75 protein-coding genes and 2 pseudogenes (2 of these 77 cut by a window edge) are annotated in these 51,384 nt (G+C 62.2%); 34 read left to right on the forward strand and 43 right to left on the reverse strand.

All coding sequences use genetic code 11. The features are described from left to right. The 16 genes and pseudogenes from AC1RQG_RS22720 to AC1RQG_RS22795 form a co-directional block, all read right to left on the reverse strand. Positions 1-420, reverse strand: partial view of an HNH endonuclease gene (locus AC1RQG_RS22720; protein ID WP_493134810.1) — the 5' portion only. The gene continues 129 nt to the left of window position 1, outside the view; only the first 420 of its 549 coding nucleotides appear in the window; it begins with the start codon at positions 418-420; its stop codon lies beyond the left edge, outside the window. A gap of 167 nt (positions 421-587) precedes the next feature. Next, positions 588-1,004 (reverse strand): hypothetical protein, encoded by a 417-nt coding sequence (locus tag AC1RQG_RS22725; RefSeq protein WP_493134812.1) that lies wholly within the window; start codon positions 1,002-1,004, stop codon positions 588-590. Further along, complete coding sequence (locus AC1RQG_RS22730; RefSeq protein WP_493134814.1) at positions 1,001-2,539, reverse strand: DNA-methyltransferase; 1,539 nt, start codon at positions 2,537-2,539, stop codon at positions 1,001-1,003. The genes AC1RQG_RS22725 and AC1RQG_RS22730 overlap by 4 nt, the downstream gene beginning before the upstream one ends. Positions 2,540-2,565: 26 nt before the next feature. After that, entirely contained in the window at positions 2,566-3,216 is a 651-nt protein-coding gene (locus tag AC1RQG_RS22735) for a recombination protein NinG (RefSeq protein WP_493134815.1), read from the reverse strand. Continuing rightward, a complete protein-coding gene (locus AC1RQG_RS22740; protein WP_493134816.1) occupies positions 3,213-3,746 on the reverse strand; it encodes a hypothetical protein in 534 nt (177 codons plus the stop codon). Before AC1RQG_RS22740 ends, AC1RQG_RS22735 begins: the two co-directional genes overlap by 4 nt. Beyond that, positions 3,743-4,510, reverse strand: a complete 768-nt coding sequence (locus AC1RQG_RS22745; RefSeq protein ID WP_493134817.1) for a DUF551 domain-containing protein — start codon at positions 4,508-4,510, stop codon at positions 3,743-3,745. Before AC1RQG_RS22745 ends, AC1RQG_RS22740 begins: the two co-directional genes overlap by 4 nt. Further along, on the reverse strand, positions 4,507-4,806 hold the full coding sequence (locus AC1RQG_RS22750) for a hypothetical protein (protein WP_493134818.1): 300 nt from the start codon (positions 4,804-4,806) through the stop codon (positions 4,507-4,509). The genes AC1RQG_RS22745 and AC1RQG_RS22750 overlap by 4 nt, the downstream gene beginning before the upstream one ends. Before the next feature lie 294 nt (positions 4,807-5,100). Continuing rightward, the gene (locus AC1RQG_RS22755; RefSeq protein WP_493134819.1) at positions 5,101-5,769 is read right to left on the reverse strand and encodes a hypothetical protein; all 669 of its coding nucleotides are present in this window, start codon (positions 5,767-5,769) and stop codon (positions 5,101-5,103) included. Then, positions 5,770-5,895: a hypothetical protein gene (locus AC1RQG_RS22760; RefSeq protein ID WP_493134820.1), complete on the reverse strand. Its 126-nt coding sequence runs from the start codon at positions 5,893-5,895 to the stop codon at positions 5,770-5,772. After that, on the reverse strand, positions 5,892-6,122 hold the full coding sequence (locus AC1RQG_RS22765) for a helix-turn-helix domain-containing protein (RefSeq protein ID WP_493134821.1): 231 nt from the start codon (positions 6,120-6,122) through the stop codon (positions 5,892-5,894). Before AC1RQG_RS22765 ends, AC1RQG_RS22760 begins: the two co-directional genes overlap by 4 nt. After that, positions 6,119-6,358, reverse strand: coding sequence for an acyl carrier protein (acpP, locus tag AC1RQG_RS22770; protein WP_493134934.1), 240 nt, complete (start codon positions 6,356-6,358; stop codon positions 6,119-6,121). Before acpP ends, AC1RQG_RS22765 begins: the two co-directional genes overlap by 4 nt. 120 nt (positions 6,359-6,478) lie before the next feature. Further along, positions 6,479-6,844 (reverse strand): annotated as a pseudogene (locus AC1RQG_RS22775) (Gp49 family protein); the annotation flags it as partial. Continuing rightward, positions 6,787-7,116 carry a hypothetical protein gene (locus AC1RQG_RS22780; RefSeq protein ID WP_493134822.1) on the reverse strand — a complete coding sequence of 110 codons (330 nt, stop codon included), beginning with the start codon at positions 7,114-7,116 and terminating at the stop codon, positions 6,787-6,789. The gene AC1RQG_RS22780 and the pseudogene AC1RQG_RS22775, both read right to left, overlap by 58 nt. Before the next feature lie 53 nt (positions 7,117-7,169). Continuing rightward, the gene (locus tag AC1RQG_RS22785) at positions 7,170-7,616 is read right to left on the reverse strand and encodes a hypothetical protein (RefSeq protein WP_493134823.1); all 447 of its coding nucleotides are present in this window, start codon (positions 7,614-7,616) and stop codon (positions 7,170-7,172) included. Positions 7,617-7,656: 40 nt separating this feature from the next. Next, entirely contained in the window at positions 7,657-7,851 is a 195-nt protein-coding gene (locus AC1RQG_RS22790; protein ID WP_493134824.1) for a hypothetical protein, read from the reverse strand. A gap of 40 nt (positions 7,852-7,891) precedes the next feature. Continuing rightward, positions 7,892-8,146 carry a hypothetical protein gene (locus tag AC1RQG_RS22795; protein WP_493134825.1) on the reverse strand — a complete coding sequence of 85 codons (255 nt, stop codon included), beginning with the start codon at positions 8,144-8,146 and terminating at the stop codon, positions 7,892-7,894. 119 nt (positions 8,147-8,265) lie between these two features. Here AC1RQG_RS22795 and AC1RQG_RS22800 point away from each other — a divergent pair, with 119 nt between their 5' ends. After that, a complete protein-coding gene (locus AC1RQG_RS22800; protein ID WP_493134826.1) occupies positions 8,266-8,469 on the forward strand; it encodes a hypothetical protein in 204 nt (67 codons plus the stop codon). Here AC1RQG_RS22800 and AC1RQG_RS22805 read toward each other — a convergent pair. Together AC1RQG_RS22805 and AC1RQG_RS22810 are read right to left on the reverse strand one after the other, a co-directional pair. After that, positions 8,450-8,632 carry a hypothetical protein gene (locus AC1RQG_RS22805; RefSeq protein WP_493134827.1) on the reverse strand — a complete coding sequence of 61 codons (183 nt, stop codon included), beginning with the start codon at positions 8,630-8,632 and terminating at the stop codon, positions 8,450-8,452. The two genes, AC1RQG_RS22800 and AC1RQG_RS22805, sit on opposite strands and share 20 nt — an antisense overlap. Continuing rightward, on the reverse strand, positions 8,625-8,894 hold the full coding sequence (locus tag AC1RQG_RS22810) for a transcriptional regulator (protein WP_493134828.1): 270 nt from the start codon (positions 8,892-8,894) through the stop codon (positions 8,625-8,627). The genes AC1RQG_RS22805 and AC1RQG_RS22810 overlap by 8 nt, the downstream gene beginning before the upstream one ends. Positions 8,895-9,643: 749 nt before the next feature. Between AC1RQG_RS22810 and AC1RQG_RS22815 the strand changes: the two genes are divergently transcribed. Next, positions 9,644-9,889: an Arc family DNA-binding protein gene (locus AC1RQG_RS22815; RefSeq protein ID WP_493134829.1), complete on the forward strand. Its 246-nt coding sequence runs from the start codon at positions 9,644-9,646 to the stop codon at positions 9,887-9,889. A gap of 221 nt (positions 9,890-10,110) precedes the next feature. Here AC1RQG_RS22815 and AC1RQG_RS22820 read toward each other — a convergent pair whose 3' ends face one another. Beyond that, positions 10,111-10,707: a hypothetical protein gene (locus tag AC1RQG_RS22820; protein ID WP_493134830.1), complete on the reverse strand. Its 597-nt coding sequence runs from the start codon at positions 10,705-10,707 to the stop codon at positions 10,111-10,113. A gap of 44 nt (positions 10,708-10,751) precedes the next feature. Continuing rightward, positions 10,752-11,147: a hypothetical protein gene (locus tag AC1RQG_RS22825; protein ID WP_493134832.1), complete on the reverse strand. Its 396-nt coding sequence runs from the start codon at positions 11,145-11,147 to the stop codon at positions 10,752-10,754. Between the two features lie 261 nt (positions 11,148-11,408). Here AC1RQG_RS22825 and AC1RQG_RS22830 point away from each other — a divergent pair, with 261 nt between their 5' ends. Further along, positions 11,409-11,657 (forward strand): hypothetical protein, encoded by a 249-nt coding sequence (locus AC1RQG_RS22830; protein ID WP_493134834.1) that lies wholly within the window; start codon positions 11,409-11,411, stop codon positions 11,655-11,657. Here the strand turns inward: AC1RQG_RS22830 and AC1RQG_RS22835 are convergent. Continuing rightward, positions 11,654-11,965, reverse strand: coding sequence for a hypothetical protein (locus AC1RQG_RS22835; RefSeq protein ID WP_493134835.1), 312 nt, complete (start codon positions 11,963-11,965; stop codon positions 11,654-11,656). The genes AC1RQG_RS22830 and AC1RQG_RS22835 overlap by 4 nt on opposite strands. Positions 11,966-12,129: 164 nt before the next feature. On the opposite strand from AC1RQG_RS22835, the gene AC1RQG_RS22840 reads away from it, so the two are divergent. From AC1RQG_RS22840 to AC1RQG_RS22965, 26 genes and pseudogenes are all read left to right on the forward strand, one after another. Then, positions 12,130-12,315, forward strand: a complete 186-nt coding sequence (locus tag AC1RQG_RS22840; protein ID WP_493134836.1) for a hypothetical protein — start codon at positions 12,130-12,132, stop codon at positions 12,313-12,315. Between the two features lie 139 nt (positions 12,316-12,454). Continuing rightward, on the forward strand, positions 12,455-12,649 hold the full coding sequence (locus AC1RQG_RS22845) for a hypothetical protein (RefSeq protein ID WP_493134838.1): 195 nt from the start codon (positions 12,455-12,457) through the stop codon (positions 12,647-12,649). A 130-nt stretch (positions 12,650-12,779) separates the two neighbouring features. After that, a complete protein-coding gene (locus AC1RQG_RS22850) occupies positions 12,780-12,923 on the forward strand; it encodes a hypothetical protein (protein ID WP_493134840.1) in 144 nt (47 codons plus the stop codon). A gap of 234 nt (positions 12,924-13,157) precedes the next feature. Beyond that, positions 13,158-13,286, forward strand: coding sequence for a hypothetical protein (locus AC1RQG_RS22855; RefSeq protein WP_493134842.1), 129 nt, complete (start codon positions 13,158-13,160; stop codon positions 13,284-13,286). Then, positions 13,283-13,645 carry a hypothetical protein gene (locus tag AC1RQG_RS22860; protein WP_493134844.1) on the forward strand — a complete coding sequence of 121 codons (363 nt, stop codon included), beginning with the start codon at positions 13,283-13,285 and terminating at the stop codon, positions 13,643-13,645. Before AC1RQG_RS22855 ends, AC1RQG_RS22860 begins: the two co-directional genes overlap by 4 nt. A gap of 743 nt (positions 13,646-14,388) precedes the next feature. After that, complete coding sequence (locus AC1RQG_RS22865; protein WP_493134846.1) at positions 14,389-14,526, forward strand: hypothetical protein; 138 nt, start codon at positions 14,389-14,391, stop codon at positions 14,524-14,526. Then, complete coding sequence (locus AC1RQG_RS22870) at positions 14,523-14,657, forward strand: hypothetical protein (protein ID WP_493134848.1); 135 nt, start codon at positions 14,523-14,525, stop codon at positions 14,655-14,657. The genes AC1RQG_RS22865 and AC1RQG_RS22870 overlap by 4 nt, the downstream gene beginning before the upstream one ends. Next, entirely contained in the window at positions 14,654-14,905 is a 252-nt protein-coding gene (locus AC1RQG_RS22875) for a hypothetical protein (protein WP_493134850.1), read from the forward strand. The genes AC1RQG_RS22870 and AC1RQG_RS22875 overlap by 4 nt, the downstream gene beginning before the upstream one ends. 222 nt (positions 14,906-15,127) lie before the next feature. Further along, positions 15,128-16,246 (forward strand): RecT family recombinase, encoded by a 1,119-nt coding sequence (locus AC1RQG_RS22880; protein ID WP_493134852.1) that lies wholly within the window; start codon positions 15,128-15,130, stop codon positions 16,244-16,246. Then, complete coding sequence (locus AC1RQG_RS22885) at positions 16,243-17,013, forward strand: lambda exonuclease family protein (RefSeq protein ID WP_493134854.1); 771 nt, start codon at positions 16,243-16,245, stop codon at positions 17,011-17,013. The genes AC1RQG_RS22880 and AC1RQG_RS22885 overlap by 4 nt, the downstream gene beginning before the upstream one ends. Continuing rightward, positions 17,010-18,347, forward strand: coding sequence for a hypothetical protein (locus tag AC1RQG_RS22890; protein ID WP_493134856.1), 1,338 nt, complete (start codon positions 17,010-17,012; stop codon positions 18,345-18,347). Before AC1RQG_RS22885 ends, AC1RQG_RS22890 begins: the two co-directional genes overlap by 4 nt. Positions 18,348-18,368: 21 nt before the next feature. Then, positions 18,369-18,656, forward strand: a complete 288-nt coding sequence (locus AC1RQG_RS22895; protein ID WP_493134858.1) for a hypothetical protein — start codon at positions 18,369-18,371, stop codon at positions 18,654-18,656. A 28-nt stretch (positions 18,657-18,684) separates the two neighbouring features. Further along, positions 18,685-19,143, forward strand: a complete 459-nt coding sequence (locus tag AC1RQG_RS22900) for a DUF1367 family protein (RefSeq protein ID WP_493134860.1) — start codon at positions 18,685-18,687, stop codon at positions 19,141-19,143. A 27-nt stretch (positions 19,144-19,170) separates the two neighbouring features. After that, positions 19,171-19,875 (forward strand): hypothetical protein, encoded by a 705-nt coding sequence (locus tag AC1RQG_RS22905; RefSeq protein WP_493134862.1) that lies wholly within the window; start codon positions 19,171-19,173, stop codon positions 19,873-19,875. A 12-nt stretch (positions 19,876-19,887) separates the two neighbouring features. After that, positions 19,888-20,775 (forward strand): annotated as a pseudogene (locus tag AC1RQG_RS22910) (recombination-associated protein RdgC); the annotation flags it as partial. Between the two features lie 120 nt (positions 20,776-20,895). After that, positions 20,896-21,075, forward strand: coding sequence for a DNA translocase FtsK (locus AC1RQG_RS22915; protein ID WP_493134936.1), 180 nt, complete (start codon positions 20,896-20,898; stop codon positions 21,073-21,075). Further along, entirely contained in the window at positions 21,072-21,491 is a 420-nt protein-coding gene (locus tag AC1RQG_RS22920) for a hypothetical protein (protein WP_493134865.1), read from the forward strand. The genes AC1RQG_RS22915 and AC1RQG_RS22920 overlap by 4 nt, the downstream gene beginning before the upstream one ends. A gap of 72 nt (positions 21,492-21,563) precedes the next feature. Beyond that, positions 21,564-21,767: a hypothetical protein gene (locus AC1RQG_RS22925; protein WP_493134867.1), complete on the forward strand. Its 204-nt coding sequence runs from the start codon at positions 21,564-21,566 to the stop codon at positions 21,765-21,767. Beyond that, positions 21,757-22,653, forward strand: a complete 897-nt coding sequence (locus tag AC1RQG_RS22930; RefSeq protein WP_493134869.1) for a hypothetical protein — start codon at positions 21,757-21,759, stop codon at positions 22,651-22,653. Before AC1RQG_RS22925 ends, AC1RQG_RS22930 begins: the two co-directional genes overlap by 11 nt. A 3-nt stretch (positions 22,654-22,656) precedes the next feature. After that, positions 22,657-23,007: a hypothetical protein gene (locus tag AC1RQG_RS22935; RefSeq protein WP_493134870.1), complete on the forward strand. Its 351-nt coding sequence runs from the start codon at positions 22,657-22,659 to the stop codon at positions 23,005-23,007. Further along, entirely contained in the window at positions 23,004-23,423 is a 420-nt protein-coding gene (locus AC1RQG_RS22940) for a hypothetical protein (protein WP_493134871.1), read from the forward strand. Before AC1RQG_RS22935 ends, AC1RQG_RS22940 begins: the two co-directional genes overlap by 4 nt. A 170-nt stretch (positions 23,424-23,593) precedes the next feature. Continuing rightward, entirely contained in the window at positions 23,594-24,343 is a 750-nt protein-coding gene (locus tag AC1RQG_RS22945; protein ID WP_493134873.1) for a hypothetical protein, read from the forward strand. Further along, on the forward strand, positions 24,343-24,648 hold the full coding sequence (locus AC1RQG_RS22950) for a hypothetical protein (RefSeq protein WP_493134875.1): 306 nt from the start codon (positions 24,343-24,345) through the stop codon (positions 24,646-24,648). Before AC1RQG_RS22945 ends, AC1RQG_RS22950 begins: the two co-directional genes overlap by 1 nt. Next, complete coding sequence (locus AC1RQG_RS22955) at positions 24,645-24,905, forward strand: hypothetical protein (protein ID WP_493134877.1); 261 nt, start codon at positions 24,645-24,647, stop codon at positions 24,903-24,905. Before AC1RQG_RS22950 ends, AC1RQG_RS22955 begins: the two co-directional genes overlap by 4 nt. Before the next feature lie 17 nt (positions 24,906-24,922). Further along, positions 24,923-25,180: a hypothetical protein gene (locus tag AC1RQG_RS22960; protein WP_493134879.1), complete on the forward strand. Its 258-nt coding sequence runs from the start codon at positions 24,923-24,925 to the stop codon at positions 25,178-25,180. 434 nt (positions 25,181-25,614) lie between these two features. Further along, the gene (locus tag AC1RQG_RS22965) at positions 25,615-26,655 is read left to right on the forward strand and encodes a DUF932 domain-containing protein (protein WP_493134880.1); all 1,041 of its coding nucleotides are present in this window, start codon (positions 25,615-25,617) and stop codon (positions 26,653-26,655) included. Positions 26,656-27,357: 702 nt separating this feature from the next. Here AC1RQG_RS22965 and AC1RQG_RS22970 read toward each other — a convergent pair. From AC1RQG_RS22970 to AC1RQG_RS22990, 5 genes are all read right to left on the reverse strand, one after another. Beyond that, the gene (locus AC1RQG_RS22970) at positions 27,358-27,759 is read right to left on the reverse strand and encodes a DUF4337 domain-containing protein (protein ID WP_493134938.1); all 402 of its coding nucleotides are present in this window, start codon (positions 27,757-27,759) and stop codon (positions 27,358-27,360) included. 3 nt (positions 27,760-27,762) lie between these two features. Continuing rightward, positions 27,763-27,900: a hypothetical protein gene (locus tag AC1RQG_RS22975; protein ID WP_493134882.1), complete on the reverse strand. Its 138-nt coding sequence runs from the start codon at positions 27,898-27,900 to the stop codon at positions 27,763-27,765. 65 nt (positions 27,901-27,965) lie between these two features. After that, entirely contained in the window at positions 27,966-28,961 is a 996-nt protein-coding gene (locus tag AC1RQG_RS22980; protein WP_493134884.1) for a porin, read from the reverse strand. Positions 28,962-29,004: 43 nt separating this feature from the next. Next, positions 29,005-30,315: an MFS transporter gene (locus AC1RQG_RS22985; protein WP_493134886.1), complete on the reverse strand. Its 1,311-nt coding sequence runs from the start codon at positions 30,313-30,315 to the stop codon at positions 29,005-29,007. Positions 30,316-30,342: 27 nt separating this feature from the next. Then, on the reverse strand, positions 30,343-31,122 hold the full coding sequence (locus AC1RQG_RS22990; RefSeq protein ID WP_493134888.1) for a substrate-binding domain-containing protein: 780 nt from the start codon (positions 31,120-31,122) through the stop codon (positions 30,343-30,345). Positions 31,123-31,253: 131 nt separating this feature from the next. Between AC1RQG_RS22990 and AC1RQG_RS22995 the strand changes: the two genes are divergently transcribed. Continuing rightward, positions 31,254-32,180 (forward strand): LysR family transcriptional regulator, encoded by a 927-nt coding sequence (locus AC1RQG_RS22995; RefSeq protein WP_493134890.1) that lies wholly within the window; start codon positions 31,254-31,256, stop codon positions 32,178-32,180. Here the strand turns inward: AC1RQG_RS22995 and pcaF are convergent. From pcaF to AC1RQG_RS23010, 3 genes are read right to left on the reverse strand one after another with little or no spacing between them, the layout of a single operon-like run. Then, positions 32,164-33,375 carry a 3-oxoadipyl-CoA thiolase gene (gene pcaF, locus AC1RQG_RS23000; protein ID WP_493134891.1) on the reverse strand — a complete coding sequence of 404 codons (1,212 nt, stop codon included), beginning with the start codon at positions 33,373-33,375 and terminating at the stop codon, positions 32,164-32,166. The two genes, AC1RQG_RS22995 and pcaF, sit on opposite strands and share 17 nt — an antisense overlap. Positions 33,376-33,389: 14 nt before the next feature. Beyond that, positions 33,390-34,034, reverse strand: a complete 645-nt coding sequence (locus AC1RQG_RS23005; RefSeq protein ID WP_493134940.1) for a CoA transferase subunit B — start codon at positions 34,032-34,034, stop codon at positions 33,390-33,392. Then, on the reverse strand, positions 34,034-34,699 hold the full coding sequence (locus AC1RQG_RS23010) for a 3-oxoacid CoA-transferase subunit A (RefSeq protein ID WP_493134893.1): 666 nt from the start codon (positions 34,697-34,699) through the stop codon (positions 34,034-34,036). The genes AC1RQG_RS23005 and AC1RQG_RS23010 overlap by 1 nt, the downstream gene beginning before the upstream one ends. A 136-nt stretch (positions 34,700-34,835) precedes the next feature. Between AC1RQG_RS23010 and AC1RQG_RS23015 the strand changes: the two genes are divergently transcribed. Further along, positions 34,836-35,678: an IclR family transcriptional regulator domain-containing protein gene (locus AC1RQG_RS23015; RefSeq protein WP_493134896.1), complete on the forward strand. Its 843-nt coding sequence runs from the start codon at positions 34,836-34,838 to the stop codon at positions 35,676-35,678. A 47-nt stretch (positions 35,679-35,725) separates the two neighbouring features. Here the strand turns inward: AC1RQG_RS23015 and AC1RQG_RS23020 are convergent, their stop codons facing one another. Beyond that, positions 35,726-36,817: a porin gene (locus tag AC1RQG_RS23020; RefSeq protein ID WP_493134898.1), complete on the reverse strand. Its 1,092-nt coding sequence runs from the start codon at positions 36,815-36,817 to the stop codon at positions 35,726-35,728. 195 nt (positions 36,818-37,012) lie between these two features. On the opposite strand from AC1RQG_RS23020, the gene AC1RQG_RS23025 reads away from it, so the two are divergent. After that, positions 37,013-37,468: a cache domain-containing protein gene (locus AC1RQG_RS23025; protein WP_493134900.1), complete on the forward strand. Its 456-nt coding sequence runs from the start codon at positions 37,013-37,015 to the stop codon at positions 37,466-37,468. A gap of 38 nt (positions 37,469-37,506) precedes the next feature. On the opposite strand, the gene AC1RQG_RS23030 is transcribed toward AC1RQG_RS23025, so the two are convergent. From AC1RQG_RS23030 to AC1RQG_RS23075, 10 genes are all read right to left on the reverse strand, one after another. Beyond that, a complete protein-coding gene (locus AC1RQG_RS23030; RefSeq protein ID WP_493134902.1) occupies positions 37,507-38,865 on the reverse strand; it encodes an MFS transporter in 1,359 nt (452 codons plus the stop codon). A 114-nt stretch (positions 38,866-38,979) separates the two neighbouring features. Next, complete coding sequence (locus AC1RQG_RS23035) at positions 38,980-40,242, reverse strand: benzoate/H(+) symporter BenE family transporter (protein ID WP_493134904.1); 1,263 nt, start codon at positions 40,240-40,242, stop codon at positions 38,980-38,982. Positions 40,243-40,338: 96 nt separating this feature from the next. Continuing rightward, entirely contained in the window at positions 40,339-41,118 is a 780-nt protein-coding gene (gene pcaD / locus AC1RQG_RS23040; protein WP_493134906.1) for a 3-oxoadipate enol-lactonase, read from the reverse strand. Positions 41,119-41,144: 26 nt separating this feature from the next. Further along, a complete protein-coding gene (benD, locus tag AC1RQG_RS23045; protein WP_493134908.1) occupies positions 41,145-41,927 on the reverse strand; it encodes a benzoate diol dehydrogenase BenD in 783 nt (260 codons plus the stop codon). Continuing rightward, a complete protein-coding gene (gene benC / locus AC1RQG_RS23050) occupies positions 41,924-42,949 on the reverse strand; it encodes a benzoate 1,2-dioxygenase electron transfer component BenC (RefSeq protein WP_493134910.1) in 1,026 nt (341 codons plus the stop codon). Before benC ends, benD begins: the two co-directional genes overlap by 4 nt. A 52-nt stretch (positions 42,950-43,001) precedes the next feature. Continuing rightward, a complete protein-coding gene (gene benB, locus AC1RQG_RS23055) occupies positions 43,002-43,493 on the reverse strand; it encodes a benzoate 1,2-dioxygenase small subunit (protein WP_182165776.1) in 492 nt (163 codons plus the stop codon). Beyond that, a complete protein-coding gene (gene benA / locus AC1RQG_RS23060) occupies positions 43,490-44,860 on the reverse strand; it encodes a benzoate 1,2-dioxygenase large subunit (protein WP_493134912.1) in 1,371 nt (456 codons plus the stop codon). Before benA ends, benB begins: the two co-directional genes overlap by 4 nt. A 14-nt stretch (positions 44,861-44,874) precedes the next feature. Then, a complete protein-coding gene (gene catA / locus AC1RQG_RS23065) occupies positions 44,875-45,795 on the reverse strand; it encodes a catechol 1,2-dioxygenase (protein ID WP_493134913.1) in 921 nt (306 codons plus the stop codon). A gap of 51 nt (positions 45,796-45,846) precedes the next feature. Beyond that, entirely contained in the window at positions 45,847-46,137 is a 291-nt protein-coding gene (gene catC / locus AC1RQG_RS23070; protein ID WP_493134915.1) for a muconolactone Delta-isomerase, read from the reverse strand. 49 nt (positions 46,138-46,186) lie between these two features. Beyond that, on the reverse strand, positions 46,187-47,296 hold the full coding sequence (locus AC1RQG_RS23075; RefSeq protein WP_493134917.1) for a muconate/chloromuconate family cycloisomerase: 1,110 nt from the start codon (positions 47,294-47,296) through the stop codon (positions 46,187-46,189). A 101-nt stretch (positions 47,297-47,397) separates the two neighbouring features. Between AC1RQG_RS23075 and AC1RQG_RS23080 the strand changes: the two genes are divergently transcribed. Continuing rightward, on the forward strand, positions 47,398-48,312 hold the full coding sequence (locus AC1RQG_RS23080; protein ID WP_493134919.1) for a LysR family transcriptional regulator: 915 nt from the start codon (positions 47,398-47,400) through the stop codon (positions 48,310-48,312). A gap of 12 nt (positions 48,313-48,324) precedes the next feature. Here the strand turns inward: AC1RQG_RS23080 and AC1RQG_RS23085 are convergent, their stop codons facing one another. Beyond that, positions 48,325-49,278, reverse strand: coding sequence for an ABC transporter substrate-binding protein (locus AC1RQG_RS23085; RefSeq protein ID WP_493134921.1), 954 nt, complete (start codon positions 49,276-49,278; stop codon positions 48,325-48,327). Positions 49,279-49,467: 189 nt separating this feature from the next. On the opposite strand from AC1RQG_RS23085, the gene AC1RQG_RS23090 reads away from it, so the two are divergent. After that, the gene (locus AC1RQG_RS23090) at positions 49,468-49,659 is read left to right on the forward strand and encodes a hypothetical protein (RefSeq protein ID WP_493134922.1); all 192 of its coding nucleotides are present in this window, start codon (positions 49,468-49,470) and stop codon (positions 49,657-49,659) included. Positions 49,660-49,673: 14 nt separating this feature from the next. On the opposite strand, the gene AC1RQG_RS23095 is transcribed toward AC1RQG_RS23090, so the two are convergent. Both AC1RQG_RS23095 and AC1RQG_RS23100 read right to left on the reverse strand, forming a co-directional pair. Beyond that, positions 49,674-51,158: an APC family permease gene (locus AC1RQG_RS23095; RefSeq protein ID WP_493134924.1), complete on the reverse strand. Its 1,485-nt coding sequence runs from the start codon at positions 51,156-51,158 to the stop codon at positions 49,674-49,676. 67 nt (positions 51,159-51,225) lie between these two features. After that, positions 51,226-51,384, reverse strand: partial view of an FAD-binding oxidoreductase gene (locus AC1RQG_RS23100; protein ID WP_493134926.1) — the end only. It continues 1,257 nt past the right edge of the window; the window shows 159 of its 1,416 coding nt (coding positions 1,258-1,416); its start codon lies beyond the right edge, outside the window; it ends in the stop codon at positions 51,226-51,228.

The following is a 51,384-nucleotide window of genomic DNA, read 5'->3' on the forward strand; positions in this document are numbered from 1 at the left end:
GCTCTTCAGGAAGGTGCGCACCGACTGGCGAAACGTATCGGTGAACGCCTTCGTTGGGAAGTGCCTCTGAAATACCGTCTCCACCTGATCGATCGAAGTATCGGTGCGCTTGCGAATGGCCTTCAGCAAACGCTCGTAGGCCTTTATCTGGTCGAGCTTTTCAGCCATCAGGGCGGCGCGGTCCTCAAGCGACTCTGGAAGCGAAGTCAGTAGCCTGGCGCCCTTCCCGCGATTGCAGTCAAAGCAGGCTGTGATGAGGTTGTTTATGTCGTTCCCGCCGCCGTTGGCGACGGGGTTGATGTGGTCCGGCTCCAGAATCACTTGCGGCGGGTGCGCGCCGCAGTATTGGCAGGTGAACGAGTCACGCTTGAACACATCAAAGCGGGCCTTTATACTGATCGCTTTCCGCATATTTTCCATCTGATTTCTTTCGTTATTAGGTGCTGTAATTATGAGTTTGGACAGAAGTTGCTATCCGCATGGAGGGGTAAAATTCCCCTGTTTTTAGGCGGATTGCTTCGCTGCCGCACTATGAAAAAACACCGTAAAAATAAATTCGTTTTGAACCTTGAGCTTGTACGAAAACGTCACTGCTTTTGTAGTGAGCTTTCCCGTGCCGGAGCCACGCCAAACAGCGCTGTCACCATGGGATCGCCAACAGCTGCCGCCTTGCGCTCCCAATACCTGCTGCGCCAGTGCGCCCGCAAGACGTCATAACGGCCGTCTTCCTTAGCCTTGGCCTCGTAGCGCAGACGGATCTGGCGCTTCGTCAGCGTCTTGAGCTTGCATTCGGCGTCAGGCAGGTTGCCGATCGAGTAGATCGCCATGTGTGCTCCGGCGCGCGGATGCGGCTGCCACCCAGAGATATAGATTTCACCGGCAGCGTGCAGGATACGCACCCAACGCAGTACGGCCGAACCGCTGACGCCTGAGCGGGCTATGAGATGGGCCTTGGTGCCAGGCATGGCGCCCAGCACGTATTCGCGGAAGTTCTGCTTGGTCACAATGCACTCTCCTGATTCGGTACTGCATCAAACAGCCCGATCTGGCGCTTAGCTAGTCGCTTCTGTTCGGCGGCTTCTTCGCGCCGGCGCGCCACGGCCCCGACCTCGTATTCGATGCGCGCGCGGGCGATCTCCATGTAGTTGGCGTCCAGCTCGATCCCGATGAACTGGAAGCCCTCGCGCATGGCGGCCTTGCCAGTGCTGCCGCTGCCCATGAATGGGTCAAGCACCACGCCGCCGGGCTGCGTCACCAACCGGCACAGGTAGGCCATCAGGTCGGTCGGCTTGACGGTCGGGTGCGTGTTGCCCATCAATGGCGCCTCATATCCATCATCGCGGCGCGTCATGTGCTGCCCGCTAGTGTTGCTCACCATGCCGCCCTTCTTCTGAGGCAGATGCTCCGTCCCGGCGTTACGGTCGGATTTATTGGCCTTTGCGCAGTAGAAGAACCGGGCGGCGCTGCCGGTGCTGGCGGAAATGGTGCTGTTGGTAGTGCTGCCGCCATAGGTTCCGTAACAGACCGATCCCGGGGCATCCTGTGCCGCACGTTTTGTGCCGGCTTCCATCGCGCCACTGGATGATTCAGGGAACAGCGCCACAACTTCCGGGCTACCATCGTGGATCAGGTTCGCTGGCCAGCGCCCGGCGGCATCGCCGCCACGCGGCCCCGGCGTAGCCGCTAAGTTCGTGCCGCCATTCTCGGTATAGCGACGATCGGCGCTGGCTTCTCCATCGCGGCTGCGCGGTACCGCCTCATCATGTCGGCATGGGATGCCGCCTGCGCCGGCGCGCAACTGTTCGTCGTGCGGCACTCGGCAACCATCAATATTTAGCGCCCCAGTACCGAACTGCAGCACGTTGGATGCTACGGTGCCGACCAGCGGCTTACGCGCCGTGCAGATTGGTTCGTGGGCGGGTTTCAACGCCGTTCCCCATCCGTCGAAGCCGGCCGCCACCATATCCGCGCTCTCAACCTCGCCCTTCTCTGCCTTTTCTTGAGTCCAGTTGCGCGATTTCGGGAAACCGGATCCGAACACCCAGACGGGGAAGTGCTCCTCAATTTCACCATCGCCGCGCACGTACAGAACGCGATCGCGGATCTCGAAACCAGCATCCTCGATTCCGCAAGTCATGCGGTGATAGGTGCGCGCCGACGAAAACGAAAGCAGATGACCGCCAGGCTTGAGGACGCGGAACGCTTCGCGCGCCCAGTCCTCGCTGAATTGCTGGAAAGCCCTCATGGCTGCCGGCGCCAGATCGTACTTACCAGCTTCGGCGGCGATTGACTTGTGACCGCCGTTCGGGCCAGCGTCCGGCGCGTGGCTGTCGAAGCTGCGGCGCTTCTCGGTGCGCGCAATGATATCAGCGCCATCCCATGCCTTCCCCATGAAGGAAATGCCGTATGGGGGATCGGTCACGACAGCATCGACCGAGCAATCGGGTAGCGTGCGCATGACTTCAATGCAGTCGCCAAGGTGCAGCGTGAACGGCGCAGCGGCGATTTTCTCCTGTTCTTCGAGGCTAAATGCGCTCATGTTTTCTCCATTCGTTATGACAGTCGTCAGGCGGCCGCCTTCAGTTCTTTGAGTAGTTTTTTGTAGTGCGCGGTCATTTCCTTGAGCTGGTCGACCGTGTAATGGCGCGGGCGGTAGTCAGCTTCCAGTGCCTCAACTGCGACCAAGCCGATCTTTGCGATCAGGCCGATGCGGTAGTTGATGAGGTTGCCGGACAGGTGGACGTTGCATGGCTGACATTGCTTGTGAATGTTGGCCTCCACGAAGCGCAAGCCTGGCCGCGCGCCTGTGCTGAGGTAGTGCCCGGCGTGCCATTGCCCGTCGTGCCAGCGACCGCAGGAAATGCATGGAAGATGCGCGTCCCGCGCCCGGATATAGGCGTTCTCGGTGGTCTGCAGGTCGCGCACGTAGTCGGCCTTGCGCTTCAGCTTGGCCAGCCCTTCTTGCCGCTCCCTGCGATCCGTGCGCGCCTTTTCCAGCCGTACCAGTTCTTGCGCGCACTCCGGGCAGCACGCTTTGTGTGTCATGCTGCGCGGTGGAAAAGGCTTCCGGCACGCCGGCACCGCGCACTTGCGCATGCGAACCTTCTTCTCCTTGATGATGATCTTCGTCACCTCGCGGGATTCGATGCGGTCTGAGCGGGAGAAGCCGGAGGACTTCATGGGCGTGGTGCGTGGTGGCATGGGTGAACGTTTCAAGGCGTCACCTTTGGCGCAGCATGAATCGGCATCCAGTGGGTCGGCTGATACCCGATACTTCGACATTCGGGATTGCCGAAGGATCGCGAGCATGTGAAAATTCCCTCGAAATCGACATCCATAAAGCCGTCGTCATGGCCCATGTCATCCGGCGCATCGCCGTAGCCGACGTGCCAGCGGCCAGGAACTGATACCGCTTCGCGATCAAGCGTCGCATCAACGGCGCGGCCCAGCAAGATCAGCGTCCCGTCGCGCGGTGCGGTTTCGATTGGACGCCACGTCTGCATGGTCGCTTCCGCAGCCTTCAGTTTCATGATGAACTCGCGCGTGGTCAGCACCATGGCATCGATGTGATGGTGCTTGATGCGGATCATTCCGTTGTAGGCGGCGAGTTCGCGCTGCCATGCGTTCGCATACATATCCGCGCTGGCCGCGTTCGCTTGAGCCACTTTGGAGATACGCGCACACTCAGCGGTCAGATTGGAGATTTCCTTTTTTACTTCCTTTTCAACCAGATCGAAGGCGCTCACGATTGCACCTCCGGCGCGGCTGGGAGTGGCATCCAGTGACTTGGCAGCGGAAAGGCCACGGCGTCGCTATAACCCTGAGTCGCATAGCACGGCGACTGCTCCCAATACCCTTGAAGCCAGCGGCCTTCGATCTGGCCTTCGGCCGTGTACAGCAAGACGGGCTTGCCGTCCTTCGGCGCTGACTCGATAGGCTGCCAGCTTGGCGCTGCCTGTGGTGCTTGGGGCGCGGCGTAGAGCGGAGTTACCTTGCGGCCTTTGCGCTCCCAGTAGTTTGCCAATACCGGGTCGTTGGTCAGTTCCGGGCAGGTATCGGACAGGATTCCCCATGCGACTGGCTCTTGCTCTACTGGCTTTGCCGAAGCGGCGGCGTGAGCGCGCTGGTCGTCCACGATCCAAGCAAGCTTGGACTTGCAGCGCTCGATGGGCACAAGGGCATCGCCATCGTTGTAGCCTCCGGCGGAATGTTCGCAGAAGAACGCGCGCAGCATTTCGCTGTAGTCTTCGGCGCTTGGCTGCGCCGCCTTTTCCGCGCGCAGTTGCTCCAGTTCTGCGATCAGGGAGAGGATGACGTTTGGCGACGCGGCAGCGATATAGCCAGCATTAGCCACATCGCGATCAAGTGCTCCGCTGTAGCCGACGTCAGCGACTATTCGACCATTCTTGCCTTTGACTGGATGAAGATCAAAGGTGGCTGCGTGCGCAGTCCACGGCCCTAGCGTTGCCGCTTCCGCTGCGGCCTTGAGTGCTTGAGTGTTGGTGGTCATGGCTTCGCCTCGATTTCCGCGATGCGCTTTGCCACCCACTCGCGCCGATCCCGCAGGCTCTCGGCTATTTTTTCAGGCGCCGCCTTGCTCCAACGCTCTTTTGCGTTTTCGATTGCCGCATCAATGGTTTCACCATCAGCGACGATTTGACTCGTCTCCAGGTGTGTTACGACGAATGGCCTACGCATGCGGTCGATGGTCATGTGGACAATGAATTTCTCATCCGTGCCAGGGATGGAAACTTCTTCCGCGATTACCTCAAACACCTCTTTCGTTCCGATGATTTTTGCTCTCATGCTGCTCTCCTGGTGCAGCGAATACACACAGTGCTATCGCCTACGAATTGAGTAATGGAGCGCCGGCGCTTGCATGGGCCCGTGCAGTTGCGCATGGGCGAGTAGTAGCCGGCGTTGGATTCTTTGTTGATGGCGCGATGCTGGCGCTCGGTTTGGCTTTCATCCCATCTCATGGCTGTTCATTTCGTGTTATATTCCGCATTGAATCCTCGTAGTAAAGTTGTCTAAAGCCGCGCGCGCCAACGCGGCTTTTTCTATTTCCGTGGTAGTGGTTTGTGATTTAAGAATAATTTTTCATGTTGCACCGCGACTTTCGGAATTCATGGACAGGCGCAACAACTCCTCCATGAACTCAATCGGCGTAGCGTTGGCTTCTTTCCTGCCAAGGGTCGGTTTGTTAGCCGCCTTTCCACGCTGATCTTGAAACCCGATTTGATGCGTTCCTTCCGGCCTATCCCACCGCAAATTAAAAGGTGGGCTCTTGCCGTAGTAATAGAGCCATGTAGCCTTGTTGGCGCGGTGCCCGTAGGCGCTCTGCCAAACCTCACATACCCACCCGCCATCAATGATTCTTTGCCATCCAATACCTACCGGCTTCGCCAGGCCGTGCGCTTCCCATGCTCTCGTCTTTGCTGGGTGCTCAAGTACACCGCCAAAGCGTCGGACTGCTTCTAGCGCGGAAGCAAAGCACCCGCCATCATTCCCTGGCATGTTGTGCTCTCCACCCCATCGAACATAGTTCACGACGGCCATTGCGCCCCAAAGCTGGCATGGTGGATGTGCAACAACTGGTAGCGGTCCGGCGTAACGCCTGGCATCCCGATGCTCCGGCCAAGCATCGATGCGAGGATCATTTGCATAACAGCCATCGGGTTGCACAAACAGAGCGGCGCAGCGGGTAATTTCAGGCAACTCTCCCTGTATTGCATCGCCTAAAATCGGCCGTGAAATATTGGTACCCATCTATTTCTGCTCTGCCGCTTCGCGCGCCAACTTCGCGTAGTGCTTGAGCTGCTTGAACTTCTCGATCGGCATGACGTGGCCGGGTTCGATCGGCGGCGGTTCCGGCTGTTGGTTCTGCTGCGTCATGCGGGCGCCTCGCCGGCAAGTGCAGCGCGGATTTCCGCGACAGGGATGCTGAATTTCTCGTGGATGCGCAGGATCAGGGCGGGGCTGACCGGCACATGTTGGTGGCGGATTCTGCTGATGAGGGGTCGATTGACGCCTAGCGCGTCGCAGAGGTGTGCATCGTTCTTGAAGCCGAGCCTAGCGATCAGCCAGTCAATGAACCCGGCGGGTGGGTATGCGGTAGTCATGGTTGCACCTTGCTGGTGATGTAGTCGATGGCCTGCTGGACGGTCTTGATCTTGTCGGCGTCCTCGTCCGAGATTTGGACGCCGAATTCGTCTTCGAACGCCATTACCATCTCGACTTCATCCAGCGAGTCGGCGCCCAGGTCGTTGACGAAAGATGCTTCCGTCTTGACGCTTGCCTCGTCCGTGCCCATCTGGATGGAGACAATGCGGCGCACGCGATTTTCGATGGTCAGGATGGGCTCGGGGAACCGCTCGCAGCCCGGCGCTACGTGGGCGTTGTCTTGCGGTGGCGGCGTGTCGGCCAAGCGCTGCTTGAGCAGGTAGCCTTCCAGCACCCAGATTTTGTTGACAGCGTTCTGGCGCGCGATCTTGCGGCCGACTTCGGAATCGAAGTTTTCCGGGCTGGCGCAGGCGCTCTCGCCGGTGACGGTGAAGCCGTTGCGCAGGACGAGGACGCAGAAGGTAAGCAGGGCCAGCGAGTGCTTTTGACCGGAATGCACTACCTCCGAAAATGCGAGGGAGTCAGGACTTTGACTGGCACCAACGATGCCATCCTCAGCCGTGAAGTAGAACTCACCACCGATGCATGCCTCGATGCCCGCCGGCGTCACGCGCGGCGCAGTCAGACCCTTGGCCTGGATTTCCTGCTCGATGGCCTGGTCGCTCATGCTGTAGCCTCGCCTTCGTGCTTCTTCGCCTGCGTGGTCTGGTACGGCATCCATTCGACGTAGCCGTATGCTTCGGCACCATCAACTGTCTTAGGCGTCTGGTCGCCTTCCTGGATCAGCGCAACAGAAGTCTTTGTGAACGGCTTGCCCATGATGTCCAAGATCAGGACATTGATAAGGCGGTCGCCCCACACGGCGATGATGGTGGCATCCAGTGGTTGCGGGTTGAAGTCGGGGTTGCCCATCATGGACATGGGCAGCGGGCCGGTCAGGTCACTTCGGCTCGGGCGATACCAGACCTTGCGGCCGACGGTTGGAATGATCATTTTTTGCCTTTCGATTTGCCAGCGCAATGCGGGGCGCGGCTTCCCGTAAAACGTCAGGCTTCGGCGAGTTCCGGCACATCGATTTCTTCGATGAACTTCGCCATGTACTGCGCGGTTTCCTGGTCGTCCCATTTCTTACTCAGTGCCAGCGATTGACGCTTGGTCATCGGGCCTTGGCAGCCTGCGTAGAACTTGTAATCGGTTGAGTACCAGAGGCCGTGTTTCTTGACGCAGACCAAACGACCTTCAACGCCATGCATTGATTTCAGCATTGGCAAATAAGGCGCGTTCTCGGCGCGGTTGTCGAGGGAGCCGCCCACGCTGGTCGGGACGGGGAACTGTGCGTTCTCGGCGCGGTTGTAGAGGGAGCCGCCCACGCTGGTCGGGACGGGGAACTGTGCGTTCTCGGCGCTGTTGTCGAGGGAGCCGGTTACTTCTTCAAGATCGGCGTAGTCCGCAACGTTTTCATTGGTGATGATCAGATTTCCTGCGTGTTTCATGTTTTCTCCTTGGTTGTTTTCGCGACTTCCTGGTGCTTCGTCATGGCGGTGCGCCCTTGCGCTCCATCACATCTACTGCATGATCCAGATCGCGTTCAGCCTGGTGCAGCGCCCTTCTCTTCTCGCTGCGCTCAGCATCAGATGCGCCCAGCATGTCTTTCTTTTTTTGCCGCCAGTCCAAGGCGCGCCTTAAAACTCGCGCCTCGGATACTGACGGCCCTTGCTCTTGTTCCATCGACCCTCCCCTGTTGATTTAGATGTCAGCTTCTACGCCATCAAACCAACAGGCGCATTCGAGGGACGGCGCCGTAGCTAACGCGATTGCCGGGGAAGTACTGGGCCTTCCCGATGGGCAGCTTGGGCCCTTCGTTTCGGCGCCTGGCGGCACTATCATTGAAGTGCGCAAAGTTGCGGCAGAACTCGCGGACCTTGGCAGCCCGCGTGGTGCCGGCGATGGAGCAAGCCCGGTGGAATGCGGCGTGCTCCTCGTCGTTGAGGTAGGTCTTAAGTACGGTGGTGCGTTGTTTCATGGTGATCTCCTAGTGGTGCGGTGGGACGGGAGTGCTACTACGGGTACTACAAAATCAGGCGGGAGACTTAATCGTGTTAAATTGCCAATTCCACTCAACAACTTACAAAGGAATCTCCCATGAACTATTTGCAACTGATGTTTGCTGATGCGATGCGCCGGCGAGCTACTGAGATGCTTTATGTCGACCACAAGGACGAATCCGGCATCGAGTTTTCCGACTTTGCTTCTGCCAATTTCGATAACTACCTGAAGGAGGCGATCCTTGAGGCGAAAAGGACGGCCGACAAAATCGAGGCCATTTCTATACCAGCCGAGCCATAAGCTTCTCTTCTGGTGATACCTGCGCCTGGTACGCCGCCAGTCCGGCCTTGTAGGCTTTGGCGGCGTTCTCGGCTGTCTTGGTAAAGTCAGCCTGCGAATTGATGGCGGCTGCGTTCACGATCACTTCGGCCAGGATTTTGTTGAGCGTTTCTTCGTTAGTCATGGCATGTCTCAGGTTTGGCCGCTGATGCGGCGGTGGGTGGGGATGCGAGTTCAGGCCAGATGTTTTGCCAGTCGTTCGGTCGCAAATCTTTGCGTGTCACTTCGCCGCCGGTAGCCGTCTCGATTGAGAGGCAGTTTTCTACCGGCACGCCGCGAACGCGCCAATTGCCGAGGCGAGCGGAGCTAGTACCGATTTTTTCGGCTAAGGCGGAAAGGCCGCCGCACATCTGGATGGCTTTGTCGAGAGAGTTCATGAAGACCATAGTACACACGCTGTGTATTTTGGTCAAACTATTTGTGTAACACGCTTTGTGAATTGATAGCTATGCTTGAGCGTATGAGTAAAAGTACAAATATTCCGTGGGAGCGGATCGAAGCTCGCTTGAATGAGTTGGGTAGGGATCAGGCTTGGCTGCGCTCGCAGCTAGAGATTGACCCACAGGTGATTAGCAATTGGAAAACGCGCGGCGCCCCGCCTCGTGAGGTAGTTGCTATTGCGATAGCACTAGATGTGTCTACGGATCGACTTTTGGATATGCCAGGGGCGCCAGACCGGCCGCGCAGCGCCCCTCGCTGGATGGATTCGCAGGCGTTTGATTTGCTGCAGTTATTCGATCCGCTCAGCGCCCGTGACAGGGATGCCGTCATGGATTACGTCCGCAGTTTCGCAGTTATCGATGCGACTCCGAGCGCGCCCGGAAAGGAATGATTTGGCATTACTCCCTCTAGGAAATCTGCTTGCTTGGCTCTCCATCGCTATGAGGTTTTTATGCTGACTCTCGTCATCCATCGCATCCCAGGCTGCAATCCATCGGTCTCGCTTGGTCATTTTTTGAATTGTATGTTTGTGAACAGAAAGTAAACAATATTCCCGCTGCGCACCGGCTGATAGCAAGAATAAAGGTACTTTCATCTCTCATTTGTTAAATGAAAAGTAACAAATTCTCACTTTATGCCTTCAGTATGAAGGGAATTTGCACAGAATTATTGGCTTTTGAGAAACAATCGGGCGATGAAGAAACCGCCCATACAGAAGCCATTCCAAGACGATTACATTAAGTCGTCTCTCCGTCTGCCGAGGTCACTACATGCCGAACTGATGGCGGCAGCCGACTACAACGGGCGCGGGCTGAACGCTGAGATCATGGATAGGCTCCGAGCTGCCCCGGTCGCAGAAATGCTCAAGACACTGCTGCGCGAGAATGCGGAGATGAAGGCCATACTCAAGGAGATGCGCGACCTGGCCCTGGATAAATGATGCGCCGATACGCACAGTGACAATCCGATAGACTATTGCAAAAACAAACAGTCATAATGAAAACATGAAAACTTCCACAATCTGACTGTCATGGAAACATCGCCTGAACGACTTCTAATCCTGGGTATGATCGCGCTTGCTGTCGGCTGCGAAGTTTTCATGTGTGCCGCCAGGTTGGTTTGACCGTCTGCCGAAAATTTGGCAGACGGTCTCCTTGGATTTCAGGAGGTCTCTCCCCGTCCTGCCAATATGGACGTTCGATCAAACTCAAACTCGATTTGAGCCTCGCTGCCGAATAAATTCCGCGTGCTGTCTTCCAGCATTGCAAAATCTTGCGGTGTCGCAGTGCCGTTGGCCAGGCGCTCTGCGACCGGCATAGCCTTTTCGACCTGAGCCACCGTCATCTCGCAATAATGAGTTGTCCCAGCGAGAGCATTATTGGCTTTATGGGCTGTAGAGAAAAGTACGCCGTGGCGTCCAACGATACCGAGAGCGGCCTGATGCAGTGGCAAGCGGTCGTGATAAGTGCTTAGTCGAGTTTTGGTAAGCTCCGCCTCCAGCGCGACCATGCGGTCCCAAACCTTGGCTTGCAGCTCGTAGCTGTAGCTCATGGCCATCAGGCAGGCTTCGCGCTTCTGGAGATAGTAGCAATCGTAGGACTGCCCGTTTTGCGGGTGAATGTAGGTGCCGGAAAATTTTCCGGCACCCCCTCCCAACACGCGCGGCACCTTCTTCATCAAATCAGAGTGCTCCAGCTTCACAAACGGCTTCTCCAAAGTCGCGCGCGCCTTGCGGTCTTCATTGATAAATTCGACCATTTCCATACTGCTCAAGGCCGGCTCAAAATTCCGAATGGGGCCGCTCATTGCAATGCCCCGTATTCAGCTTGGTTGAAGGTGTGCAGATCGAAAATATCCAGCACGGCGTCGTGACCGCCAATGCAACTGACCATGTCTGCGGCGAGCTTCATTGATGTGGCGGTAAAGGCCTTCGCCTTTCCGTGGCATGCGAGCATTGCGCCCTCGCGGAATCCGCCCTTAATGGCTTGGGTCAGCAGGTGGTCAAATACCTGCTCAGCGAACGGGTTTCCTTGGGAGTCGAGCTCACCGCGTTCGGCAGCGCCTGCAACGTGCAGCACCCCGATAAGTGCGAGTTCAATGCGATCCTGCTCGGGTATAACGTGGCGCGCAAGCTGCGCACTGGCTTCAAGGCTTGTTTGGCCGGTCGATTTTTCGCGGCCGAGAGGCAATGCACTCATAGGCTTTCTCCAACTGTTGGTTTTTGGATTAACTGCAACGTAGTCAAATCTCACTCCCTTGAGCAGCCATTGGCCCACATTCCATCCACGCCAATACGGGCAACCAGTAGCTGAACCTATCAGCATAGCTCCTGTTTTGCGCCATGCAAGCATGGGTTTCAAGGTGACAATAGAATAGATTTCAAGTTGTTGATTTCTCTATGATTGATGAGCGCAAAGCGCCGTCTCGTCAACCTGCTAACCAGCCCAAAGAGGATTCACATGAGCTCACATGAAGACCCTTCTTCCTGTATTACTTATAGCCAGCTTTTCACGATGATTGCCCCCATCGTTATCGCGCTCCACGAAAGGAATCTGATAGATATTGCGGAAATTCCGTCGTTCTACGAAGATGCTCTCATGAGGCGCAAGTTCAATCTGAATGCCTCGGATGCCGAACTGGAATTTCTTCGACAGGCAATAGCTGGATTCCAAAGATTGGCGCTGGCTATAAAGCCGCCTGCGGCTTAGGTGGGTTCCGGCGGCGTGGGCATCTTTAGCCCAACTGCTTCCAGCATCATTTCCGGGATGCTCTTGCTTTCGCCGGCCGGGAACATCTGCCTATGAAAAGCCTTTAGGCGCTCTTGCTCCTGCTCTATGCCGAGCTGATACCGGCTCAATTGCTCTTTGAAGCCAACCAGATCAAACGTGGAACTATGCTCCGCCGCCACATGCTCAGCCATGGCCTGAGCAACCCGCTTCTCCACCATCTCCTCAACCTGACGCAAGGTCACGCATCCGCAGTTCTGGCACTGCGCGCCATTCGATTGTTCTGACATATCAAGCTCCTATGCCCCGCTAGCCGGGGCTTTTTTTCGTCCGGGGATTCGGGCGATGAGGCAATTCTACACATTTTGAACATTTTCTTACACAAATCGTTTGCATGACTACACAAGATGTGTAATACTCATTTCATCGACACAGAACACCGATGGAGCACGAAATGTCCCAAGCAACAAACACCTCGATTGCTTACAAGGTCCGCAATGACGGCGGCACGTTCAGCATCGCCCGTGTGATCCACGGAATCGAATTAGACCGGCCGCACTTCCCTGGACTGATCGAGAACGAGGCAAAAGCGAAAGTCGCTGCCATGAACCTAGAGATTCAACAGTCAAGCAATCCTTGATCGTTGAACCTGTAAGCAACCCTTACAACTTGGAGCGCGCCATGAGCCACGCAGAACTTGCAGCACTCGCAGCAGTAGCCGGCCCGGCGCCGGCCTTCGACTTCTCGACGCCGGCCGCTCCGGCAACCTTGAGCTGACCATGAGCCAATCAGCAAACATCGCCCAGGTCAACTCCCCAAATTGGGGCTGGGCGCAGATCGGATTTACCGTTGAGCGCGACGGCCGGATCAGGACCATCAAAGATCAAGAGGGCAACGTGGTACTGCACCACGCCGGCCATGATGGCGAGACCGAATGGCTTGAGTCGCGCGGAATCATCAACCAGATGAAATGAGATTGTCATGAAACCTCATCACGCAGCACTCGTCCTCGTCGCCTTTGTCACCGCCGTGGCCTTCGGTTTGGCCTCGGTCGTGAAGGATGTTCTGGCGAATTTTCACAACATCACCTTCTAGGAGGCGGTCATGGCTACCACCACGCACCCAAGCAAAGAGCAAGTCCACCTGTGGATGCAGCAGCGCAGCCTGTCGCGCCTGCCGCCGCCGGCGCCGAACGACGTTCGCACCCAACTCGGCTGGAAGCTGCTGCCGAACAACCGCACCCGCTAGGTGATGCCATGACCGTCTTCATCTGCTCCGTCGCACTCGTCGCCGCAGGCAGCTTCATCGCTTGGGCCATCGTCCACGGCGGCAATTAAGGAGGAAGCCATGCGCCACATTGCACTCGCTCAGCACTTCGCCATGCGCGCCGCGTGGGCTGTGCTTCCTCCTGTAGCGCGCCGCGCTGCCACCGGATGGCGCCTGGCTCGCAGGAAACAACGGATCGTCAAATAGGAGGATGCCATGAGCTTCGAGAACTGGTTCCAAGAACTGCAGGACAAGGCCGCGCACCGGATCAACGTGTGCAAAGCCAGCAGCCTGTACATGGCCGGCAGGTCGGTGATGGATGCACTGGTGGAGTTGACGTCGTGAACGCGCCAGTTGCTGCCGCCCTGCTTGCCGCTCGCGCTGTTACTCCGGCGCGCCCTGCAATCGTCCAGCCGGCGATCCCTGCTGATCTGGTCTGCCTGATGTGCAACTACCTGCACGACGATCTGTACCTCGATCTGTACGGCGTGGCTGACGAGGACGACGGATGCAGCGTTGAGGCCGTCGTGATCTCTGGCGACGAACGCAAGGTGAATGTATCGGCTCTGGTCAAGCCGGAACAGCTCAAACAGATGTCGTGGGCAGTTGACCGCAAGTTGGTGCGCGAGCGCGCCATGCAGAATGAATTGGCTCGCGCTGAGCGTGCCGCGTTTGACCGGGATTGCGGCGCGCTTGCACCCTGATCCGAATGATTTCCCATCAACCAGCATAAGGAGAACTGGCATGCGATGTTGCTACCAATCCCAAGAGACGATCTGACACCTGGCCGGCGGCGCCCTCACCCTGAGTGGGCCTGAGGGGCAAAAGAAGTAAGGCTTGCAGCAATCCCGCTCAAGCTGAGTGAAAGCCTGTCTACGGCGGAACGTAGACGACCCTTCGCACATGCTCAATGCGCGATACGCGGCGACAAATTCGCTGACATGCCAGGGAAGTGCTGGCGCCCGACTCCCTGCGCAGTCGGCCCGAAAGGGTAAGCGCAGGAACCACAGAGCAAGGTCGGCGTGGAAAGCAGACACGCGATAGGCAAGCGGCGGGACGGTTCGAAACGTGCCCCAGAACACCGCCAGTTGGAGTAGCGCCCAGCCCCTTGCTCTGTGGTGTAGCAACGAAATGGGAGAAAGACGGCCCTTGAATCCCATCGACAAACAATAGCAGCAGTAGCTGGGCCCAGCCGGGGCAGAGCCGGCACCGAATTGAAGTGGTGACGACATCATGCCGGCGCAAGTCGGTGAAATCCCCGCATTGATGGCGGGCGCTTGAAGGAAAGAAGACCTTCCCGGTTTCCCTAACTGCGGGTCAGTACGGGCGCGGATTCGATGCGGAGCGATACAGCTGGGGCGCTTGGATAGCCACAATTCCAATGGGCTGAATTGCCTCGCAGCGAGCGGCGTACGCGCTCCCCAACAACGAATTGAACAGGGAACGAATGATGAACACGAACTGGCAAGCAAGGCATCCCAGCGATGCGTTCTGGATCAACGTCCCGGCGGCGATCATCGCAAACCTGCGCGCCTGCGGTTATGAAGTGCGCGCACCAGCCGGCCTCGTAAGGAGCGCATCGTGACCCGCATCCTGTTCGGCGCGCCTGGAGACTGGTGTAGCCGCCACCCTCGCCTGATGATCGGCGCCGTGTGCGTGATGGTGTCGCTGTCGCAATGGCTGGTTGATGTGGCAACCAATGCGGTGCTGCCATGAGCGCGCTCGAGCCAGGCCTCGTAGATCAACTGCTGGCTGAGCCAACGCCAGCCGAGAAAGCCTTGCAGCGCATCGTCTCGCTCTACGAGGACAACGACCGCATGAGTTGCCACGACCTGCGGATTCTGTCGATCGTTCTGGAGGGTCAAGGCCTGCCGGCGCCGTATGTCGGCCACAAGATCAGGGAAGCCATCCAGCGCAAGCGCGACCGCATCGAGCGACTGCACGGCCAAGGGTGGACGCCATGAAAATCCGCGACTGGCTGGTGCAAGCCGCGATCCTGGCGCTGATCGGAACGGCCTACCTAACCGCATGGCACAACGACGCGAATGAGGCGCGCGCCACGGAGGCGACATGATCCGCCTTGCTGGCGCCACGCTGCGCAACCTGCGCGCCGGCCTGCGCCTTGAACATGCAATACGCCACGCCCTGCTTACAGCAGAAATAACGAAGTTCAAACGGAGAATGAAATGAACGCAGTCACCAAAGAAAGCCAAGCCGCCATGCAGTTGGCGCCAACGCCGGCCGACCTGCCGATGGTCGCCACCAGCAGCGCCGCCCTAATCTTGGACAGCGCCAGCATGGACAGCATGCTGCGCCTGGCTGAGATTATGGCAAAGGGCCGCTCCACGATCCCCGAGCACTTGCGCGGCAATGTGGCCGACTGCGCCGCCGTCGTCATGCAGGCTGTGCAGTGGCGCATGAACCCGTTCGCCGTGGCGCAAAAGACCCACTTGGTCAACGGAACGCTGGGCTATGAAGCGCAGTTGGTGAACGCCGTCATCCAGTCAAGCGGCGTGACCGAGGATCGCTTCGCCTATGAGTGGTTCGGCCCATGGGAAAGGATCATCGGCAAGACGAAGGTGATCACCGTGCCGGCCAAGGGCGACAAGAAAGAATACCAGTTCCGCGTGCCGGACTACGGCATGGAGCAAGAGAACGGATTGGGTATCCGCGTTTCGTGCACGCTCAAGGGCGAGGTGGCGCCGCGCGTACTGGAACTGCTGTTGGTGCAGGCCAGCGTGCGCAACTCTCCGCTGTGGGCATCCGACCCGAAGCAGCAACTGGCATACCTTGCCGTTAAACGCTGGGCCCGCCTGTATGCGCCAGATGTGATCCTGGGCGTCTATACGCCCGACGAGCTGGAAGAAGTGAACCGCGAAATGCGCGACATCACCCCGCCACATGAGCAGATCGCCAGCGCAGCACCAGCCCAAGAAGCATCGCCGGAGTTGATCCAGCAAGCCAAAGCCGCAGCAAGCAGGGGTGTTGCCGCCTACCAGAAATTCTGGAGTGAAGCCGGCGCGCCGAACCGCAAGGCGCTGGCCGCTCACCACGAAGGCTGGAAGGCTGACGCCACCGCCGCCGACCAGGCTCGTACTGTAGATGCTGAGCCCATTGCAGTTGGCGCAAAACCACTGTCCGAGGAAATGCATGCAATCCTGGCTGACTTCGCCGCGCTGGCTGATGAAGGCATTGACCTGTTCAATGATGCATGGGGGCGTCTGTCGAAGTCCACGCAAGAAAGCCTGTCGGCCGAGTACCCGGCGCTCAAGGCCCGCGCCGAGGCTGCAGGGGTTCCGCAATGATCATCGTCAACTGCGAACAGGGTAGCGATAGCTGGCATCAGGCCCGCGCCGGCGTGATCACCGCCAGCATGTTTTCCGTCGCTCGCTCGCGCACCGGCGGCCTGGATGAGAAGCAGCAAGCCTACGTGACTGCGATCCGATCCGGCATGAGCGAGAGCGTAGCGCGCGACATCGCCGGCTATCGCTCCGCGCCGAAGGCTGAGAACGTTCAGCGCGCCATCGAAGGCCTGCCGGTGGGCGACTTCTCGGAGGCGGCGAAAGCCTATGCCTTCCGCCTGGCCATCGAGCGGATCAGCGGCAAGCCGCTGGACGATAGCTTTGAAACATACGCCATGCGGCGTGGGCACGAGTTGGAGCCGGCGGCGCGGCGCGAACACGAGATCGCCAGCGGCCACATGGTCGAGCGCGCCGGCTTCGTCCTTACCAGCGACCGCCTGTTCGGCGCCAGCGCCGACGGCCTGATTGGTAGCGATGGCGGAAGTGAGTACAAGTGCCTGATCTCGCCGGAACGCCTGCAGCGCATCTACATCGAGAACGATGCAAGTGAGTTCATGGATCAGGTGCAGGGCTGCATATGGATCACCGGGCGCCGCTGGTGGGATTTCTGCCTGTACTGCCCGGCGCTGGAAGTCATCGACAAGCACCTCTGGATGCGCACATTCCAGCGCGATGACGAATACATCGACCAGATGGTAAGCGACCTGACTGGTTTTGAAAAAATGGTCACCTACAACGAAACACTCTTACGAATGAAGGAGGCAGCATGAACAACCACCAAGCAGAAAACAATGCAGTCGGCGCGGTCGCAGTACGCCAGGCCAGTCAACTGATCACCCTGGACCCGGCCAAGTACGTCGCCGAGGTCTTCCAGCCCTTCAAGGACAAGTTTGCCATCCTCAAGGCCGAGGCTGACACGATCATCCCGGATGTCACCACGACCGCCGGCATGGAAATCGCAGTTAAGTACCGCGCCGCCTTCCGCGACGAAGTGCGCATCGCCGGCGAGAAGGCCCGCGCCGAACGTAAGGCGCCCATTCTGGAAATCGGCAAGTTGCTGGATTCCAAGTACAAAGACCTGCTCGCCGAAGTCGCTCCATACGAAGCCAAGTTCCATGACGCCATCAAGGCCGAGGAAAAGCGCAAGGAGGACTTGAAAAAGGCTGAAGCTGAGCGCCAAGAGGCGATACGGCTGCGCATCGTCGCCATTCGCGACCTGCCGCTGCAGGCTGTCGGAAAGTCGGCGGCCGACATCAGCGCCATGATCGCTGAACTGGACGCAAATGCGCCCGATGAGTCCTTCGGCGTCATGCTGGATGCGGCGCTGACCGCGCGCACCGAAGTGCAGGGCAAGCTGGCCAATCTGCACACTGCAGCCGTCGCAGCCGAGGAAGAAGTCGCCCGCATCGCCGCCGAGCGCGCAGAACTGGCCGCGCTGCGCGAAGCTGCCGCCGAGCGTGCGCGGCTGGCTCAGATCGAAGCTGACCGCGTGGCGGCGCAGCAGAAGGCCGAGGCTGACCGCCTGGCTGCACTGGCCGCCGAGCAGGAAGCCGCCGCCCTCCGCGAACGCGAAGCCGCCGCGCTGAAGCTGAAACAGGAAGCCGAAGCGCAGGCCGAGGCCAATCGCAAGGCCCAAGCCGAGATCGACCGCCAGCGCGCCGAGTTGGCTGCGCAACAGGAGGCTGCCGAGCGCGCCCGCGTCGCCGCCGAAACCAAGGCTCAACTGGAAGCGCAGCAGGCCGCCATCGCCGAGCGCCAAGCCAATGAGCGCGCCGCCGCCGCGCTGGATCAGCAGAGCCGCGAAGCTGCGCTGGAAGCTGCGCGCCGGGTCGCCGCCGATGCCACCGCCGCAAACGTGGCCGCCAATGCAGTGCCATCCGGCGCCGCGCCAGAAATGGACCGCACCGCGCAGTTCTACGGAGATAGCGTGCGCGCCGCGGCGCCGGTCGACCTGTTCGATGCGGCTGATAGCAGCATCGAGCGCGACATCGAGTTCCTGTCATCGCTGGCCGATGCCAAGGATATGACACTGGCCGACCTGATCGACCGCATCGCCGCCATCGATTTCGAGGCAGTCAGCGCCGAGATTGCCACCGCAGCCTAATTCACCCACCCGGAGAAATTGATGAGCAAACAATCTGACGCACAAGCCGCGCAAGGCTACGACCCTAAGCCAATTCCTAACCTCTGCGGCAACTGCAAGCACTTCACTTCAGAGAAGAAGCTTCCGGCCTGGATGGAGCGCGATAACGCCGAAGGCAAGAAGCCATGGAAAGGCTTCGACGGAGTGCAGCGCGAGCGCTACACGGTAGAAGAGGATGGTGCGGAGAAGAACATGCGCTGCGGCATTGGCGGCTTCGCCATCAAGAAGACTGCGAGCTGCCAGAAATACCAGCCTAAGGCACTGGCATGACCACCCAGCGCGCAGCGGGAGCACCGCCATGACCGACATCGTTCTAATGAAGGCGGCCGGCGCCCTGATCCCGGCCGACCAACAAGCGGCCGATTACATCGCCAAGCTGAAGATGGGCGCGGCGGTCACGGCAACGGTACGCCGCCAGCGTAACCCGGCCTTTCATCGCAAGTATTTTGCCCTGCTGAACTTGGCCTATGACGCATGGGAGCCAGTCGGCAACACCTACAAGGGCCAGCAAGTAGGCAAGAACTTTGAGCAGTTCCGGAATGATGTGGTCGTGCTGGCCGGCCACTACGAAATGGCTGTGACGCTCAAGGGCGAGACGCGGCTGACGGCCAAGTCGATCAGCTTCGGCAGCATGAGCCAGGACGAATTTGAGGCGCTGTACAGCTCGACCATCAATGTGGTGATGCAGCGGATTTTGACGAATTACACCAGAGACGATCTGGACAATGTGATCAACCAGTTGCTCGGCTTCGCATGAATGCCCGCAGCGCAGACAAGGAATAACATGGAAGACCTGAAATCAGCAGTATCTACCGCCTTCGACAACATCGCGGCATCCGGCGCCATCGAGGCGGCCATCCAAGATCAAATCGCGAAGGCCATCACTAGCGCCATCAAAGATCAGATCGGCGGCTACAACAGCGACTTCAGCAAGAAGATCAACGAGAAGGTCAAGGCCTTGGTCGACGTCAACCTGGACGAAATCGACCTTCCATCGTATCGCCAACTGATCGGCGGCATCATCCAGAAGCGCGTCGGCGCCGTGATGACCACGGAATTCACCGAGAAGCTGGACAAGGACATCAGCGAACTGATGCAGCCGGCGCCGGCAGAGATCACGCTCGAATCGCTGCTGGAAGAGTTCATCGAAATCAAGATGGACGCCTACAACGCGGACGATCTGCGCGGTGGTGAATTCACGCTGATCATTGAGCGCGGCCAGCGGAACGATGGCTACTTCGAGGTCTACATCGACGAGGAGGCGAACACCGAAAAATACAGTTGCGAAATCCACTTGCGCATCAATGGCGATGGCGAAGTATGGGCGATGAAATTGAACGGCGACGACATCAAGAACAAGCTCTTCGTCGGCCCTCTGTTCAACTTCGAGAAGCGTCTGTTCCAGATGTACACCTCAAAGACACGCCTGGTAGTTCCGGCCGATGCGACCGCCTACGACTACACCACCACCTTCCCTTACAACGACTGATCGAGGCTAGCCATGTGGTTCAAGAACGCCCAAATTTACCGCCTGCCGCGAAACTGGCCCGTGACTGCCGATATGCTCTCCGAGTTCCTCGTGCCGCACGACTTCACACCCGCCAGCAGCAACGAACTGATGCGCCAAGGCTGGGACGCTCCGCGCGGCGCCGGCCTCGTGCACGCCGTCAACGGCCAGTTCCTGCTGATGCTGCGAAGCGAGAAGAAGCTGCTGCCGTCGAGCGTCATCAACCAAGTTGCCGCCAAGCGCGCCGAGGAACTGGAAGAAGCCCAAGGCTTCGCGCCCGGTAAGAAGGCAATGAAGGAACTCAAGGAGCGCGTCGCCGACGAATTGCTGCCGCGCGCATTTCCGATCCAGTCCGTCACGCACGTATGGATAGATCCCATTAACGGCTGGCTAGTCGTGGATGCCGCCAGCCCAAGCAAGGCCGACGACGTTATCAAGGCGCTGCTGAAGGCCGTCGACCGCATGCCGCTGGAAAGCCTGCGCGTGCAGCGCTCGCCGGTTCGCGTGATGACGGAATGGCTGCAAGCAGACGAAGCGCCGGCCGGCTTCACGGTCGATCAGGATGCGACGCTGCGCGCCACGGGCGAGAGCAAGGCGCAGGTGGCATACAAGCGCCACACGCTAGAGGCTGGCGAAATGCAGCGCCACATCAAGGCAGGCAAGCAATGTACCAAGTTGGCGATGACCTGGGACAGCAAGATCAGCTTCGTGCTGGACGAGAGCTTGGCGATCAAGTCGATCAAGGCGCTGGATGTGATCGCAGAGCGGGAATCGAACGTCAAGACCGACGACGAGCGCTTCGACGGCGACTTCATGTTGATGACAGGCGAGCTGGCAAAGATGCTGGCCGACGTGGTGGAAGCGCTGGGCGGCGAAGCTGATGATCCGGTGAGCGCGGCGCAGAAACCGGCCGAGGGCGATGAGCCGGTGCGCGAGCAGCGCGTGGTGAAAGGCGGCGATCAAGGCGAGCCCTTGACCGGCTACGGCAGCGCCAATGATCCGATGTACGAGGCGGCCGTGTCCGTGGTGCGAACCAATCAGCGCGCCTCGATATCGCTTATCCAGCGGCACCTGAAGATCGGCTACAACCGGGCGGCCGGCCTGCTGGAAGCAATGGAGGGTACTTTTGTCGGTCCGATGATTAACGGCCAGCGCGCAATTCTGAAAGGCGGTGCAGCATGAGCGGCCAGCATACGCAGGGGCTGGCAAAAGTCTGCTGCATACAGAAAGACACGGCAGATGTCTGGTTCAATGACGAGCCTTTCGTGACGGACATCGCACACGCCAACGCCCGTCGCCTGGTCGCGTGCTGGAACGCTTGCGACGGTTTCGATACCGATCTTCTGTTGAATATCGACATACTGGGCGACACGCTCAAGCAACGCTTTGAGGGGATGCAAGCGGAAGTTCAGCGGATTGACGCCATGCTCGGCAAGCGCCCGTGCCAGAACAACCGATGCACCGAACTCGCCGCCGTCCGCGCCAGTTTGGCCAGCGCCGAGCAGATGATTGCCGAACGTGATGCGCGCATTGCGCGGATGGAGCGCATCTTGGCAGATGCTGGCTTTGGCGATACCAATGGAGGCAGTTGTGACTGAACGCCGCGCCCTCTTCCTCCTCGCCCTGCTCTACAGCTCCGCCGCGCTAGTGAACCTCTGGACGGCCCCGCAATGAGCGACGAGTCCGACAAGCATGACCTGCGACTTCTGCGCGCCAAGCAGCTTTGCCGCCCGGTGATGCACAAGGGCTTGAAGCACTTCATCGCCGGCCTGCACTGGCACAAGGGCGACATGGAAATGATCGTCTACCTGGAAGGCAGCGCCGAGCCGGTACGGCCTTGTGAAATTACTATTTTGGAGAGAAATGATGAGTGAAGTGAGCATTTCCGCAGCGCGCGAAGCGCTGGACAACATGGACGACTACGCACGCATGGCGGCCGGCGTTGATCCAATCGGGCCGCGCGGCGTTCTGGAGCAGTTCATCGCCGCCGTCGAGCGCGCCCAGGCTGAGCCAGCCACCCACGCCGATCTGCTGGAAGCGCCGCCGATGCCTGAGCCGGATGCCGAGACAACTGTCAACGGGAAGGCCGCCGCGCACTATTACTCTGGCTTGAAGGTCCACGCCCGCGACGCCATCTGGGCCGAGCGCGTGCGGGTGGCGCTGGGGATGGGACGTGAAGCCGGGATCGAGGAAGCGGCCCAAGTAGCAGAGCGCTGCTACGTAAAAGACGCCTTCAAGTTTGAACTCGGCGTTGAAGCTGCTGCCGCTATCCGCGCTCTCGCCACCCAGCCAGCAGCAAGCGCGGTGGAGTTGAGCGACGGTCTTGATCCTGATTTGCACATCAACGATGTTTTCAGGGATATACCGTACCGCGCCCTACTCGCAAAGCAGGCCGCGCAATCGCCGGTAGCGCCTCCGAAAAACTGCCGTGAATCGCATCCCGGATCGGGCTTTTGTGTGAAGTGTAGCGAAGGGCTGTATGGCGAATGCTTGTACAGGCAACGGCAATTTTCGCCGGTAGTGGGGAGGGATGCTGACCAGTGGCAGCCTATCGAAACGGCTCCGAAAGACAGCACTCGTATTCAGATCAAATTTAAAAGCGGCAATACGCATGAGGCAAATTGGCGCGCAACATACGGTGGGGAATGGCATGTTGATAGCTATGAGTTTCTCCCATGGGCAGATCAACAGGACATAACCCACTGGCGGCCACTCTTGGTAGAAACCATCGACGCCGCCATCAACAGCAAGGAGGGGTGAGGGATGAGCGACAAAGCACAGAAAACGGCCATCGTTGAGCGCCATCGTTACGTGCTGGACTGGTTTGAAATCGACAAGATGGAACTCTCGCTGGAAAACACTTGCTACGAGTTTCAGTACCGCTTTGGCGGCAACTGGTATCTTGAGGCGCAGGCCTACGACAAGGAGAGCCAGGAATGGCGCGATGTCCGTTGGCGTAATGGCGGCGCGTTCAATCTCGCCAGCCCCGGCGCAGCACTCGCCGCGCTTGATGGCTGCGTAACAAAATTCACAGCGATCAGCAGCGGCATCGGTTTTGAGAAGGCGCTTGCAGCGCTTCTGTCGAAGGCACATCAATTGAAAGGACAGCCATGACCAGCGTGAACGATATTAAGACGTGGCAGCAGCGCGGAAATTACCCGATGAGCCACACGCCACCCTACGATGGCCTGCCATCCTGGGAAGCGCTCAAGGCCACGGAAGCCGACCTCCGCGCCTACGCCGAGCAGCGGGATAAGCGAGTGGCGGAATTGGAAGTGGAGTTATCTATGGCTAGGGCCATGGAGGCTCATTACAAGTTCGAGGCCCACGAAGCCACTGATTCACTGGTGGCGCGCCTATCAGTCTCGCAGCCTGTGGGCGCTGTGGTGGCAAAGGATTTGGTGGACGTGGTTTGCGGAGTTATATCCGGCTGGCCTGCTATTGACAGCCTTTCCGAGCGCTCGACCGAGAAAATGTGCCACGAACTTGAGGTGGCCATCGACGCCGCCATCAACAGCAAGGAGGGGTGATGGATGATTAAGTTTCTGAAATGCGTTTTTGGCGGTGGGCACGATCTGCAATTTGTACGCAACGTCTATGGTGATGAAATCAATGCGCTTAATGCCCGAAGCATCTGGAAGTGCCGAAAATGCGGATCGGTCAAATATGGCCGGCAATTATACAGTGAGGAAGGACAGCCATGACCAGCGTGAACGATATCAAGACAGCAGAACAGCGCATCAGGCATACAGGACACCGCGCGTCCTACAAGGGAAATGTCGGTGATACGGCAATAAAAATTGCTAATATTGACTACGCCGCCGACATCCGCGCCTACGCCGAGCAGCGGGATAAGCGGGTGGTGGAATTGGAGGCGGCGCTGGCCAAAGCCACTCGCGCCCTAGTGCGCGCCGGTTATGAAGACCTGGGCGGCGAAGAATGGAAGCCACCGATTGGCTCACAGCCTGTGGGCGCTGTGGTGGCGGGTGATGCGGAATCCACATTCCGGCGCGCAACCTTTAGCGCTGGGATGGAATTGACGGCCGCACTTTGTGACTACGGCATCCTGCATAGCATTGCCGATAAGGACTACATAAGCCGCGATACGGCCATGGCTCTTGTTTGCGATTGGCGTAGAAAAATTGACTCTGCCAGCAAAACTTACCGCACCTCCATTGAGGAAAAGACGACATCGCCAGGGGTGAATGTTGAATACCCGAGCGGCAATATAACTGGCCCATGTATTTGTGGAAGTTGGCCCGGTGGCCCATGCTTGAAATGCGAATGGGTTCCGGCACCAGCCGCACCGCTGGATATTAGCGGGCTGACGCGGTACGCGCAGTATGGGTATGGCGAGTGGGATGCAACGGTGATAAGGGATGACGAAGGAGAGTTCATCCGCTACGACGACGTTCAAGCGCTGCTCGACGCGCAGAAAGGAGGGGTGTGATGAATCCACGAATCCAGAAATGGCTAGATGCCATGGCTGCAACCGCCAGTGCCGCGAAGCGCGAGCAGATGTGCCTGGACATCGCCGAGCGTGCAGCACTCCCGAAACGTCTTCGGCCAGCGACTGCTGCTGACTTGGCTAAAGTCGGGCAAATTGTCTGGTATCCGGATTGGGATGATCGCAAGTGGGTCATGGTGGATGAGGAGGAGCACTACGGCGATCGTTTTAAAGCGTACACGGGTCATGACGGAAATCGCTATGGCCTTGATGGCGCGTTCATTGAGCAGGAAGGTACTTCGCCATGAACCTGTCAGACATCGAAGCCATCAAGGAGGCCGAGTTCGTCGCATGGTTCGCCACCTTCCATCTGCGTCAGATGGTCCCGCAAGTGGTCGCACGGGTGATCTGGGATGCTGCCATGGAGCGCGCTGGTGGCAGGCCAATGGTCATGGACGCGACGGCGCAGCTAGCCTTGGCGACCATCGAGCGGCGGCAGCATGAGAAGCGCTTGCGGGAGTTGGCTGATGCGGCGCCGGAAATCAACAGACGGAAAGGCGTTTGAGAATGGATATGAGCGAAATGGAATTCATCGAAAAGCTGGCCGGCGCCATAGAGAAATTGCAGCGGCCGACCATCCCGTTGACGGTTGATCTGTGGGACATGGCAACCATCGGGCAGTACCTGAAGCGCGACGCGGCGACCGTGCGGGAGCGGATGGCATGCCTGCCCAGCTTCCCCAAAGCGATACGCCTGCCGACTTCCAAGGGCCGGGCCCAGCCATTGTACAATGCCAAGGAGGTCATCGCATGGGCGGAATCGTACAAGGAAAAAAATTAATTCTGAGTACGCCAAATTTACGCCAAATGCTTCGGAAGCCGCATTTTTACTGGCTATCGGTTTCCGGCTCCGGGCACCAGCAACACAGATCAAGAAGTACCCGCAAGCCTAAAAACCCGCTCCCTGTAAAGGGAATGCGGGTTTTTTTGTTGTCTCTTTCCAATGCACGAAGTAGTATTAGATAGCAGTAAGTTAATAGAATTTTTGTTGGTACTTCCCAAGAATTCAAATCCATGTTTGGAAATTTTCAAGCGATCGGCTGAACCAGGTTCGACGCAGGGGGCGGCAGGGCCGCAATCTCCGGGTAGGACACTAATGGATACAGCCTAACTTGCTGAAGGATGGATCCGCCGAGATAAAAGCACGCCTTCACGAAGTAATTAACGCATGCAACTGCCGCGCAATTCATTTTTTTGGGGGGCAAGATGCCACACATGATCGATGAGTCGAACGGGCGGGCTTCAATGGCATATGTGGGGCAGACGCCCTGGCATACTCTTGGACAAGAATTGCAACCTGGAGCCAGCATAGAGGAGTGGACCACAAACGCAGGTCTCAATTGGGATGTCTTGCGCAGTCCGGTTTCATTCCAAGATGTGCGCCCCTTTTGCGGTCCCCTGCCATTTGGGCAAATTCCAATCCAGCAATTCCCGGGTCGAGATGTTCTATACCGAAGCGACACAGGCGCCCCCCTTGGAATTGCCTCAAAAGAATATAAAGTGGTGCAGCCCAAGGAGGTAATGAAATTTTTTGACGACGTGGTCAAACTCGGCAATTTTCAGCTTGAAACGGCAGGTGCCTTGTCTGGCGGCAAACGCATATGGGGATTGGCCCGGATCGACGATGGCGCACCGATAATTGGTCATGACATTGTACGTCCCTACCTACTGCTTACAACCAGTTTTGACGGCACAATGGCTACCATGGCGAAATTGACCGCGATCAGAGTGGTCTGCCATAACACACTTTCAGTCGCCGTACGTGCCGAATCCCACGGGGGAAGCAAACCAGTCAGCGCGGTTGTCAAAGTAAATCACGCGACTCCTTTTGACGCGCGCAGCGTTCGCATGCAACTCGGTATTTTTGCTGGGGCCTTCGAGCAGTGGTTGATCCAGACCAAACTGCTGGCGACTCAGGAAATCGATAGGGAAACTGCGTCGCGCATGGTGTGTGACGTCCTGAAGACAATTCCTATTATCACCACCCTTCCTGGCTCCCTTAACGGAATGCGTGTTACCTCCATGAATCCGATCGACTCACCAGCATACCGCAGAATCATGACACTGTTCGATGGTGATGCCATTGGGTCTGAACTGGCCCAGGGACGAACAAAATGGCAGTTCATCAACAGTGTCACACAGTGGATCGATCATGAACGCGGACGCAATCCCGAAGGTCGCCTCAATTCTGCATGGTTCGGACCAGGGGAGGCACTTAAGCGCAAGACATATGAAATTGCACTGAACACCTGCTGATCAACCCATAACAATAGATTAATGGCCTTTTTGCATACGCAATAAGCGCGACATTAACCGACTTGAAGACGCAGAAGTGGTAAGTCCTTGCCCCACGACCGTGTTGTTAATGTAAGTCGAAATGGCTGCATACAGGAAGCTGTCTTCGGATGGCATATGGAGATTGCGGGGAGAGAAGCGCAGACTTCAAAACGTTTAGCACTGCGGCGATGCCGGTTGCACTGGCACCGAGCAAATCGCATCAAACTCGTGCATTGTCGCTGTACAGATTACCCCCCCCCTTGTCGTTGAATCTGCACGGTGCAATTAATGCGAATCCACTTGACCACTATAGACCGGGGAGCCGATGATTCCGCAGCACGGGCTCGCCCAGTCTGCACGACCATGCGTTGATATTCCTGGGCGCCGTGTCGCTAAGCTTCCGCGTGCGACATCGACCGTGAGCGCGACCGTGATCAGCTTCGGCAACCAGCCAAACTACGCGTACCAAGGTCTGCTGCGGCAACCCGACAACCTGCCGGCTGTTTAGCTCCAAGCATAACTATGGCCGACTATCACCGGCCCGGCCCACAGCCGAAGCCCGCCCGTCCGGGCGACAACGTGGTCAAGTACAAAGTACCCCTGACAGCGCGGCCGCCGGCACCAAGATCAGGGATGGCGCGCCAGCGATTGCCGGCACGGCCCGATATCACAATGAACTGCTTACACCAACGCCAGGAACCCATCCAAAAAGCAGGCCAGACCAACCAAACCGATGGGAATGGAGGTGAACCAGATCCGCCGGGCCTTCATCAAGCCGGCGATGGAATTGAGCAGGATCGCCACCTGCAGGAAGATCACCGCGATGCCGAACGGTTTGCCGCGCTGCTTGGCGTTGTCGCGGATCGCCTCGAAGGAACGGGCCTCGGCCTCGATCTTCTTCTTTTCCTGGGCGTAGCGCTCAGTCTGTGACTGGTAGTCGGCGATTTTCTTGTCGTAGGCCTGGGCCGCCGGGCTGGCGGCTGGCAGCGTCATCGCCTGCAAGCGGAACTGGTCGATCGCCAGCTCATGCAGATGCTGCTTGGTGCTTTTGGCCTGATAGAACGCCCACTGGTCGGACGCCAGGCTCTAGTTGATCACACTCTGGGTCGAATAACCGCCGCCCTTGAAGGTCGACAAGGTGGCGCCCACGGCCAGGATCACCGTCGCCAGCGCCATGTGGGTCATCCACGGCTCCTTCTTTTCTTCCGCCATCACTAAAAACACGAGGAGAGTTTCGGGAGCGCGATCTTACGACAAGCCTGGCCCCGGTGCCAAGCTTGTCCCCCCCATTAAAAACTGTGGCGGACGCCCAGATCGAACGCCCGGTTGCCGGTGCCCTTGTCAGTCGCGTTGCCGACCACAAATCTGGCGCCGTTGCGATTGCTGATCGTGGCATAGGAAGCGTACAGGTCGGTGCGTTTCGACAAGAAATACAGACAGCCTATGCCCCACTGGCTGGCATCCTTGTTGGCCATGGTCCGGTCATCATGACGCACGTAGGACGCCAGCCACTGCACCACCCCCATCGGCACCGCCACGCCGGCCAGCATATCGCGGCTATCGGTGGCGCCGGGGCCCTTGGTGGTGGCGTACGACACATGCGCGGTCAGCGCCGGAAAGCGATAGTTGGCCGACAAAAGCTTATTGGTGCTGCGATCGGTCGCGGTGGCGTTCTCCAGCTGGTGCATGGCCGCAGCGACGTGGAGCGCCCCGTTGGTGTAGCCGAGCGATCCGCTCAGCGTGCGGTTCCGGGCGCTGTCGCCCGCCGTTTCGCCGGCACCATACGCCAGATCGGCGCGCACACCTGCCAAGTCGGGACTGACGTATTCCATCAGGTTGTCGACGCGGGTATTGGTGGTGAACAGATTGCCGGCCCGGCCGGCCAGGCTGACCGCGCCGAACGGGTCGCCCACGTCGCGCAGCACCTTGTAATACGGCGAGTACTGGCGGCCGGCCGTGATGGCGCCGGCCTTTCCGGACAAGCCCACGAACGCCTGGCGGCCGAACAGCAGACCGCCCTGCCCGGCCATGCCGGTGTCCGCATTGAGGCCGCTCTCAACCACGAAACTGGCGGCCATGCCGTCGCCCAGGTCCTCCCATCCCTTGAAACCCAGCCGCGAGCCCGATGCGATGCCGCTGTTCAGGTTGTTGACGCTGCCGGCGGCGCCGCCGCTCTCGTGCACCCATCCCATGTCGACGATGCCATAGACCGCCACGTTCGATTGGGCCTGCGCGGCGCCGGCGCACAAGGTGGCCAGCGCCCATGCGCAAAGGGGTTTGTTCATTGTTGTCTCCTGTTGTTATAAATTTGTTTGCCCGATGCCGGGCTTAGAAGGAACCGAGCGCCGCGGCGGGCGCGATTTGGCCGTGGTCCTGGCGCTTGCGGTAGAGCAGCAAGGTGGCCGTCAGGCCGCAGACGGCGGCGGCGCTCATCCACCAGCCGGGCGCCGCCTTGTTGCCGCTCGCCTCGATCAGCGCCGTGGCGATGGCCGGCGTGAAGCCGCCGAACACGGCGGTCGCCAGACTGTAGGCCAGCGAAAAACCGACCGTGCGCACTTCCACCGGCATCACCTCGGTCAGCGCGACCACCATGGCGCCGTTGTAGCTGGCATACAGGAACGACAGCCACAACTCCACCGCCAGCATCTTGCCAAAGCCCGGGTCTTGCACCAGCCAGCTCAGCGCGGGATAGGCGGTCAGCATGGTCAGCGCGCTGAAGCACAGCAGCAGCGGCTTGCGCCCGACACGGTCGGACAGCGCGCCCATCACGGGCAGCCAGATGAAGTTCGACAGGCCGACGCACAAGGTGATGACCAGACTGCTGCCGGTGCTCAGTTTGAGGATGGTCTTACCGAACGTGGGGGTGTAGATGGTGATCAGGTAGAACGACACGGTCGTCATCGCCACCAGCATCATGCCCGACAACACCAGCGTCCAGTTGTCCGCGATCGAGCGGAAGATGGCGCGCAGCGAGGGGCGGTGTTTGCGCTGCTTGAATTCCTCGGTCTCCTGCAGCGAGCGGCGGATGACGAACAGCACCGGCACGATCAGGCAGCCGAAGAAGAACGGCAGGCGCCAGCCCCAGGCGGCCACCTGCGCCGGCGACAGCCACTGGTGGAGGGCAAAGCCGAACGCGGCGGCGACGATGATCGCCACTTGCTGGCTGGCCGATTGCCAGCTGACGTAGAAGCCCTTGTTGCCGGGCGTGGCCATCTCGGCCAGATAGACCGACACGCCGCCCAGCTCCACGCCGGCCGAAAAGCCCTGCAGCAGCCGTCCCAGCAGCACCAGCAGCGGCGCCGCATAGCCTATCGTGGCGTACTCGGGCACGAAGGCGATCAGCACCGTGCCCAAGGCCATCAGGCCCAGCGTGACCAGCAAGCCCTTGCGCCGGCCCACGTGATCGACATAGGCGCCCAGCACGATGGCGCCGAGCGGGCGCATCAGGAAGCCGGCGCCGAAGGTCATGAAGGTCAGCATCAGCGAGGCGTACTCGTCGCCGACGGGGAAGAAGGCCTTGGCGATCGCGTTGGCGTAGAAACCGAACAGGAAGAAGTCGAACATCTCCATGAAATTGCCGCTGATGACGCGGAGGACCGTGCTGACACGGGACGAAGTGGGGGCGGAAGCGCTGTGCATGATGACCTCGGTGGCGGACGAACGCGGTTATTGTTTCGGATCGAGGCCGCTGGCGCGCACCTCGGCCTTGGCCTCGTCGGAGGCCAGGTAGCGGATCAGGGCGGCGGCCGCCTCGCGGTGGCGCGCATGCGTGGGGATGCCGGCGGCAAACACCGTCACGCTCTGCACCGGCTCCGGTATCCGGCTCACCAGCGTGACGCCGGCCACGGGCAGGATCTCGCTCACTTGCTGGAAGCCGAGCTCCAGTTCGCCCTTGGCGACCAGGCTGGCCACCGGCGTCTTCTGGATCATGTGCGCCTTGCCCTTGACCTGTTCTTCGATGCCCAGCTTGCGGAACAGCTCGCGTTCGATGTAGACGCCGCTGGCGCTGTCGGAGTAACCGATGGACGTGGCGGCCAGCAGGGTTTGCTTCAAGCCCTCCACCGTCGAGATGTCGGGCAGCGGATGGCCGGCGCGCACGGCCATGCCGATGCGCGAATCGGCCAGTTCGGTGCGGCTGGCCGGATCGACCTTGCCTTGGCGGATCAGCTCGTCGAGCGCGTAGCCGACCATGATCACCACGTCGGCCGGCTCGCCGCGCTCCAGCCGGTGCGGGATCGCTTCGGGCGACTTGCCCATCGACGGGCCCCAGGCGGTGCTCAGGGTATGGCCGCTGAGGGCCTCGAATTTCGGTTGCAGCGCCTTGTAGGCGGCGGTGAAGCCGCCGGAGTTCATAACGTTGATTTCGTCGGCGTGCACGCCGGCGCTGAAAGTGAACACGAGCAGGGATGCGGAAAGCAGGCGGGTAAGCCAATGCGGGCGGGCCATGGTTGTCTCCAGAATGGTTGTTGTAAGTGCTTAAACCGATTATCGGGACGTCGACAGTTAAAGTAAAATGCATAATTCCTTACTTTATATGCGTCCAACGCATCAATAAGACGTCATCACCGGGGGACGATATGCATCAGCCACGTTTCGATCTGGGCGATCTGCAAGCCATGGTGGCCGTGGTCGAACAGGGCGGCTTCCGCGCCGCCGCCATCGCCCTCCACCTGTCGCAGCCGGCGCTCTCGCGCCGCATCGCCAAGCTGGAGCAGGCCTTGAACGTGCCGCTGTTCGAGCGTTCAACGCGGCGGGTCGATTTGACGTTGGTGGGACGGGAGTTCTACGCCAAGGCGGTCGAGATACTCAACAACGTGGAGGCGTCGCTGCACAGCATCACCGACCTGGCGCAGAGCCACCACGGGCAGGTGACGGTGGCCTGCGTGCCGTCGGTAGCGCACAGTTTTCTGCCGCCGGTGATCCAGCGCTTCCACGCGCTGTTCCCGCGCGTGCGCCTGCGTGTGGTGGACGAAGGCGCGCACGAGGTGCTCAATCAGGTCGAGCGCGGCGAGTCCGATTTCGGGATCAACTTCCTCGGCCAGCAGGAGCCGGGCATCGATTTTGAGACGATCTTGCAGGAGAATTTTGTGCTGGCCGTGCGTGCCGACCACCCGCTGGCGCGCAGCCGCGCGGCGGTCGGTTGGGCGGAGATCGCGAAGTATCCGTATCTGACGGTGGCCAAATCGAGCGGCAACCGCATGATCCTGGACCGCGCGCGCGCGGCGACGGAGCAGCAACTGACGCCGCTGGTCGAGGTGCGGCACGTCTCGACCCTGCTGGAGCTGGTCAAGGCGGGCCTGGGCGTCGCGGTGGTGCCGCAACTGGCGATGCCGATCGACAGCCTGGGCGCGCTGCGCGCGGTGCCGCTCAAGCAGCAGGACATCACGCGCACGCTGGGCATCATCCGTCGCAGCGGACGGACGTTCTCCCCGGCGGCGCAGCAGTTTTACGAACTGGTGAAACTGGCCCTGCCCCAGCGCGGCGCGATTACACCCGCTCGATGACGATGGCGATGCCCTGCCCCACCCCGATGCACATGGTGCACAGCGCATAGCGTCCGCCGCCGCGCTGCAGCTGGTACATGGCGGTGGTGACGAGGCGGGCGCCGCTCATGCCCAGCGGGTGGCCGAGCGCGATGGCGCCGCCATAGGCGTTCACGCGCGGATCGTCGTCGCGCAGGCCCAGCGCGCGCAGCACGGCCAGCCCCTGCGACGCGAAAGCCTCATTGAGCTCGATGACGTCCATCTGCTCCAAGGTCATGCCCAGCTGGCGCAGCAGCTTTTGCGTGGCCGGCGCCGGGCCGATGCCCATCACGCGCGGCGCCACGCCGGCCGTGGCCATGCCGACGATGCGGGCGCGCGGCGTGAGGCCGTGGCGGCTGGCCGCTTCGGCGCTGGCCAGCAGCAGCGCGCAGGCGCCGTCGTTGACGCCCGAGGCATTGCCGGCGGTGACGCTGCCGTCGGCGCGCACCACGCCTTTGAGCTTGGCCAGCGTTTCCAGCGTGGTCTCGCGCGGATGCTCGTCCTGCGCGAAGATCACGGGCTCGCCCGCGCCGCGCCGGGTCTGCGGCAACGTGACCGGCACGATCTCGTCCGCGAACAGGCCGTCGCGCTGCGCGCGCGCCGTCTTCTGCTGGCTGGCCAGGGCGAAGCGGTCCTGGTCGGCGCGGCTGATGGCGTAATCGTCGGCCACGTTCTCGGCCGTCTCCGGCATCGCGTCCACGCCGTACAGCTCCTTCATCAGCTTGTTGGGGAAGCGCCAGCCGATCGTGGTGTCGTAGATGGCGGCGTTGCGCGAGAAGGCCGCGTCGGCCTTGCCCATCACGAACGGCGCGCGCGTCATCGACTCGACGCCGCCGGCGATCATCAGGCCAGCGTCGCCGGACATGATGGCGCGCGCCGCCGTGCCCACCGCGTCCATGCCCGAACCGCACAGGCGGTTGACGGTGGAGCCGGGCACCTCCAGCGGCAGGCCGGCCAGCAGCGACGACATGCGCGCCACGTTGCGGTTGTCCTCGCCGGCCTGGTTGGCGCAGCCGTAGATCACGTCATCGACCTCGTTCCAGCGCACGGTCGGATTGCGGCGCATCAGTTCACGCAGGGGGATGGCGCCCAGGTCGTCGGCCCGCATGTCCTTCAGGGCGCCGCCGTAGCGGCCGATGGGGGTGCGGATGGCGTCGCAGATAAAAGCTTGAGTCATCAAGTGTTCCTCGTTCAGTGCGTGGGGGGCAGCAGCGGCGCGCCGGTGGCGGCCTGCAGCTGTTCGAATGTGAGGCCGGGCGCCATCTCGCGCACGGCCAGGCCGGCCGGGGTGACGTCGATCACGGCCAGGTCGGTGTAGATGCGGTCCACGCACGCCACGCCGGTGAGCGGATAGGCGCACTGCGCCACGATCTTGCTCTCGCCGCTCTTGGTCTGGTGGTCCATCATCACGAACACCTGCTTGGCGCCGATGGCCAGGTCCATGGCGCCGCCGACGGCGGGGATCGCGTCCGGCGCGCCCGTGTGCCAGTTGGCCAGGTCGCCGTTGGCCGCCACCTGGAACGCGCCCAGCACGCAGATGTCGAGGTGGCCGCCGCGCATCATGGCGAACGAGTCGCCGTGGTGGAAGTAGGCGCCGCCCGTCAGCAGCGTGACGGGCTGCTTGCCGGCGTTGATCAGGTCCTCATCCTCCTCGCCGGGCGCCGGCGCGGGGCCCATGCCGAGCAGGCCGTTCTCGCTGTGCAGGAACACTTCGCGTTCTGCCGGCAGGTAGTTGGCCACCTTGGTCGGCAGGCCGATGCCGAGGTTGACGTAGGCGCCTTCGGGAATGTCCTGCGCCACGCGGGCGGCGATCTGGTCGCGGGTGTAGCGGTTCATCATGCGGCCTCCTTGACGACGCGTTGTACGAATATGCCGGGGGTGACGATCACTTCCGGGTCCAGTTCACCGAGCGCCACCACCTGCCGCACCTGGGCGATGGTGGTCTTGGCCGCCATCGCCATGATGGGGCCGAAGTTGCGGGCCGTCTTGCGGTACACGAGGTTGCCCCAGCGGTCGCCGCGCAGCGCCTTGATCAGCGCGAAGTCGGCGTGGATCGGCGATTCGAGCACGTACATGCGGCCGTTGATCTCGCGCGTCTCCTTGCCATCGGCCAGCAGCGTGCCGTAGCCGGTGGGCGAGAAGAAGCCGCCGATGCCGGCGCCGGCGGCGCGGATGCGCTCGGCCAGGTTGCCCTGCGGCGTCAGCTCCAGCTCGATCTTGCCGGCCCGGTACAGGGCGTCGAAGTGGTGCGAGTCGGCCTGGCGCGGGAACGAGCAGATGATCTTGCGCACCCGCCCCGCCGCCAGCAGCGCGGCCAGCCCGGTGTCGCCGTTGCCGGCGTTGTTGTTGACGATGGTGAGCTCGCGCGCGCCCTGTTCGATCAGCGCGTCGATCAGCGCCGATGGCATGCCGGCGTTGCCAAAGCCGCCGATCATGACAGTCGCGCCGTCGTGCACATCGGCCACGGCGCGCTGTAGTGATTCAAAAGTTTTGTCGATCATATTTCCGCCTTGATTTCCGTTGTGTGCGATTATCGAACGAATGATTGATAACCGCACAGCCAGTGTAATGAGAGTGAACCGTCGAGGTCAAGAAAAAAAGAACTATCGGGAACGGCGACTGCATTAAAATCACGCCATGTCCAAGACCAACCAAGCCAACACCCCGCCGGCCGCCGACGCGGCGCCGGAGCGCGAACCGACCATCTCCGAGCAGATCGACGCCCTGACCGATCCCAGTTTCATGACCTCGCTGGCGCGCGGCCTGGCGGTGGTGCAGGCCTTCAGCGATGCGCGCAAGCCACAGACCATCGCCAGCATCAGCCAGAAAACGGGCATTCCCCGCGCGGCCGTGCGGCGCTGCCTGCACACGTTGCGCCAGCTCGGTTACGTGGACGCGGAGCTCAACAACTTCTCGCTGCGGCCCAAGGTGCTGACGCTCGGCTACTCCTATCTGTCGTCCACGCCGCTCACCGTGTCGGCCCAGCCCTACCTGAACAACATCAGCCGCACGCTCAACGAATCGAGTTCGCTGGCCGTGCTGGAGGACGACGAAGTGCTGTACGTGGCGCGGGCGGCCACCTCGCGCGTGATGTCGGTGGCGCTCAACACGGGCAGCCGGCTGCCGGCCTACTGCACCTCGCTGGGCCGCGTGCTGCTGGCCCATCTGCCGGCCGATGAACTGGATCAGTACCTGGCCCGCACCAAACTGCGGCCCATGACAGAGCACACCATCACCTCCGTCAAGCGGCTGCGCGAAGTGCTGGCCGGGGTGCGCCAGGCCGGCTACGCCGTCAACGACGAGGAACTGGAACTGGGCCTGCGCTCGATCGCCGTGCCCGTGCGCGGCGCCTCCGGCAAGGTGCTGGCGGCGCTGAACGTGGGCGCGCAGGCGGCCCGCGTCGGCGTCCAGCAACTGGAACAGGAATTCCTGCCCGTGCTGCAGCGCGGCGCCCAGGAACTGGCGATCCTGCTGCCGTAGTGAATGCGTCGTTCCCGCGAACGCGGGAACGACGAGACCCTGGCCGCTTAGAATGTGTGGCGCAAGCCCGCCATCACGCCGTTCTGCGACCGCCCCACCCCAACCGTGCCGCCCGCATCGAGCGCGATGGCCGACAGCCCGCTGTTCTTCATGTGCCCCACGCTGCCATACACCGCCGTGCGCTTGGACAGGTAATAGCTCAAACGCGCCACCAGCATGGTCGCATCGGCATCGCTGTGCTTCACGTCGCGCTTGGCCACCTGCGCGTCGAGCGTGGCCTGCGGCGCCACCGGATAGCTGACGCCGAAGTAGTACAGGTCCGATTCCGTCAGCCCGGTGGCCGCGTGCGTGGTGCGTTCGACCACACCGCCCGCCAGCTTGGACGCGCCGGCCATGAAGTAGCCGTTCACGGTCACGCGGCGGTCGCTGTTGTCGCTGCTGGTCAGGCCGTTGGCCGCGCCGGCGTTGCCGTACATGATGTCGTAGGACGCGTTGATGCCGTAGGCCTTGGTCTCGTAGCCGAGCAGGCCCGTGATCTGGCGGCAGGCCTTGGCGTTGCCCGGCACCTCGCCGGGGCAATTGGTGGCGGACGGGCCGCCGGCGGCCGAGCCGTCGCGCCCCGTGCTGTAGGTGGCGCCCACCACCACATCGTTGAAGTAGCCGAGGTAGCCGATGGCGTTGTCGCTGCGCGCGTTGGGCAGATACAGGTCGATGCTGTTAATCGAGAACAGGTTCGGTCCCAGCACGTCCGACTTGGTCAGGGCGATGTAGGTCATGTTGATCTGGCGGCCCAGCGTGAGCGTGCCGTAACGTCCCTTCAGTCCCACCGACGCCTGGCGGCCGAACAGGCGGTTGCCCTGCCCCAGGCTGCCGGTGTCCATCGCCAGGCCCGATTCCAGCGTGAACACGGCCTGCAGGCCATCGCCCAGATCCTCGGCGCCACGGAAGCCCAGCCGCGACGGGAAGGAACCCGTCAGCGATGGCATCTTAGTCACCGAATCGCCGGCCGCGTTGGTGTTGGTCATGTGGGCCAGGCCCGTATCCAGCAGGCCGTAGACGGTGACTGAACTTTGCGCCATGGCGCCGCTCGCGGTGGTTCCAGCCAACAGCGCGAGTGCGCAACGGATCGTGTGTTTCATGCTTTGCTCCTTTGGTTATTATGATGTGCGATCACCGCCCAATAGGTTGATAATCGCACAGTGATTCGCTACTATGGGCGGGCACAACGACTTACAAGACAGTGCACATCCCCCACCCGCACCGCCCGCCGCATGGCGCGCGGCCATGCGGATCAAACGCCGTACCAACCACGGCGACCTCACAGGAGAATCACCATGACGATACAAAAACTGCTGGCCCTCGCAACGCTGGCCGCCACCACCGGCGCCATCGCGCCGCCGGCGCTGGCGACGCCGGAAGACAGCGCCCAGCAACTGGTCAGGAAGGCCATCGGCCACCTGAAGGCCAGCGGCCTGCAGCAGGCCTGCGCCGACTTCGGCGACCCGGCCAAGGGCTACATGGCCGGCGAATCCTATGTCTTCATCCAGGACATGCACGCCAAAATGGTGTGCAATCCCTCCAATCCACGCATCGTCGGCAAGGACCTGTCCGAACTGAGGGACGCCGACGGCTTTGCCTTCAGCAGCGACATGGTCCGCGTCGCCAAGGCTTCGGGCAGCGGCTGGGTCGAGTACAAATGGGTCAACCCGGCCACCAAACAGCTGCAGAAGAAAAAGTCCTATGTCGAGCGCAGCGACGACTACGTGGTCGGTTCCGGCTTCTACAAGTAAGCCGGGGCGCCCGTCACCGCGGCCGCCCCGGCTTTTGCTCAGGCGGCCGCGGCGCGCAGTCCGCCTTCGGCCTCGTGCGCATCCTTGATGGCCGACGCCGAGCGGCCATGCCGGATCAGCGACACGGCGACCGTCGCGATCACGGCCGGGATGGAAATGGCCATGAAGTTCTGCTCCAGCGGCAGCGCCAGCCCGACCAGCGTGCCGATGGCGATGGGCGCGATGATCGCGCCGCTGCGGCCCACGCCGGAGGCCCAGCCGATGCCGGTGGAACGGGCGGCCGTCGGATAGAACTGGCCCGCATAGGCGTAGGTGACGATCTGGGTGCCGATGGTGGAGGCGCCGGCCAGGCCGACCAGCACGAACAGGACGGCGGTCGGCACCTTGAAGCCGAGCAGCGTGATCGACACGGCGGCCAGCGCGTACATGCCCACCAGGACGTACTTGATGTGGAAACGGTCGGCCAGCCAGCCGCCGCCGATGGCGCCGATCACGGCGCCGAAATTCAGCACCAGCACGAAGGTCAGCGCGGAACCGAGGCTGTAGCCGGCATTGGCCATCAGCTTGGTCAGCCAGGAGCTGAGCGCGTACACCATGAACAGGCACATGAAGAAGGCCACCCAGAACATGACGGTGCTGAAGCCACGGCCATCCTGGAACAGCTTGCGGATCGGGGCGCCTCCGGTGTTGTCGTGCGCCGCCACCACGAACTGGTCACGCTCGCTCGGCACGTAGCCCGGCGCGATGCGCGTGAGGATCTGCTTGAGCTCCCCGATGCGCTGGTGACGGATCAGGAACGGCATCGATTCGGGCAGGCTTTTCAGGATGAACGGAATCAGCACCACCGGCGCGCCGGCGGCGAGGAACACGGACGACCAGCCGTAGGACTCGATCATTCCCTTGCCCAGCAAGGCGGCCAGCATGCCGCCCACCGCGTAGCCGCTGAACATCAGCGTGACCATGGTGGCGCGGATCTTGCGCGGCGAGTACTCCGTCATCTGCGCCACGACGTTGGGCATGACGCCGCCGATGCCCAGGCCGGCCAGGAAGCGCATGGCGCTGAACACGTAGGGATCCTGCGTCAGCCCCGCCGCCGCCGTGAACACGCTGAACAGGGCCAGGCAGATCGCGATGGCGTAGCGGCGGCCGATGCGGTCGGCGACGGTGCCGAGGAAGATGGCGCCGAACATCATGCCGAACAGCGCGGAGCTGACCATGAAGCCCGCGTTCTGCGCCGTGACACCCATCGCCTTCATGATCGAAGGCAGGGCGATGCCGGCGACGGCCAGGTCGTAGCCGTCGCAGATGATGATGATGGCGCACCAGGCCAGCACGCCGGCGTGGAAGCGGTTGAAGCGCGCCCCGTCGGAAAGTTTATGGACATCGATTTGCTGCATGATAGCTGTCTCCCTTGGTTTTAGGTGTGGTGGTACTGCGGTGAAAAAGACGAACGAACAGGGTGGCCCACGCCGCCGGGGCATGGGTCACGCGATTGGGCTTACTTCGGTGGCTTACTTCGGCGCGGCCGCCGGCGGCGGCGGGTCCGGCCGCAACACGCGGTGCGCGATGACGCCGATCAGGATGCCCCAGAACGCGGAGCCCAGGCCGAGGAAGGTCATGCCCGAGGCCGTCGCCAGGAAGGTCAGCACGGCGGCGTCGCGTTCGGGCGCGGAGGCGATATGGACCAGGTTGACCGTGACGGGCCCCAGCAGCGCCAGTCCGGCCAGCGTGACGATCAGCTCATGGGGCAAGGCGCCGAACAGCATCACGACCGAGCCGCCGCAGGCGCCGGCCAGCAGGTAGAACAGGCCGTTCGAGATGCCGGCGATGTAGCGTTTGGCCGGGTCTTCGTGCGCGTCGCGGCCCGTGCACATGGCGGCCGTGATGGCGGCGATGGCGATGGTGATGCCGCCCACCAGCGCCGTCGCCAGCGAGGCCAGGCTGTTGACCACGATGATGGAGCGCACCGGGCTGTCGTAGCCGCTGGAGCGCAGAATGGCCATGCCGGGCAGGTACTGGCCGGTCAGCGTGGTCAGCGCCAGCGGCAAGGCCAGGCTGAAGGTGCTGGTCCACGACCACGCTGGCGCGATGAACTGCGGCGTGACCAGTTCGAAGCGCACACTGGAGAAATGGGTCTGGCCCGTCAGGCCCGCGATGGCGGCGCCCGTCACGAGCAGCAGCACCACGCTGTAGCGGGGGAACAGGCGTTTGTAGACGAGGAAGGACACGATCATGCCGCCGGTGAGCAGCGGCAGCGTGCTGCTGCCCTTGAATGCGTTCAGCCCGAACGGCAGCAGGATCCCGGCCATCATGCCGCTGGCGATGCCCTTGGGGATGTGCGTCATCAGGCGGTTGAACCCGCCCGACAGGCCGATGGCCAGCAACAGCACGGCGGCCGTGATGTAGGCGCCGACCGCCTCGTGGATCGACAGGCCGGGGAACAACGGGATCAGCAGCGCGGTGCCGGGCGCCGACCAGGCCGTGATGACGGGCGCCTTCATGACCCAGCTCAGCAAGATGCCCGACACGGCGGCGCCGATGGCGATGCCCCACACCCATGAGGCGAACATGTCATTCGACAGGTGCGCCGCCTGGGCGGCCTGGTAGAAGATGGTCAGCGGTCCGGCCAGCGACACCAGCACGGCCAGGAAGCCGGCGGCGACAGCGGAGATGGACCAGTCGGACCAGCGCATGCCGGATGCGCCATCGTTGGATGGCGCCGGTGTTTCGTTGGGGCGCAGCGTTTCCTGCCTGTGCCGGGCGGTTGGATGCATCGGTGTCTCCTGCTGTCGTTATGGTCGGCCGCCGGTTATGGGTGGCGGTCCGTGCGCGGCGGTGTGTGCCGCCGCCGGTCTGCTGCCGTGCGCGCCTCAGCTGGCAAGGAAGCGCGACAACGCCAGGCTGAACGCCGGCGCCGCCTCGATGTTCGAGATGTGCGACGCCGCCAGCGTCACCAGCCGCGCGTCCGGGATCGCCTCGCGCATGGCCTGCGCATCGGCCACCGTGGTCACCGGATCGGCCGCGCCGGCGATGACCAGCGTGGGCACGCGGATGTCCCCCAGCTGCGGCCTCAGGTCGGCCACGGCCAGCGCTTCGCAGCAGGCCGCGTAGCCTTCCGCGCTGCCGGCGCGCAGCGTCTCGGCCATCGTCGCCACGGTCAGCGGGTCCTGCGTGGCGAAGTCCGGCGTGAACCAGCGCCCCGGCGCGCCGGCGGCGATGCCGTCCAGCCCTTCCCTGCGCGCCAGCGCGGCGCGCTCGCGCCAGCCGGCCTCGGTGCCGATGCGCGCCGCCGAGTTGGCGACCACCAGCTTGCGCAGCCGCTGCGGCGCGTGGATGCCCAGCCATTGGGCCGTGGCCCCGCCCATCGAAATGCCGCAGAAATGGGCGCGCTCGATGTCGAGATGGTCGAGCACCGCCAGCGCGTCGCGGCCCAACTGCGCCAGGCTGTACGGCCCGGCCGGCACGGCGGACTGGCCATGGCCGCGCGTGTCGTAACGGATCATGCGGAACTGGCCGCGCAGGCTGTTGACCTGCAGTTGCCACATGCGCCAGTCGGTGCCGAGCGAGTTGGAGAACATCAGCGCCGGCAAACGGGCATCGCCCTCTGTTTCAAAATGGATCTCGGTGTCCGTGGTGCGAACGACTGCCATGCTCTGACTCCTGCTGGAAAAATGAATTAACCCTGGTCGCCGCCACCGACCGGCAGCACGGTGCCGGTGATGTACGACGCTTCGTTCGACGCGAGGAACAGGATGGCGCGCACCTGCTCGTCGATGGTGCCGTAGCGGTGCATCAGGCTGCTGGCCACGGTCTGGTCGACGATGCCCTGGTACCACTCCTGCTCCTGCGCGCTGAGCGGCTTCTCGTTGCGCGGGATGCGGCGCGGCGGCGCCTCGGTGCCGCCGGTGGCAACCGCGTTGACGCGGATGCCGTCCTGCGCATGCTCCATCGCCAGGCTGGCCGTCATGGCGTTGACGCCGCCCTTGGAGGCCGCGTACGGAATCCGGTAGATGCTGCGCGTGGCGATCGACGAGACGTTGACGATCACGCCCTGCTTGCGCGCCACCATGTCCGGCAGCACGGCGCGGCAGCACCACAGGGTCGGGAACAGCGAACGCCGCACCTCGGCCTCGATCTGCTCGGGCGTGTATTCCTGGTAGGGCTGGGCCCAGATGGTGCCCCCCACGTTGTTGATCAGCACATCGACCCGGCCATAGGCGGCCAGCGCTGCCGCCACCAGCTGTTCGGCGCCGGCCCAGGTCTCCAGGTCCACCCGGGACACCAGCGCCAGCGCGCCCAGCGCCTGCACCTCGGCAGCCACTTCCTCCACCAGTTGCGCGCGGTCGGCCAGCACCAGTTGCGCGCCCTCCTGGGCCAGCGCCAGCGCCACGCCACGGCCTATGCCCTGGGCCGCGCCCGTGACGATGACCACCTGTCCTTCAAAACGTCGCGCGCTCATGCCGCCACCTCGCTGCTGGCCGAGAACTTCTCGAAATAGAAATTGGCCGGGGTCACGCCACATTCGGCCAGCCAGCGCCGCACCGCGTCCACCATCGGCACCGGGCCGCACAGGTAGAGGTCGACGTCGCCGCCGTTGAGCCATGCCTGATCGACATGCTGGGTCACATAGCCCTTGCGCGGATGGGGGCTGTCGACCGACGCCACCACCGTGCGGTAGCTGAACTGCGGATGGCTGGCCGCGATGCGCTCAAGATGGTCGAGCGCCACCAGGTCCACGTCGTTGGTCACGCCGAACACCATGCGCACCGGCTGGCGGAAGCCGCTGGCCGCCAACACCTGCAACATCGACAGGAACGGCGCGATGCCGGTGCCGCCGGCCAGCAGCAGCAGCGGGCGCTTGACTTCGCGCAGGTAGAAGCTGCCGTACGGGCCCGAGAACGAGATCGGCTGGCCGACCGTCGCATCGTGCGCCAGGAAGGTGCTCATGCGACCCTGCGGCACGTTGCGCACCACGAAGTCGTAGCGGCGCGATCCGGGCGCGGAGCTGAACGAATAGGAGCGCGTCAGCGAGGTGCCGGGCACTTCGACGTTCACGTACTGGCCGGACAGGAAGCCCACATCGGCGCCCTCCTCCAGTTCGATCGAAAAGCCCAGCGTCGTCTCCGACAGCCGTTTCACCTGCGCCAGGCTGCCGGCGTAACGGGACACGCCCGTCTTGCAGGCCGCCGAGGTGGCGGGGATGCGCACCACGCAGTCCGAGGTCGGCTTCATCTGGCAGGCCAGCACGTGGCGCTGGGCCACCTCCTCGGGCGTCAGCGCGTCCTCGATGTAGCTCGACTCGGGCATGTCGTAGCTGCCCGACTCGCACAAGCCGCGGCAGGTGCCGCAAGCGCCGTCACGGCAATCGAGCGGAATGTTGACCTTCTGGCGGTATGCGGCGTCGGCCAGCTTTTCATTGTCGTTGCAAGAAATGAAGCGGGTCACCCCGTCTTCGAATTGCAGTGCGATGCGGTAGCTCATCGTCTGTCTCCCAGGTTCTGTTGCGGTATGGCGGTTGCGGCGGTATGGCGTGTCACAGGTGATAGATGTCGATCACCTGGTGGATGTAGTCGTTCTTCAGCACCACGTACTTGTTCGTGATCAGCGGCTGCGGGCCCGAGAAGTCGATCTCGTAGCGCATCATGCCGAAGTGGCTGAAATCGGTCTGGTAGCGGTGGCTCAGCGTGTGCCAGTTGAAGCGCACCGTCACCCGCGCGCCGTCCTGCCGCTCGATCTCCACGTTGGAGATGTTGTGGCTGGTGCGCGTGTCCGGAATGGTGGCGCTCGAACGTTCGGTCTTGATGCGGAACACGCGGTCCTCCAGGCCCTGGCGGGTCGGGTAGTAGATCAGCGAGATCTCGCGCTGCGGATTGCTGATCAACTCCCCGTCGTCGTCCCACGACGGCATCCAGTACTGGACCTCCGGGTGGTAGCACGCCAGCCACTCGTCCCACTGCTGGTCGTCCAGCAGGCGGCTTTCGCGGTACAGGAAGGCGCAGATATCGGTGATGGAAATCGCGTTCATGCCTGCTCCCCTTCGCCGCGCACGGCGCGCTGCATCACGTCCAGCCAGTAGCGGTGCTGGATCGTGTACAGGCCCTCGTCCTCCGTCTTCAGGCCGCTCATCACCGGCTTCAGGCCGATTTCGCGGGCGGCGGCGTCGGCGCCGTCTATCCAGTGCTCGCTGCCGCGGCACATGTCGTTCCATTCCAGCGCGCTGCCCATGTAGCCCTGCTGGCAGGCGCGGAATTCCTCCAGGTCGTCCGGCGTGGCCATGCCGCTGACGTTGAAGAAGTCCTCGTACTGGCGGATGCGTTGGGCGCGGGCCTCGTCCGACTCGCCCTTGGGGGCGATGCAGTAGATCGTCACTTCCGTCTTGTCGACCGAGATCGGGCGCAGCAGGCGGATCTGCGACCCGAACTGGTCCATCAGATACACGTTCGGATACAGGCACAGGTTGCGCGAACGGCCTATCATCCAGTCGGCCGTGGCGCCGCCGAAGCGCTGCGCGTATTCCTCGCGGCGCGGGAAGTTGGGCCGGTCCTGCGGATTGGCCCACTGGGTCCACAGCAGCATGTGGCCGTGCTCGAAGGCGTAGAAACCGCCGCCCTGCTTGCCCCACTTGCCCGCGTCCATGGCGCGGATATTGTCCGGACGCGTCTCCGACTCATCCTTGCGGCGGTTGGTGGTGGCCGCGTAGTTCCAGTGCACGGCCGACACGTGATACCCATCCGCGCCGTTCTCGGCCTGCAGCTTCCAGTTGCCCTCGAAGGTGTAGGTCGAGGAGCCGCGCAGCACTTCCAGCCCGTCCGGCGACTGGTTGACGATCATGTCGATGATCTTGCCCGCCTCGCCCAGGAATTCGGCCAGCGGCGCCACGTCGGGATTGAGGCTGCCGAACAGGAAGCCCTTGTAGCTCTCGAAACGCGCCACCTTCTTCAGGTCGTGCGAACCTTCCTTGTTGAAGCAGTCCGGATAACCGGCATCCTCCGGGTCCTTCACCTTCAGCAGCTTGCCGCTGTTGTTGAAGGTCCAGCCGTGGAACGGGCAGGTGTAGGTCGCCTTGTTGCCGCGCTTGTGGCGGCACAGCTGCGCGCCGCGGTGGGTGCAGGCGTTGATGAAGGCATTCAGCTCGCCCTGGCGGTTGCGCGCGATGAACACCGGCTGGCGCCCGATATGGGTGCTGTAGTAGTCGTTGTTCTCCGGGATCTGGCTTTCATGGGCCAGGTAGATCCAGTTGCCTTCGAAGATGTGCTTCATCTCCAGTTCGAACAGGGCCGGGTCGGTGAAGGCGCGGCGGTGCAGGCGGTAGTCGCCACGCTCCTTGTCCTCGATCAGGAAGCCGTCCAGGCTTTCCAGCCTGGGGGCGGCGGCGGGATGGATGGGGATCATGATCTCGCTCTCCCTCAGGCGGCGGCGCGCACGCGTTCCACCACGGCGGCGGGGGCCACCGGCGTCTCGGAGTACAGCTGGAAGTCGAAGTCGATCTCGGCGTAAGGCGTCTGCAGGCCCTTGGCGGCGATGGCGGCCTGCTCGGTCACGTGGCGCACCGCTGGCACCAGGCCTTCGCGGCTGGCGAACGCGAAGTCGTCCCACAGGTACTGGTCGCCCTCGATGTTGATCTGGGTGGTCAGCTTGCGCTGGCCATCTGCGCTGACGAAGAAGTGGATGTGGGCGGGACGGTTGCCATGGCGGCCCAGCTGGTCGAGCAGGCGCTGGGTGGTGCCTTGCGGCGGGCACGAGTAACCGACCGGCAGGATGCTGCGGAACTGGTAGCGGCCTTCGCCGTCGGCGATGATGGTGCGGCGCAGGTTGAAGTGCGATTGGGTCTTGTCGAAGAACGAGTAGTTGCCCAGCAGGTTGCAATGCCACACCTCGACCTTGGCGCCCGGCAGCGGCTTGCCGTCCTGGTCGCGCACCGTGCCCTGCATGAACAGCACTTCCGCGTTGTCGCTCTCGGTGCCGTCGTCCAGGCGGGCGTAGCCCTTGCTCTCCGGGGCGCCGGCCACGTACAGGGGGCCTTCGATGGTGCGCGGGGTGCCGCCGGTCAGGCCGGCCTTCTCTTCGGCCTCGTCGGCGCGGATGTCGAGGAAGCGCTCCAGGCCCAGACCCGGCGCCAGCAGGCCCAGTTCATTGCGGGCGCCCGCTTCGCTCATGTATTCCAGGCCCTTCCAGAATTCGCTGGGCTGGATGTCCAGATCCTCGATCGCCTTGCACAGGTCGCCCACCAGGCGCAGCACAACTTGCTGCACGCGCGGGTTCACGGGGCCGGTGGCCTTGTCGCAGATCCAGCCCTTAACCAGGGTGTCGATATCGTTATGGGTCATGCTAGTCTCCTTCAGTTGAGGTGGGGGGGTGTTGGGTTCGGGTGTGGGGATTCAGGCGTCGCCGTCGCGCACCGACGAGGGGTGGCGGCACAGCGGCATGATCTCGATCTGCATGTACGGGAACAAGGGCAGCGAGGTCAGCAGCGCGTGCAGCTCGTCCACGCTGGCCACGTCGAAGATGCTGACGTTGGCGTACTGGCCGGCGATGCGCCACAGGTGGCGCCACTGGCCGTTGCGCTGCAGGCTCTGGGCCAGTTCGCGCTCGGTCTTCTTGAGTTCTTCGGCCTGGGCCGGCGGCATGGCCGGCGGCAGGTTCACATCCATGCGTACGTGGAATAACATCGTGTTCTCCTCTGTTCCTTGGTTCGGTGCGCTGCGCGCTCGATGGTGATCAATGGCGGCGCAGGTCGCGCAGCTTGTCCATGTCCGGCTCCACGCCCAGGCCGGGGCCGGTCGGCACCTGCAGCATGAAGTCGCGGTACACCAGCGGCGTGCGCAGCACTTCCCGGGTCAGCAGCAAGGGGCCGAACAACTCGGTGCCGAAGGCCAGCTCGCCGAAGGTGGAGAACAGCTGGGCCGAGGCGGCCGTGCCGACGCCGCCTTCGAGCATCGTGCCGCCATACAGGCCGATGCCGGCCAGCTGCGCCACCGTCGCCACCTGCGCGGCCGGCACCAGGCCGCCGGACTGGGTGATCTTGACGGCGAAGACGTCGGTGGCCTCGTTGCGGGCGAAGGCCAGCGCGTCGAGCGGGCCGTGCAGGGCCTCGTCGGCCATCAGGGCCACGGCGAAGCGCTGCGACAGGCGCGCCATGGCGGCCATGTGTTCGGCCCGCACCGGCTGTTCGATCAGGTCGACCCCGCCCGCCTCCAGCGCCGCGATGCCGCGCACCGCGTCCAGTTCGGACCAGGCCTGGTTGACGTCCACCCGCACGCTGACACTGTCGCCGAGCGCCTTCTTGATGGCCAGCACGTGGGCCACGTCGTCGGCCACCGGACGGCTGCCGATCTTGAGCTTGAAGATGTTGTGGCGGCGCAGTTCCAGCATCTGTTCCGCCTCCGCGATGTCCTTGGCCGTGTCGCCGCTGGCCAGGGTCCAGGCCACGGGCAGCGCGTCGCGCACCCGGCCGCCCAGCAGTTCGCTCAGCGGCACGCCCAGGCGGCGGGCCTGCGCGTCGAGCAGCGCCGTCTCGATCGCGCACTTGGCGAAGCGGTTGCCCTGGATGACCTTGCGGATCTTGCCCATGGCCTTGGCCACCTGGCTCGCCTCCATGCCGACCAGCAGCGGCGCGATGTGGGCGTCGATGTTGGCCTTGATGCTGTCCGGGCTCTCCTCGCCGTAATTGAGGCCGCCGATGGTGGTCGCCTCGCCCCAACCTTCGATCCCGTCGGCACAGCGCACCCGCACCAGCACCAGGGTCTGGGTGTGCATGGTGGCCACGGACAGGCGGTGCGGACGGATCGTCGGGACCTCTGCCAGGATGACTTCGATGTTCGTGATCATATTTAATTTGTATAATGGGTCGCAATGGATACACGATATGCCACGCAAACACGGGCGTCCAACACTGAGTTAGTATTGTTTCCATACTCAAAAGGTATAATATGGAATTACGTCACCTGCGCTACTTCGTCGCCGTCGCGGACGAGAAGAACTTCACCCGCGCCGCGCAGCGGCTGCACATCGCCCAGCCGCCCCTGAGCCGGCAGATCCAGTTGCTGGAGGAGGAACTGGGGGTGGAACTGATCGAAAAAGGTTCGCGCCCGCTGCGCCTGACGGAGGCCGGCCACTTCTTCCACGCGCACGCGCAGGAGCTGCTGGCCAAGGCGGCCGAGCTGAAAACCATGACCCAGCGGGTGGGCAAGATCGAGCGCACGCTGTCGATCGGCTTCGTCGCCTCCACGCTGTACGGGCTGCTGCCGCAGATCGTGCGCCGCTTCCGCGAGCGCAACACCAACGTCGAGGTGACGTTCCACGAGCTGACCACCATGCAGCAGATCCAGGCCTTGAAGGACGGCGTGATCGACGTCGGCTTCGGCCGCGTCAAGAGCGAGGACCCCAACATCCGCCGCATCGTGCTGCGCGAGGAAAGACTGATCGTGGCCCTGCCCTCGAACCATCCGCTGGCCAGTTCCACCGATCCCGTCAAGCTGCTGGACCTGCAGATGGAATGCGTGATCGTCTACCCCAAGACGCCGCGCCCCAGCTTCGCCGACCAGGTGCTGGCCGTGCTGACCGAGCGCTCCATCGCCCCGCACAAGATCCTCGAGGTGCGCGAACTGCAGATCGCCATCGGCCTGGTGGCGTCCGGCCAGGGGGTGGCGGTGGTGCCGGAGAGCGTGAAGGGGATGCGGCGCGACGACGTGGTCTACCGCGACATCTCGGACCGCCACGCGATCTCGCCCGTGATGTTCAGCGTGCGCAAGCTGGACCGCTCGGAGGAGTTGCAAAGCATGCTGGCCGTGATCTATGAGGTCTACGACGAGGTGGGCATCCCCTACGTGCGCGAGACCTTGTGACGCGCAGGCGCCTCAAGGCGTCAGCAGGCTGCGGATTTCCGGCTTATCGAGGTTCTCCAGTGTCACCGCCACGGCCTCGGTGAAGATGGTGCTGTCTTTGACGGCCGCACCCCGCGCCGCCGCGATGGCGGCCTTCATGCCCAGGTAGCCCATCTGGCGCGGATTCTGGATAATGAGGCTATTGATCTCGCCCTTCTTCAGGCCATCGAGCAGGAAGTCGGTGGTGTCGAAACCGACGAATTTCCTTTTGCCGGCCAGGCCGGACTGGCGCAGTGCGCGCAGCACGCCATCGCTGGACGACTCATTCACGGCAAAGATGCCGTCCAGCTGGGGCAGTCTTTCCAGCATCGTCAGCGCGTTGCGGAAAACCTTGCCGCGCGTGCCGCCACCGTACTCGTCGGCCACCACGCTGATGCGCGGCGCGAATTTCCTGAGGTATTCTAGGAATCCCTCGGCCCGCTCGTCGGTGGAGGCGCTGCCCGCCACCGTGCGCAGCACCGCCACCGTGGCGGGGCCGGCCAGCTGGCCGGCCAGGCGTTCGGCGGCCAACCGTCCGGCGGCATGATTGTCGGTGCTGATGAAGTTGAGCGGCGTCTTGTCGGCCAGCGCGGAATCGACCACGATGATCTTGATGCCCAGCGCCGTCGCCTTCCTCACCGGCTCCACCAGCCGCAGGCGGTCGGTCGGCACGACGATGATGGCGTCCACGCCCGGCCTGGTGTACACGCCGAGGATCTGGATCTGGGAATCGGTGTCGTCGTTGTTGGCGGGGCCGCGCCAGGTCAGCCTCACGTTGCCCTTGCCCGCTTCGCGCACGGCCTGGTCGACACCCTGGCGCATGAAAATCCAGAAGTCCTGGTCGCGGGCCTTGGGGATGAAGACGATGTTGAGTTCACGCGCCGCGGCGCCAGGAAAAGGCGACACCAGCATCAGGCATGCACACAGCAGCAACAGGCGCTTTCTCATCTCCCCTCCCGAGACGACCATCGATAGTCCCCGCATCGCTGGACATTATAGGGCCATATGGCGGTGCAGATTCACTCCGATGGAGCAGGCAGAACGCCACCCGCGCTCACGCATGGGCACGCACGCTTGAATTGCGCGGACTCAAAGAAAACGCGGTTCCACTACAATGGATTTTGGCGGAGAACAGCCATGTCCACTGAAAAACCACAAATGCCCAAGAACAACACCGAGAAGGTGGTCGATGCCGGCATCGCGCTCAAGGAAGTGTCGGGTGTGCGCGCGGCGGCCAGCTTCATGGCGGCGCTCGGTGTGCCGGACGCGGTGATCGCGCGCGTGCTGTGCGAACCGGCCTGGCGGCGCCGGGCCGCCAGCCGCGACTGACGCCATCGCGTTGCTTACACCCGTTCGGGCAGCGCCACGTGCAGCCGCGAATTGCGCAAGCCGTATGCGAAATAGGCTGCCACCGCCACGCCCATCCAGACGAAGAACACGTGGAAGGTGGCCGCCGACAAATCCTTCATGATGAACAGACAGGCCACGACGCTCAGCGCCGGCACCAGGTAGGGGCCGAACGGCACGCGGAAACCGTCGACATCGGCGCCGATGCCCTTGCGCCGCATAACCGGCACGGCGACGGCCACCACGATGAAGGCCGTCAGCGTGCCCATGCTCACCATGTCCCACAGGAAGGTCGCGTCCACCAGGCCGGCCGTCAAGCCCACCGCCAGGCACACGATCAGCGTGTTGTTGACGGGCGCCAGCGTGCGCGGGTGGACCTTCTGGAACGTCTTCGGGATCAGGCCGTCGCAGGAGATGGCGAACAGGATGCGGGTCTGGCCATAGATCGTCACCAGCGTGACGGAGAACACGGACAACACGGCGCCGGCCGACAGCACCAGCGCCGGCCACGCCTTGCCCGTCACGTTCTGCACGATCACGGCCAGCCCCGCCTCCTGGCCGTCGAACATGCGGGCCGGCTGCGCGCCCACGGCGGCCACCGCCACCAGCAGGTAGAACACGGTGACGATGACCAGCGCCGCCAGGATGCCGATGGGGACGTTGCGCTTGGGGTTCCTCACCTCCTCGCCCGCCGTGGCGATGGTGTCGATGCCGATGAAGGAGAAGAACACGGTGCCGGCGGCGGCCGTCACGCCGGCCATGCCCGCGTAGCCCTTGCTGTTGTCGGCGTTGAAGAAGGGATGGAAATTGGCCGCGTCGAAGCCAGAGAACGCGATCACGACGAAGAAGATGATGATGGCCAGCTTGACCAGCACCAGCACCGCGTTGGCCGTGGCCGACTCCTTCGTGCCGCGCAACAGCAGGTAGCCGCACATGACCACCAGGATCATGGGCGGCAGGTTGATGGCGCCCGGATGGAATTCCGTGCCGTGCGGGCCGGAGGCGAACATGGGCGAGCGCAGCGCGGCCGGGATGTGCCAGCCGCAGGCGTTGACGAGGAAGTTGTTCAGGTAGTCCGACCAGCCGATCGCCGTGGCGCTGGCGGCCAGCCCGTATTCGAGCAGCAGGCAGGCGGCCATGATGAAGGCGGCGAATTCGCCCACCGTGGCGTAGGCGAACGAGTACGACGAGCCGGCGGCCGGGATGCGGAACGACAGCTCCGCGTAGCACAAGGCCGTCAGGCCGGCCGTGAGCGCCGCCAGCAGGAAGGCCAGGATCACGGACGGCCCGGCCTTGGGCACGGCCTCCACCAGCGTGAAGAAGATGCCGGTGCCGATGGTGGCGCCCACGCCGATCATGGTCAGCGGGAACAGTCCCAGCGTGCGGCCCAGGCCATGGGCCGAGCGTTCAGGGCCGGGACCAGCCGCAGCTTCGGTGGCGACGGGTTTGGTGCGGCACAGTTGTCGGGCAAACGCTTGCATAGAACATCGTCCTGTCTCCATATCGCGCGCGGCCGGACGGCCACGCGCCTGCTGCCTGACTGTCCCGTCAGTTGAATTGCACGTTGCGCCACTGCAGCGCCGGCATCAGGGCCGCCTGCAGTTCGCCGGCCAGCCGGCGCACCGGCGCCGGCGTGTAGCGCTGGTAGTAGGCCCGGTTGTACGGACCGATGCCATGTTCGGCGCTGAAGCTGCCGTCGTACCGCCG

The sequence above is a fragment of the Rugamonas sp. GW822-FHT03B10 genome (assembly GCF_058801745.1).

Bases quoted from the DNA above. Each gene is read 5' to 3' on its own strand.
- AC1RQG_RS22730 (WP_493134814.1), bottom strand. From the start codon at position 2,539: ATGAGCGCATTTAGCCTCGAAGAACAGGAGAAAATCGCCGCTGCGCCG.
- AC1RQG_RS22745 (WP_493134817.1), bottom strand. From the start codon at position 4,510: ATGACCACCAACACTCAAGCACTCAAGGCCGCAGCGGAAGCGGCAACG.
- AC1RQG_RS22750 (WP_493134818.1), bottom strand. From the start codon at position 4,806: ATGAGAGCAAAAATCATCGGAACGAAAGAGGTGTTTGAGGTAATCGCG.
- AC1RQG_RS22755 (WP_493134819.1), bottom strand. From the start codon at position 5,769: ATGGGTACCAATATTTCACGGCCGATTTTAGGCGATGCAATACAGGGA.
- AC1RQG_RS22760 (WP_493134820.1), bottom strand. From the start codon at position 5,895: ATGACGCAGCAGAACCAACAGCCGGAACCGCCGCCGATCGAACCCGGC.
- AC1RQG_RS22765 (WP_493134821.1), bottom strand. From the start codon at position 6,122: ATGACTACCGCATACCCACCCGCCGGGTTCATTGACTGGCTGATCGCT.
- AC1RQG_RS22780 (WP_493134822.1), bottom strand. From the start codon at position 7,116: ATGATCATTCCAACCGTCGGCCGCAAGGTCTGGTATCGCCCGAGCCGA.
- AC1RQG_RS22785 (WP_493134823.1), bottom strand. From the start codon at position 7,616: ATGAAACACGCAGGAAATCTGATCATCACCAATGAAAACGTTGCGGAC.
- AC1RQG_RS22790 (WP_493134824.1), bottom strand. From the start codon at position 7,851: ATGGAACAAGAGCAAGGGCCGTCAGTATCCGAGGCGCGAGTTTTAAGG.
- AC1RQG_RS22795 (WP_493134825.1), bottom strand. From the start codon at position 8,146: ATGAAACAACGCACCACCGTACTTAAGACCTACCTCAACGACGAGGAG.
- AC1RQG_RS22800 (WP_493134826.1), top strand. From the start codon at position 8,266: ATGAACTATTTGCAACTGATGTTTGCTGATGCGATGCGCCGGCGAGCT.
- AC1RQG_RS22805 (WP_493134827.1), bottom strand. From the start codon at position 8,632: ATGACTAACGAAGAAACGCTCAACAAAATCCTGGCCGAAGTGATCGTG.
- AC1RQG_RS22810 (WP_493134828.1), bottom strand. From the start codon at position 8,894: ATGGTCTTCATGAACTCTCTCGACAAAGCCATCCAGATGTGCGGCGGC.
- AC1RQG_RS22815 (WP_493134829.1), top strand. From the start codon at position 9,644: ATGAAGAAACCGCCCATACAGAAGCCATTCCAAGACGATTACATTAAG.
- AC1RQG_RS22820 (WP_493134830.1), bottom strand. From the start codon at position 10,707: ATGGTCGAATTTATCAATGAAGACCGCAAGGCGCGCGCGACTTTGGAG.
- AC1RQG_RS22825 (WP_493134832.1), bottom strand. From the start codon at position 11,147: ATGAGTGCATTGCCTCTCGGCCGCGAAAAATCGACCGGCCAAACAAGC.
- AC1RQG_RS22830 (WP_493134834.1), top strand. From the start codon at position 11,409: ATGAGCTCACATGAAGACCCTTCTTCCTGTATTACTTATAGCCAGCTT.
- AC1RQG_RS22835 (WP_493134835.1), bottom strand. From the start codon at position 11,965: ATGTCAGAACAATCGAATGGCGCGCAGTGCCAGAACTGCGGATGCGTG.
- AC1RQG_RS22840 (WP_493134836.1), top strand. From the start codon at position 12,130: ATGTCCCAAGCAACAAACACCTCGATTGCTTACAAGGTCCGCAATGAC.
- AC1RQG_RS22845 (WP_493134838.1), top strand. From the start codon at position 12,455: ATGAGCCAATCAGCAAACATCGCCCAGGTCAACTCCCCAAATTGGGGC.
- AC1RQG_RS22850 (WP_493134840.1), top strand. From the start codon at position 12,780: ATGGCTACCACCACGCACCCAAGCAAAGAGCAAGTCCACCTGTGGATG.
- AC1RQG_RS22855 (WP_493134842.1), top strand. From the start codon at position 13,158: ATGAGCTTCGAGAACTGGTTCCAAGAACTGCAGGACAAGGCCGCGCAC.
- AC1RQG_RS22865 (WP_493134846.1), top strand. From the start codon at position 14,389: ATGATGAACACGAACTGGCAAGCAAGGCATCCCAGCGATGCGTTCTGG.
- AC1RQG_RS22875 (WP_493134850.1), top strand. From the start codon at position 14,654: ATGAGCGCGCTCGAGCCAGGCCTCGTAGATCAACTGCTGGCTGAGCCA.
- AC1RQG_RS22880 (WP_493134852.1), top strand. From the start codon at position 15,128: ATGAACGCAGTCACCAAAGAAAGCCAAGCCGCCATGCAGTTGGCGCCA.
- AC1RQG_RS22885 (WP_493134854.1), top strand. From the start codon at position 16,243: ATGATCATCGTCAACTGCGAACAGGGTAGCGATAGCTGGCATCAGGCC.
- AC1RQG_RS22890 (WP_493134856.1), top strand. From the start codon at position 17,010: ATGAACAACCACCAAGCAGAAAACAATGCAGTCGGCGCGGTCGCAGTA.
- AC1RQG_RS22895 (WP_493134858.1), top strand. From the start codon at position 18,369: ATGAGCAAACAATCTGACGCACAAGCCGCGCAAGGCTACGACCCTAAG.
- AC1RQG_RS22900 (WP_493134860.1), top strand. From the start codon at position 18,685: ATGACCGACATCGTTCTAATGAAGGCGGCCGGCGCCCTGATCCCGGCC.
- AC1RQG_RS22905 (WP_493134862.1), top strand. From the start codon at position 19,171: ATGGAAGACCTGAAATCAGCAGTATCTACCGCCTTCGACAACATCGCG.
- AC1RQG_RS22915 (WP_493134936.1), top strand. From the start codon at position 20,896: ATGTACGAGGCGGCCGTGTCCGTGGTGCGAACCAATCAGCGCGCCTCG.
- AC1RQG_RS22920 (WP_493134865.1), top strand. From the start codon at position 21,072: ATGAGCGGCCAGCATACGCAGGGGCTGGCAAAAGTCTGCTGCATACAG.
- AC1RQG_RS22925 (WP_493134867.1), top strand. From the start codon at position 21,564: ATGAGCGACGAGTCCGACAAGCATGACCTGCGACTTCTGCGCGCCAAG.
- AC1RQG_RS22930 (WP_493134869.1), top strand. From the start codon at position 21,757: ATGATGAGTGAAGTGAGCATTTCCGCAGCGCGCGAAGCGCTGGACAAC.
- AC1RQG_RS22935 (WP_493134870.1), top strand. From the start codon at position 22,657: ATGAGCGACAAAGCACAGAAAACGGCCATCGTTGAGCGCCATCGTTAC.
- AC1RQG_RS22940 (WP_493134871.1), top strand. From the start codon at position 23,004: ATGACCAGCGTGAACGATATTAAGACGTGGCAGCAGCGCGGAAATTAC.
- AC1RQG_RS22945 (WP_493134873.1), top strand. From the start codon at position 23,594: ATGACCAGCGTGAACGATATCAAGACAGCAGAACAGCGCATCAGGCAT.
- AC1RQG_RS22950 (WP_493134875.1), top strand. From the start codon at position 24,343: ATGAATCCACGAATCCAGAAATGGCTAGATGCCATGGCTGCAACCGCC.
- AC1RQG_RS22955 (WP_493134877.1), top strand. From the start codon at position 24,645: ATGAACCTGTCAGACATCGAAGCCATCAAGGAGGCCGAGTTCGTCGCA.
- AC1RQG_RS22960 (WP_493134879.1), top strand. From the start codon at position 24,923: ATGGAATTCATCGAAAAGCTGGCCGGCGCCATAGAGAAATTGCAGCGG.
- AC1RQG_RS22965 (WP_493134880.1), top strand. From the start codon at position 25,615: ATGATCGATGAGTCGAACGGGCGGGCTTCAATGGCATATGTGGGGCAG.
- AC1RQG_RS22980 (WP_493134884.1), bottom strand. From the start codon at position 28,961: ATGAACAAACCCCTTTGCGCATGGGCGCTGGCCACCTTGTGCGCCGGC.
- AC1RQG_RS22985 (WP_493134886.1), bottom strand. From the start codon at position 30,315: ATGCACAGCGCTTCCGCCCCCACTTCGTCCCGTGTCAGCACGGTCCTC.
- AC1RQG_RS22990 (WP_493134888.1), bottom strand. From the start codon at position 31,122: ATGGCCCGCCCGCATTGGCTTACCCGCCTGCTTTCCGCATCCCTGCTC.
- AC1RQG_RS22995 (WP_493134890.1), top strand. From the start codon at position 31,254: ATGCATCAGCCACGTTTCGATCTGGGCGATCTGCAAGCCATGGTGGCC.
- pcaF (WP_493134891.1), bottom strand. From the start codon at position 33,375: ATGACTCAAGCTTTTATCTGCGACGCCATCCGCACCCCCATCGGCCGC.
- AC1RQG_RS23005 (WP_493134940.1), bottom strand. From the start codon at position 34,034: ATGAACCGCTACACCCGCGACCAGATCGCCGCCCGCGTGGCGCAGGAC.
- AC1RQG_RS23010 (WP_493134893.1), bottom strand. From the start codon at position 34,699: ATGATCGACAAAACTTTTGAATCACTACAGCGCGCCGTGGCCGATGTG.
- AC1RQG_RS23015 (WP_493134896.1), top strand. From the start codon at position 34,836: ATGTCCAAGACCAACCAAGCCAACACCCCGCCGGCCGCCGACGCGGCG.
- AC1RQG_RS23020 (WP_493134898.1), bottom strand. From the start codon at position 36,817: ATGAAACACACGATCCGTTGCGCACTCGCGCTGTTGGCTGGAACCACC.
- AC1RQG_RS23025 (WP_493134900.1), top strand. From the start codon at position 37,013: ATGACGATACAAAAACTGCTGGCCCTCGCAACGCTGGCCGCCACCACC.
- AC1RQG_RS23030 (WP_493134902.1), bottom strand. From the start codon at position 38,865: ATGCAGCAAATCGATGTCCATAAACTTTCCGACGGGGCGCGCTTCAAC.
- AC1RQG_RS23035 (WP_493134904.1), bottom strand. From the start codon at position 40,242: ATGCATCCAACCGCCCGGCACAGGCAGGAAACGCTGCGCCCCAACGAA.
- pcaD (WP_493134906.1), bottom strand. From the start codon at position 41,118: ATGGCAGTCGTTCGCACCACGGACACCGAGATCCATTTTGAAACAGAG.
- benD (WP_493134908.1), bottom strand. From the start codon at position 41,927: ATGAGCGCGCGACGTTTTGAAGGACAGGTGGTCATCGTCACGGGCGCG.
- benC (WP_493134910.1), bottom strand. From the start codon at position 42,949: ATGAGCTACCGCATCGCACTGCAATTCGAAGACGGGGTGACCCGCTTC.
- benB (WP_182165776.1), bottom strand. From the start codon at position 43,493: ATGAACGCGATTTCCATCACCGATATCTGCGCCTTCCTGTACCGCGAA.
- benA (WP_493134912.1), bottom strand. From the start codon at position 44,860: ATGATCCCCATCCATCCCGCCGCCGCCCCCAGGCTGGAAAGCCTGGAC.
- catA (WP_493134913.1), bottom strand. From the start codon at position 45,795: ATGACCCATAACGATATCGACACCCTGGTTAAGGGCTGGATCTGCGAC.
- catC (WP_493134915.1), bottom strand. From the start codon at position 46,137: ATGTTATTCCACGTACGCATGGATGTGAACCTGCCGCCGGCCATGCCG.
- AC1RQG_RS23075 (WP_493134917.1), bottom strand. From the start codon at position 47,296: ATGATCACGAACATCGAAGTCATCCTGGCAGAGGTCCCGACGATCCGT.
- AC1RQG_RS23080 (WP_493134919.1), top strand. From the start codon at position 47,398: ATGGAATTACGTCACCTGCGCTACTTCGTCGCCGTCGCGGACGAGAAG.
- AC1RQG_RS23085 (WP_493134921.1), bottom strand. From the start codon at position 49,278: ATGAGAAAGCGCCTGTTGCTGCTGTGTGCATGCCTGATGCTGGTGTCG.
- AC1RQG_RS23090 (WP_493134922.1), top strand. From the start codon at position 49,468: ATGTCCACTGAAAAACCACAAATGCCCAAGAACAACACCGAGAAGGTG.
- AC1RQG_RS23095 (WP_493134924.1), bottom strand. From the start codon at position 51,158: ATGCAAGCGTTTGCCCGACAACTGTGCCGCACCAAACCCGTCGCCACC.